At 27.7% G+C, this 57,671-nt stretch carries 53 protein-coding genes, 1 pseudogene and 1 other annotated feature (2 of these 55 running past the window's edge); of the genes and pseudogenes, 46 read left to right on the top strand and 8 right to left on the bottom strand.

The features are described from left to right. From lexA to ACH36K_RS13175, 29 genes are all read left to right on the top strand, one after another. On the top strand, window positions 1-1,186 hold the 3' portion of the coding sequence (gene lexA / locus ACH36K_RS13315; RefSeq protein ID WP_411168099.1) for a transcriptional repressor LexA. Its footprint begins 245 nt before the window's first position; the window shows 1,186 of its 1,431 coding nt (coding positions 246-1,431); its start codon lies beyond the left edge, outside the window; it ends in the stop codon at window positions 1,184-1,186. Window positions 1,187-1,580: 394 nt separating this feature from the next. Next, window positions 1,581-1,787 (top strand): hypothetical protein, encoded by a 207-nt coding sequence (locus ACH36K_RS13310; protein WP_411168098.1) that lies wholly within the window; start codon window positions 1,581-1,583, stop codon window positions 1,785-1,787. Window positions 1,788-1,892: 105 nt separating this feature from the next. After that, entirely contained in the window at window positions 1,893-2,600 is a 708-nt protein-coding gene (locus ACH36K_RS13305; RefSeq protein WP_411168097.1) for a DUF3784 domain-containing protein, read from the top strand. A 138-nt stretch (window positions 2,601-2,738) separates the two neighbouring features. Beyond that, window positions 2,739-3,350, top strand: coding sequence for a DNA-3-methyladenine glycosylase (locus tag ACH36K_RS13300; RefSeq protein WP_411168096.1), 612 nt, complete (start codon window positions 2,739-2,741; stop codon window positions 3,348-3,350). A gap of 77 nt (window positions 3,351-3,427) precedes the next feature. Then, window positions 3,428-3,808 carry a hypothetical protein gene (locus ACH36K_RS13295; protein WP_411168095.1) on the top strand — a complete coding sequence of 127 codons (381 nt, stop codon included), beginning with the start codon at window positions 3,428-3,430 and terminating at the stop codon, window positions 3,806-3,808. Between the two features lie 44 nt (window positions 3,809-3,852). After that, window positions 3,853-4,296: a peptide-methionine (R)-S-oxide reductase MsrB gene (gene msrB, locus ACH36K_RS13290; RefSeq protein WP_411168094.1), complete on the top strand. Its 444-nt coding sequence runs from the start codon at window positions 3,853-3,855 to the stop codon at window positions 4,294-4,296. A gap of 138 nt (window positions 4,297-4,434) precedes the next feature. Beyond that, window positions 4,435-6,642, top strand: a complete 2,208-nt coding sequence (locus ACH36K_RS13285; RefSeq protein ID WP_411168093.1) for a stage V sporulation protein D — start codon at window positions 4,435-4,437, stop codon at window positions 6,640-6,642. 19 nt (window positions 6,643-6,661) lie between these two features. Next, entirely contained in the window at window positions 6,662-7,837 is a 1,176-nt protein-coding gene (gene spoVE, locus ACH36K_RS13280; RefSeq protein ID WP_411168092.1) for a stage V sporulation protein E, read from the top strand. 175 nt (window positions 7,838-8,012) lie between these two features. Further along, window positions 8,013-8,315, top strand: coding sequence for a Dabb family protein (locus ACH36K_RS13275; protein WP_411168091.1), 303 nt, complete (start codon window positions 8,013-8,015; stop codon window positions 8,313-8,315). Between the two features lie 103 nt (window positions 8,316-8,418). Continuing rightward, window positions 8,419-9,285, top strand: a complete 867-nt coding sequence (locus ACH36K_RS13270; RefSeq protein ID WP_411168090.1) for a DegV family protein — start codon at window positions 8,419-8,421, stop codon at window positions 9,283-9,285. 179 nt (window positions 9,286-9,464) lie between these two features. After that, entirely contained in the window at window positions 9,465-10,070 is a 606-nt protein-coding gene (ruvA, locus tag ACH36K_RS13265) for a Holliday junction branch migration protein RuvA (RefSeq protein WP_411168089.1), read from the top strand. A gap of 9 nt (window positions 10,071-10,079) precedes the next feature. Next, window positions 10,080-11,105, top strand: coding sequence for a Holliday junction branch migration DNA helicase RuvB (gene ruvB / locus ACH36K_RS13260; protein ID WP_411168088.1), 1,026 nt, complete (start codon window positions 10,080-10,082; stop codon window positions 11,103-11,105). 43 nt (window positions 11,106-11,148) lie between these two features. Next, the gene (queA, locus tag ACH36K_RS13255) at window positions 11,149-12,177 is read left to right on the top strand and encodes a tRNA preQ1(34) S-adenosylmethionine ribosyltransferase-isomerase QueA (protein WP_411168087.1); all 1,029 of its coding nucleotides are present in this window, start codon (window positions 11,149-11,151) and stop codon (window positions 12,175-12,177) included. 21 nt (window positions 12,178-12,198) lie between these two features. Then, window positions 12,199-13,341, top strand: a complete 1,143-nt coding sequence (gene tgt, locus ACH36K_RS13250; protein ID WP_411168086.1) for a tRNA guanosine(34) transglycosylase Tgt — start codon at window positions 12,199-12,201, stop codon at window positions 13,339-13,341. Between the two features lie 102 nt (window positions 13,342-13,443). Beyond that, on the top strand, window positions 13,444-13,719 hold the full coding sequence (gene yajC / locus ACH36K_RS13245; RefSeq protein WP_411168085.1) for a preprotein translocase subunit YajC: 276 nt from the start codon (window positions 13,444-13,446) through the stop codon (window positions 13,717-13,719). Between the two features lie 52 nt (window positions 13,720-13,771). Then, entirely contained in the window at window positions 13,772-14,140 is a 369-nt protein-coding gene (locus ACH36K_RS13240; RefSeq protein ID WP_411168084.1) for a TIGR04086 family membrane protein, read from the top strand. Window positions 14,141-14,499: 359 nt separating this feature from the next. Next, window positions 14,500-15,765, top strand: coding sequence for a protein translocase subunit SecD (gene secD, locus ACH36K_RS13235; protein ID WP_411168083.1), 1,266 nt, complete (start codon window positions 14,500-14,502; stop codon window positions 15,763-15,765). Then, window positions 15,758-16,630 carry a protein translocase subunit SecF gene (secF, locus tag ACH36K_RS13230; protein ID WP_411168082.1) on the top strand — a complete coding sequence of 291 codons (873 nt, stop codon included), beginning with the start codon at window positions 15,758-15,760 and terminating at the stop codon, window positions 16,628-16,630. The genes secD and secF overlap by 8 nt, the downstream gene beginning before the upstream one ends. 140 nt (window positions 16,631-16,770) lie before the next feature. Beyond that, entirely contained in the window at window positions 16,771-17,622 is an 852-nt protein-coding gene (locus ACH36K_RS13225) for a DHH family phosphoesterase (protein ID WP_411168081.1), read from the top strand. A 98-nt stretch (window positions 17,623-17,720) separates the two neighbouring features. Further along, the gene (locus ACH36K_RS13220; protein ID WP_411168080.1) at window positions 17,721-18,239 is read left to right on the top strand and encodes an adenine phosphoribosyltransferase; all 519 of its coding nucleotides are present in this window, start codon (window positions 17,721-17,723) and stop codon (window positions 18,237-18,239) included. 105 nt (window positions 18,240-18,344) lie between these two features. Further along, window positions 18,345-20,537, top strand: a complete 2,193-nt coding sequence (locus tag ACH36K_RS13215) for a RelA/SpoT family protein (protein ID WP_411168079.1) — start codon at window positions 18,345-18,347, stop codon at window positions 20,535-20,537. Between the two features lie 12 nt (window positions 20,538-20,549). Continuing rightward, entirely contained in the window at window positions 20,550-20,999 is a 450-nt protein-coding gene (gene dtd / locus ACH36K_RS13210; RefSeq protein ID WP_411168078.1) for a D-aminoacyl-tRNA deacylase, read from the top strand. A gap of 15 nt (window positions 21,000-21,014) precedes the next feature. Next, window positions 21,015-21,617, top strand: a complete 603-nt coding sequence (locus ACH36K_RS13205) for an MBL fold metallo-hydrolase (RefSeq protein WP_411168077.1) — start codon at window positions 21,015-21,017, stop codon at window positions 21,615-21,617. Window positions 21,618-21,626: 9 nt separating this feature from the next. Beyond that, window positions 21,627-23,051: a coproporphyrinogen III oxidase gene (locus ACH36K_RS13200; RefSeq protein WP_411168076.1), complete on the top strand. Its 1,425-nt coding sequence runs from the start codon at window positions 21,627-21,629 to the stop codon at window positions 23,049-23,051. A 13-nt stretch (window positions 23,052-23,064) separates the two neighbouring features. Continuing rightward, the gene (gene hisS, locus ACH36K_RS13195; protein ID WP_411168075.1) at window positions 23,065-24,312 is read left to right on the top strand and encodes a histidine--tRNA ligase; all 1,248 of its coding nucleotides are present in this window, start codon (window positions 23,065-23,067) and stop codon (window positions 24,310-24,312) included. A gap of 16 nt (window positions 24,313-24,328) precedes the next feature. Beyond that, complete coding sequence (gene aspS / locus ACH36K_RS13190) at window positions 24,329-26,113, top strand: aspartate--tRNA ligase (protein WP_411168074.1); 1,785 nt, start codon at window positions 24,329-24,331, stop codon at window positions 26,111-26,113. 338 nt (window positions 26,114-26,451) lie between these two features. Further along, window positions 26,452-26,826 carry a GntR family transcriptional regulator gene (locus tag ACH36K_RS13185; RefSeq protein WP_322379473.1) on the top strand — a complete coding sequence of 125 codons (375 nt, stop codon included), beginning with the start codon at window positions 26,452-26,454 and terminating at the stop codon, window positions 26,824-26,826. 2 nt (window positions 26,827-26,828) lie between these two features. Further along, a complete protein-coding gene (locus tag ACH36K_RS13180) occupies window positions 26,829-27,680 on the top strand; it encodes an ABC transporter ATP-binding protein (RefSeq protein ID WP_411170705.1) in 852 nt (283 codons plus the stop codon). A 1-nt stretch (window position 27,681) separates the two neighbouring features. Further along, entirely contained in the window at window positions 27,682-28,308 is a 627-nt protein-coding gene (locus ACH36K_RS13175; protein WP_411168073.1) for an ABC-2 transporter permease, read from the top strand. Between the two features lie 65 nt (window positions 28,309-28,373). On the opposite strand, the gene ACH36K_RS13170 is transcribed toward ACH36K_RS13175, so the two are convergent. After that, window positions 28,374-28,637, bottom strand: coding sequence for a DUF1294 domain-containing protein (locus tag ACH36K_RS13170; RefSeq protein ID WP_411168072.1), 264 nt, complete (start codon window positions 28,635-28,637; stop codon window positions 28,374-28,376). A 301-nt stretch (window positions 28,638-28,938) separates the two neighbouring features. Between ACH36K_RS13170 and ACH36K_RS13165 the strand changes: the two genes are divergently transcribed. From ACH36K_RS13165 to ACH36K_RS13140, 6 genes and pseudogenes are all read left to right on the top strand, one after another. Continuing rightward, window positions 28,939-30,264 (top strand): APC family permease, encoded by a 1,326-nt coding sequence (locus ACH36K_RS13165; protein WP_411168071.1) that lies wholly within the window; start codon window positions 28,939-28,941, stop codon window positions 30,262-30,264. A gap of 197 nt (window positions 30,265-30,461) precedes the next feature. Continuing rightward, window positions 30,462-31,241, top strand: coding sequence for an EFR1 family ferrodoxin (locus ACH36K_RS13160; protein WP_411168070.1), 780 nt, complete (start codon window positions 30,462-30,464; stop codon window positions 31,239-31,241). A 191-nt stretch (window positions 31,242-31,432) separates the two neighbouring features. Beyond that, the gene (locus tag ACH36K_RS13155) at window positions 31,433-32,110 is read left to right on the top strand and encodes a TIGR01906 family membrane protein (protein ID WP_411168069.1); all 678 of its coding nucleotides are present in this window, start codon (window positions 31,433-31,435) and stop codon (window positions 32,108-32,110) included. A 183-nt stretch (window positions 32,111-32,293) separates the two neighbouring features. Continuing rightward, window positions 32,294-34,735, top strand: coding sequence for a DNA helicase RecQ (recQ, locus tag ACH36K_RS13150; RefSeq protein WP_411168068.1), 2,442 nt, complete (start codon window positions 32,294-32,296; stop codon window positions 34,733-34,735). 446 nt (window positions 34,736-35,181) lie between these two features. Then, window positions 35,182-36,582 (top strand): annotated as a pseudogene (locus ACH36K_RS13145) (PTS transporter subunit EIIC); the annotation flags it as partial. A gap of 100 nt (window positions 36,583-36,682) precedes the next feature. Then, window positions 36,683-37,474, top strand: a complete 792-nt coding sequence (locus ACH36K_RS13140; RefSeq protein WP_411168067.1) for a histidine phosphatase family protein — start codon at window positions 36,683-36,685, stop codon at window positions 37,472-37,474. Window positions 37,475-37,519: 45 nt separating this feature from the next. Here the strand turns inward: ACH36K_RS13140 and ACH36K_RS13135 are convergent, their stop codons facing one another. Then, on the bottom strand, window positions 37,520-38,686 hold the full coding sequence (locus ACH36K_RS13135) for an iron-containing alcohol dehydrogenase (protein WP_411168066.1): 1,167 nt from the start codon (window positions 38,684-38,686) through the stop codon (window positions 37,520-37,522). 115 nt (window positions 38,687-38,801) lie between these two features. Continuing rightward, a complete protein-coding gene (locus ACH36K_RS13130; protein WP_411168065.1) occupies window positions 38,802-40,178 on the bottom strand; it encodes an aldehyde dehydrogenase in 1,377 nt (458 codons plus the stop codon). A 173-nt stretch (window positions 40,179-40,351) separates the two neighbouring features. Between ACH36K_RS13130 and ACH36K_RS13125 the strand changes: the two genes are divergently transcribed. The 3 genes from ACH36K_RS13125 to ACH36K_RS13115 all read left to right on the top strand — a co-directional run bounded on the left by ACH36K_RS13125 (window position 40,352) and on the right by ACH36K_RS13115 (window position 42,437). Continuing rightward, the gene (locus tag ACH36K_RS13125; RefSeq protein WP_411168064.1) at window positions 40,352-40,624 is read left to right on the top strand and encodes a metal-sensitive transcriptional regulator; all 273 of its coding nucleotides are present in this window, start codon (window positions 40,352-40,354) and stop codon (window positions 40,622-40,624) included. Between the two features lie 72 nt (window positions 40,625-40,696). Continuing rightward, window positions 40,697-40,959: a binding site (T-box leader), on the top strand. Between the two features lie 116 nt (window positions 40,960-41,075). Further along, entirely contained in the window at window positions 41,076-42,089 is a 1,014-nt protein-coding gene (gene asnA / locus ACH36K_RS13120; protein ID WP_411168063.1) for an aspartate--ammonia ligase, read from the top strand. A 159-nt stretch (window positions 42,090-42,248) separates the two neighbouring features. After that, window positions 42,249-42,437 (top strand): ferredoxin, encoded by a 189-nt coding sequence (locus ACH36K_RS13115; RefSeq protein ID WP_322413688.1) that lies wholly within the window; start codon window positions 42,249-42,251, stop codon window positions 42,435-42,437. 37 nt (window positions 42,438-42,474) lie between these two features. On the opposite strand, the gene ACH36K_RS13110 is transcribed toward ACH36K_RS13115, so the two are convergent. Both ACH36K_RS13110 and ACH36K_RS13105 read right to left on the bottom strand, forming a co-directional pair. Beyond that, entirely contained in the window at window positions 42,475-42,951 is a 477-nt protein-coding gene (locus tag ACH36K_RS13110; protein WP_411168062.1) for a threonine/serine exporter family protein, read from the bottom strand. A gap of 1 nt (window position 42,952) precedes the next feature. Next, the gene (locus ACH36K_RS13105) at window positions 42,953-43,717 is read right to left on the bottom strand and encodes a threonine/serine exporter family protein (protein ID WP_411168061.1); all 765 of its coding nucleotides are present in this window, start codon (window positions 43,715-43,717) and stop codon (window positions 42,953-42,955) included. A gap of 213 nt (window positions 43,718-43,930) precedes the next feature. Here ACH36K_RS13105 and glyA point away from each other — a divergent pair, with 213 nt between their 5' ends. The 4 genes from glyA to ACH36K_RS13085 all read left to right on the top strand — a co-directional run bounded on the left by glyA (window position 43,931) and on the right by ACH36K_RS13085 (window position 48,876). Next, window positions 43,931-45,169 carry a serine hydroxymethyltransferase gene (gene glyA, locus ACH36K_RS13100; protein WP_411168060.1) on the top strand — a complete coding sequence of 413 codons (1,239 nt, stop codon included), beginning with the start codon at window positions 43,931-43,933 and terminating at the stop codon, window positions 45,167-45,169. Window positions 45,170-45,337: 168 nt separating this feature from the next. After that, window positions 45,338-46,804 carry a methyl-accepting chemotaxis protein gene (locus tag ACH36K_RS13095; protein ID WP_411168059.1) on the top strand — a complete coding sequence of 489 codons (1,467 nt, stop codon included), beginning with the start codon at window positions 45,338-45,340 and terminating at the stop codon, window positions 46,802-46,804. A gap of 62 nt (window positions 46,805-46,866) precedes the next feature. Continuing rightward, window positions 46,867-47,622, top strand: a complete 756-nt coding sequence (locus ACH36K_RS13090; RefSeq protein WP_411168058.1) for an exodeoxyribonuclease III — start codon at window positions 46,867-46,869, stop codon at window positions 47,620-47,622. Window positions 47,623-47,916: 294 nt separating this feature from the next. Next, on the top strand, window positions 47,917-48,876 hold the full coding sequence (locus ACH36K_RS13085) for an RsmB/NOP family class I SAM-dependent RNA methyltransferase (RefSeq protein ID WP_411168057.1): 960 nt from the start codon (window positions 47,917-47,919) through the stop codon (window positions 48,874-48,876). Window positions 48,877-48,989: 113 nt separating this feature from the next. On the opposite strand, the gene ACH36K_RS13080 is transcribed toward ACH36K_RS13085, so the two are convergent. After that, on the bottom strand, window positions 48,990-50,132 hold the full coding sequence (locus ACH36K_RS13080; RefSeq protein WP_411168056.1) for an amidase domain-containing protein: 1,143 nt from the start codon (window positions 50,130-50,132) through the stop codon (window positions 48,990-48,992). Window positions 50,133-50,290: 158 nt separating this feature from the next. On the opposite strand from ACH36K_RS13080, the gene ACH36K_RS13075 reads away from it, so the two are divergent. Genes ACH36K_RS13075 through ymfI form a run of 3 tightly spaced genes read left to right on the top strand, consistent with a single transcriptional unit; the run spans window position 50,291 to window position 52,980 of the window. Then, window positions 50,291-51,262: a metallophosphoesterase gene (locus ACH36K_RS13075; RefSeq protein WP_411168055.1), complete on the top strand. Its 972-nt coding sequence runs from the start codon at window positions 50,291-50,293 to the stop codon at window positions 51,260-51,262. A 14-nt stretch (window positions 51,263-51,276) separates the two neighbouring features. Continuing rightward, window positions 51,277-52,209, top strand: a complete 933-nt coding sequence (locus tag ACH36K_RS13070; RefSeq protein WP_411168054.1) for a dipeptidase — start codon at window positions 51,277-51,279, stop codon at window positions 52,207-52,209. Between the two features lie 27 nt (window positions 52,210-52,236). After that, window positions 52,237-52,980: an elongation factor P 5-aminopentanone reductase gene (ymfI, locus tag ACH36K_RS13065; protein WP_411168053.1), complete on the top strand. Its 744-nt coding sequence runs from the start codon at window positions 52,237-52,239 to the stop codon at window positions 52,978-52,980. Between the two features lie 118 nt (window positions 52,981-53,098). Here ymfI and ACH36K_RS13060 read toward each other — a convergent pair whose 3' ends face one another. After that, window positions 53,099-54,544: a response regulator gene (locus ACH36K_RS13060; RefSeq protein WP_411168052.1), complete on the bottom strand. Its 1,446-nt coding sequence runs from the start codon at window positions 54,542-54,544 to the stop codon at window positions 53,099-53,101. Further along, entirely contained in the window at window positions 54,525-56,282 is a 1,758-nt protein-coding gene (locus ACH36K_RS13055; protein ID WP_411168051.1) for a sensor histidine kinase, read from the bottom strand. Before ACH36K_RS13055 ends, ACH36K_RS13060 begins: the two co-directional genes overlap by 20 nt. Window positions 56,283-56,463: 181 nt before the next feature. On the opposite strand from ACH36K_RS13055, the gene ACH36K_RS13050 reads away from it, so the two are divergent. After that, window positions 56,464-57,671, top strand: the 5' portion of a protein-coding gene (locus tag ACH36K_RS13050; RefSeq protein ID WP_411168050.1) for an ABC transporter substrate-binding protein. The gene runs 70 nt beyond the window's last position; the window shows 1,208 of its 1,278 coding nt (coding positions 1-1,208); the start codon lies at window positions 56,464-56,466; its stop codon lies beyond the right edge, outside the window.

Genomic DNA, 57,671 nt, shown 5'->3' with positions numbered 1-57,671 from the left:
TTCTTTAGGAAAGGAAAGAGTAAGTATTTTAACTATAGAAGAACTTATAAATACATATTCTAAAGCTTATAGAAGAGAAAAGGGACTAGCATTAAAAGTAATAAATAAAGATAAATCAATGGAGTTATTAAGAACATTAAAAAATAGTATTGATATATTTTCTAAAAAATCTAAATTTATTTCTAAAGCTTCAAATAACTTTATAATGGACGAAATACTTTGGATTAAAGCATCTAATTTTTCGAGAGAATATTATAATGATGTAGATAGAAAAGGTAGAGCAGGTAGGATAAAGAAAAATTCATATACAAGAAATGCTTTATATTCAATTAAAGATTTATATAATGAAAAATTAATAAATGAAGGTATTATGGACGAGTATGATCATACTTTATTTGCTGTCTCTTATATTAAGCTTCATGGAGGGGTATACAGTCATATAATTTTAGATGATAGTGAAGTTCTAACAAAAGGAGAAATAGACTTTGTAAGAAGTATTTATAAAAATAAAGCACATTCATCATTTATATTTATATTAAATAGTGAGTTACATAATAAAGAAAATTCTTGGATTATAAAAGGAAGAAAATTAAATACATTAGGAATAGATTTCAAGGGGAGAAGCTTTAATTTTAAAACAAGGTATGAAGATAAAAAGAAAATAGAGCTGAATACAATAGAAAATTATAAATATATTAACCTTAAAAATAAATCTATAGTAAATTTTAATATAGATACAGCAGCTCCGCAAAAAGAAATTTTTATAGATGAGAAAAGCTTTTATGATGAAGATGAATTACAAGATATTCCTATGTTTAATAATATAGCAGCTGGAACACCTATTGAAATGAATGATAATATTGAGGGAAGTTTCTATATACCAAGGCAATGGCTTGAAAGAGGTAAGGATACCTTTATATTAAGAGTAAAAGGTGATTCAATGGTAGAAAAAAATATATGTGATGGTGATTTAGTGGTAGTTAAAAAGCAAGAAACTGCAAATCATAATGATATAGTTGCAGCCAGTTTAGACGGAGAAGCTACGCTAAAAACTTTAAATTTAAATAAAGAAATACCTATGTTAATGCCTGCAAACTCTATGTATGCACCTATTGAAATAGAGGGGAAAGATATTAGTATTTTAGGGGTTGCAATAGGAGTTATAAAACAGGAGATAAGCCTTTAGCTTATCTCCTGTTTTATAATATGCAAAATCTATATTATATTCTGTTAGAGTTTCTTTAAGTTTTAAATAATCATCAAAGCTTCTACCCAAATTTCCTATAAGTAAGTTATGAGGATTTTTTTATATTATACTTATTTTTTATTTTTATAACTTCATCTATTTAATTGATAGTTTATGTCTTCAGGAGTATCTATAAGCATATTTAAATCATATAAATAAAGTGAACAACCTGTTCTTTTATAAGTATCTCTTTTTATAAAATTATACATGTAGTAATGATTTGTGTAAATATTTCCCATAAAATAAAAATAATTAACATAATAATAAATTATGATGAATAAATATTATATTAGTAAAATTAATTAAATAATATTGAAAAATAGGAGTATTTAAGATGAGTTTGAAAATAATAAATGATCAAAAAAGAAAGATATTAGATAATATTAACTATGCAAAGGAATCTAATATAAATAAGGTATCGGCTATACTTATGTGTAGTGATGAAGAAATACAAAAAGAGTTATTATCTTGGTTAGTTATTGAAGGATACAAAGTTTCATTAATTAAGGATGAAGTAAATGTTTTGACAATAGAATGGTAAAATATATCCAATAACAACATTGACAATATGATTAAAAATGTTATAATTAACCATATAAAGTAAAAGTTATAACTTTTATAGTGATATCTAATATAGAGGTGCTATATGGGACCAGTAATAATGATTTCAGTTATATGCATAATTTTTATAATAATTGGATTAGCAATTAGTAAGTATAAATGTTATTGGCTAATATCTGGTTATAATATAGAATCTAAAGAGAAAAAGGCGAAAATAGATATTGAACAAGTTGCAAAGCATATGGCAAGAATGTTATATCTTATGGCAATAGTATTATTTTTAGGAGTTATAAGTTCAGAATATTTCAAGATTTCCATGATGCCATTTATTTTTATTTTTTTATTTATTGTATTTGGATATTTAATATATATTCAAAAGTTTGATCATAATAAAAAAAGTAAAGCAGAAATAATTGTAATGGTAATTATAGGTTTTATAGTATTTTCAGTTTTAATTATTACATTTTCATTTGGAAATGAACCAAATGATATTATAGTTAAAGAAGAAGTTATAATTATAGATGGAAGTTATGGAACTACTATAAAAAGAGAAGACATAGAATCAATAGAGCTTGTAGAAGATATACCTAAAATTCATATAAAAAATAATGGATATAGCTCTGGTGGTGCCGTAAAGAAAGGAGATTTTACCTTGGAAAATGGTGAAAGGGTAAAGCTCTATCTTCAAAGTAGGAATGGCCCTTATATAAAAGTATCTACAATAAATTATGACATATATATAAATTATAAAAATATAAATTTGACTAAAGATTCATTTAATAATTTAAAATAGCAAGGACAAAAGAGCTTTTATGGGCTCTTTTGTCTTTTTTAGGGTAAAATTATAAAAATAAAAATTACGGGTTCTTAGAATAAATATAATGATATAATAGATAATAATCTTATAGAATTTTAATATGGAGATAAGTAGATGATTATAGAAAAAGAATTTTATAATAAGGGAGCTATTGAAGTAGCGAAAAATCTTTTAGGAGAATATTTAATTAGGGAAGTAAATGGAATAAAGATAAAATCTAAAATAGTAGAAACTGAAGCTTACATAGGTGCTATAGATAAGGCTTGTCATGCATATAATTATAAAAGAACAGAGAGAACAAAACCGCTTTATGAAGAAGGTGGAATATCTTATGTTTATTTTATTTATGGATTATATCATTGTTTTAATATTGTAACTAACATACAAGAAGAGCCAGAAGCTGTACTAATAAGAGCTGTAGAGCCAATTGATAATTTAGATTATATATCAAAAATTAGGTTTAATAAAAATTATGAAGAATTAACAAGAGCTCAAAAAAGAAATTTAACTAATGGACCATCTAAATTATGTATGGCTTTAAATATTAATAAAGATGATAATTGTAAAAAATTATACTTGAAGAAAGATTTATATTTAGAATATAATAATGATAAAAAATTTGATATAGTAGAAACAAAAAGAGTTGGAATAGATTATTCAGAAGAAGCACGAGATTTTCTTTGGCGGTTTTACATTAAAGATAATCCATATGTTTCTATAAAATAACTCTAAAGTTTAGATATGAATATTTATAAGAAATAGGACAAAACTATTAGTGATTATAATGTAAGGAGGAAACTTTTATGAAGTTAAAAAAATTTTTACTAGTAGTTTGTTCAATAATAATATTTACAGGAGTTTTAGTTGGTGCTAAGCCAGAAAAAGGTATGACACCTAAAAGTCCAGTTGTTATAGGTGAAGTATTAGAGGTTCAAAAGGATACAGATGGAAAGTCTATAAGAATTACTGTAGAAGGATATATTAAGAGTAAAGAAGTAAATAAAATAACAGTTGTTGGAATAATTAATGAGGATACAAAAGTTATGAACTCTTCTAATGATAAAAAAGAAGATATAGTTATTGAAAAAGGAGATTTAGTTTATATGAGAGTAAGTGAAGCAATGACTAAGTCTCTGCCACCTCAAACAGTTGTTAAGAGAATATTTATTACTAAGAATAAATAGAAATTTTTATTAAATGCCTTTATAATATAAATGGAGGATGAAATATGAATAAAGTAGATAAAGAGGAATTAAAGAATAGATTAACAGAAATGCAATACAAAGTTACACAAGAAAATGGTACCGAAGCACCTTTTTTTAATGAGTACAACAATCATTTTGAAGAAGGGATTTATGTAGATATAGTTTCATTAAAACCTTTATTTATTTCAACTGATAAGTTTAATTCAGGTTGTGGATGGCCTGCTTTTTCAAAACCAATAGACAGAGATTTAATTAAAGAAAAAATAGATAAAAGTCATGGAATGATTAGAACTGAAGTAAGAAGCACAGGTTCAGATTCACATTTAGGACATGTATTTTGTGATGGTCCAGAAGAATTAGGTGGACTTAGGTACTGTATTAATTCAGCAGCATTAAAGTTTATACCTAAAAATGAGATGAAAGAAAATGGCTATGAAGAATATTTAGATTTATTTAAAAGTAAATAAGTAAAGGTGGAAATCCACTTTTACTTTTTATTTAGTTAAAGATAGAGGAAATAATTTACATAATAAAAGCGTTTTTGATATAATTAATAGGACAGCCTATCATTAGAAAATTCTAAAATAGTACCGCGGGGGAGAAGAATGAACAGGAAAAATAAAAGTACTAAGGTAAGAAGTGATAAGTTTAAAAAAAGTCATTCTAGAGAAAGAGCTTTTTTTAGTAGTATAAGTATTTGTATAGTATTGTTAATTTTAATAATAAGACTAACATATATAATGATATACAAAAATAAAGAGTATAAACATATGGCGCAAGGACAGTGGAATTCACAAGTAACAGTAGAAGCTGATAGAGGCGATATAAAAGATAGAAATGGATCAATACTTGCGACTTCAATAGATGTATATAGAGTTGACTTAGATTTAGAAGCTATAGACATACATATAAAAGATGAAAAGACAACAGTTGATGAAGTGGCTCAAAGTTTATCTGATGCATCAGGAGTTCCTATTGAAGAAGTTAAGAAAAAGTTAAATCATGTTAATGAAAATGGAGTACAAGTAAGAACTAGTACATTAGTAACGGGAATTGAAAAAGAAGTAGCAGATAGAATTAAGGCTTTAAATATATATGGAGTAGTAATATCTATTAATCCAAAGAGGTATTATCCTAACAATAATTTTTTATCTCATGTTTTAGGTGGTGTTAATTCTGATAATACTGGACTAAATGGAGTAGAATTACAATACAATACTGAATTAAGAGGAATTGCAGGATATAAAATTGCAGAGATAGATGGAACTTTAAAAGAACTTCCATATCAAACTGTAAAGTATACAAGTCCAATTAACGGTAAAGATGTTATGTTAACTATAGATGATTCTATTCAGTTAATAGCAGAAAAGGTAGCTCAAAAAGGGTTTCAAGATAATAAGGCAAAGGAAGTCTCTATTATTGTTATGAATCCTAATAATGGTGAAATATTAGCAATGGTAAATAAACCTGATTTTAATCCCAATAATCCATATGAGGAATATGAAAAATTCAGTGGAGAAAATGATTCTGAAAAACTTGAAAATATGTTTAGAAATAGTGCTATAAGTAATACCTTTGAGCCAGGATCAACATTTAAGAATATAACTATGGCTGCAGCTATAGAAGAAGGTGTAGTTCATGAAAGTGATACATTTTATTGTAGTGGAGGATTAAAATTTGGCTCAACAACTATAAAGTGCTGGAACACATCAGGACATGGAGCTCAAACTCTTCCACAAATATTACAAAACTCTTGTAATGTAGGGTTTATGGAAGTTGGAGCAAGATTAGGGAGTGCAAAATTAAAAGAATATATAGATAAGTTTGGCTTTGGAAAATTAACTAAAATTGACTTGCCAGGTGAATCAGAAGGGATTATTAAATCTGTAAGTGATATGAGTGAAATGGATTTAGCTACTATTTCATTTGGGCAAACAAACACTGTAAGTAGTATCCAACTTATGAAGGCATTTAATGCTATAGCAAATGGTGGGAAACTAATTCAACCTCATATTATGAAAGAAATTACACATTATGCTGAGAATGGAACTAAGGTAGTAGATGAACAATTTAAGCCAACTATAGAAGAAGGTATAGTATCTGAACAAACAACAGCAGTATTAAGAGATTATCTAGAAAGAACTATAAACCAAGGACAACCAATAGGAGCCTTTATGGGAAAAGAAAGAAGAGTTGGAGGAAAAACTGGAACAGCTCAAAAAGTTGATCCTGTATTAGGTGGATATTCTTCAGATAAATATATAGCATCTGTAGTTGCATTATATCCAGTTGAAAATCCTCAAGTTACAATCTTTATAAAGGTTGAAGATCCAAGTGCAGGACAATATTATGGAGGACCAGTAACAACTCCACTTTTAAAATCTTTATTGGGAGAAATGTTTACTTATATGGACTCACAAGTATATGCTGAAAGATATTTAGAGAAGTCTAAAGTGGTTGTTCCTGAAATAAGAGGTAAATCTGCTGATGAAGCGAAAAAAATACTAGAAGATATTAATTTAAATATAAAAATAGAAGGAAATAGTTCAAAGGTAATAAATATGGAGCCTTACCCAGGATCATTAGTTGAAGAAAGATCAACTATAAGTGTAAATCTACAGGATTCAAAAAGTGACGCTAATAAGCTTATAATGCCAGACTTAAAAGGAAAAACATTAGAAGAGGCGGTTTCTATCTTAAATAAACTTGGAGTAGCTTATAAATCTAATGGTGATGGAGTTATAGCTAGTCAAGATATCATTCCAGGAAAGTTAATTGAAAAGGGAACTAAAGTAAAGTTAGATTTGAAATAAATAGATAGTAGGAGATAAAATGGATAAAGTTAGAGAATTAAATATAAAGGGGAGAAAGAAAAGCTATAATAATATAAGAAAAAAAAGAAAGGTAAGAATGAAAAGTATAGACTATAGTATGCTATGTGCAATTCTTATACTATTATTTATAGGAGTTGTAATGGTGTATTCTTCAAGCTCTTATTATGCTTTATACGAAACTGAAAGCAAAAGCACAGAGTTTTTCTTTAAGAAAGAGGTTTTATGGACAATTGTTGGTATAGCAGCAATGATTTTTACCATGTCTATAGATTATCATTTTTATAAAAGAATAACACCTTGGTTAGTTATAGGAACTATAGTTTGTCTAGTAGCTGTTTTATTTATTGGAGCCGAAATAAATGGAGCACGTAGATGGATAAGACTTGGACCTTTATCATTTCAACCTTCAGAACTTGCTAAGTATGTTTTAGTGCTATATTTAGCCCTTCTTATTGATAAGAGAAGAGGAAAAATTAAAGAGTTTAAAGCTGGAACCTTATATTACTTAGCTATAGCAGCTGTATTTGCAGGATTAATAATATTAGAGAAAAATTTAAGTATTACTGCAATTGTAATGATGGTTGCTTTTATAATGATATTGGTTGGTGGAGCAAAAATTAGCCATTTATTATCTCTTATTCCAGTTGGACTAGCAGCAGGGATAGGTCTAATTCTTGCAGAAAGTTATAGATTAGATAGACTGACAAGTTTTTTAAATCCATGGGCAGATCAATCAGGAAATAGTTATCAGCTTATACAATCTCTTTACGCACTAGGTTCAGGAGGGCTTTTTGGAGTAGGGCTGGGAAATTCAAGACAGAAAGCACTTTTTATGCCAGAGCCCCACAATGACTTTATATTTGCTATAATAGGAGAAGAACTAGGACTTATAGGGTGTATATTTATAATTTCTATATTTATGTTTATAGTAATTAAGGGTACTGCAATTGCAATTAAAGCAAAGGATAACTATGGTTATCTATTAGCTATTGGAATAATTTCTGTAATTGCAATACAAGCTATAATAAATATTGCAGTTGTAACAGGATCAATGCCTGTAACAGGAGTTCCAATGCCCCTGATAAGTTATGGAGGTACTTCATTAGTATTTAATTTAGGAGCTCTTGGTATTTTATTAAATATTTCAAGGCAAAGTAAAGAGGAAGATATTTGAAAAAGCACTTAAATAGTGCTTTTTCTTTTATAAAATATATTTAAATAGAGATTATTGTGTTAAAATAATAAAAGAATAAAGTAAATTATTTACAAAGATATTGTAAGGATAACTTTAATAACTATAGTAAATTATTAGAGAAAGAAATCAAAACTATTAATTAAGGAGAAAATTTATGATTAAGCATGTAGTAATGTGGAGATTAAAAGAAAAAGTAGAAGGAAATACTAAAGAATATAATGCCTTGGAAATAAAAAAGCAAATAGAAGCATTAAAAGATAAAATTGATGTAGTAATAGATTTAGAGGTAGGTATAAATTTTGAGGAGTCTAGTCAAGCTTATGATGTAGTTTTATATTCAACTTTTAAATCTAAGGAAGATTTAGATAGTTACCAAAATAATGAAGAACATCTTAAGGTTGTAAAGTTTATAAAAGAAGTAGTGGAAAAGAGAGTTGTAGTAGATTATAGAGTGTAATATTAAAATTAGTTTATAAACTTCATAGAAAAACTATAAATATAGATGTATAATTAAAAACATATTAGAAATTTATAAAAATGTATTTTGGGAGGAGCTGACTATGAAGATAGTTATTTTAACAGATTCTTGTTGTGATTTGCCTATAGATTTCGTCAAAGAAAATAATATAGAAGTTATGCCTATTAGAGTCAATCTAAAAGGAGAGGATATACCAGATGATTTAGGGCAAAGCATTAATTATAACGTATTTTATGATATGATTAGAGCAGGTGAAATGCCTTCAACATCACAAGTTAATGCATATACTTTTACAGAAGCCTTTAAAAAATATTCAAGTGAAGGCCATTCAATTATATATATAGGTTTTTCATCAGCATTAAGTGGATGTGTAAATAGTGCAAGAATTGCTAAGGAAGCTGTAGAAGATGAAATGCCATCAGCAGATATAACAGTTATTGATACAAAAAGTGCATCTATGGGGTTAGGACTTATTGTTTATTATGCTGTTAATATGCTTAAAGATGGAGCTAGTAAAGATGAAATAATAAGTTGGATAGAAGATAACAAATTAAAAGTTAATCATTGGTTTACAGTAGATGATTTAAATCATTTAAAAAGAGGTGGTAGAATATCAAGTACAGTTGCTATAGTAGGAACTATGCTTAATATAAAACCTATTATGCATGTTGATGATGAAGGAAGGCTAGTTCCTGTTTCTAAAGTCAAGGGAAGAAAAAAATCAATAAAAGAACTTGAAGAAAAGTTAAAAGAAAGAATTGTTAATTCAGAAGAACAGACAATCTTCATTAGCCATGGTGATTGTTTAAGCGATGCAGAGCATCTTAAAGATCTAATTTTAAAAGAAACAAAGGTTAAAGATGTTATTATAAATAATATAGGACCAGCTGTAGGTACACACTCAGGTCCAGGAACGTTGGCATTATTTTTTATTGGTACTAATAGATAAATATTAGAATAATTATTTTGTTTTAAGAGGTAAGAATTAATTTAATCTTACCTCTTTACTAATTTGTAGAGTTGTTTCTGCCTTGAATTATTTTATTTATAATGATAAAGTATAGTATAGATTAGAATCTAAATATTAAGTATAGTGACACTTTATTGGCATTTGAGGGGGTTAGTTGTATGTATGAATACATAAAAGGGAACTATAAAGGAATAAATAGGGATTATATTATTGTTGAAAATAATGGAATAGGATATAAGATATTTACATCAGGAGCAACTATGTCATCTATGCCTAAAATTAATGAAGAGGTTAAGCTTTACCTTGAACAAATAGTAAGAGAAGATTTTATAGGACTTTATGGCTTTGACTCGAGAGAAGAGCTTGAGATGTTTAAGCTACTTATTTCAATTAATGGAGTTGGTGCAAAAGCTGCTTTATCTTTATTATCAATTAGTAGAATAAATAACTTACGATATGCAATAATGATGGGAGACGAAAAGCATTTGTGTAAGGCACCTGGAATAGGTAAAAAGACTGCAGGAAGAATTATACTAGAGCTTAAAGATAAAATAAAGAAAGAAGATATAGCTGAAGGAGTAGAAGGCTTAGGAGAGTTTGAAGATTTAATACCAAATAATGCAAGTAATATAGCAGAGGCATTAGGTGCTCTTTTAGCACTTGGATATTCAGAAAAGGAAGCAGAACAATCACTTAAAAAAGTAGATAAAACAGATACATTAGAAAATATAATAAAAAATTGTTTGAAGGTTCTTATGGGATAGAGGTGAATTATGGAAAGAATAATAACACCACAAGAAATATTTGAAGATGGAAGTACTTTAAGTTTAAGACCTCAGAGTTTAGAAGAGTATATAGGTCAAGATAAAGTAAAAGAGCGTTTAAATATATTTATAAAGGCAGCTCAAAATAGAGATGAAGCATTAGACCATGTATTGTTATATGGGCCACCAGGGCTAGGTAAAACAACCTTAGCTAATATTATAGCAAGAGAGATGAAGGGTGAACTTAAAATAACTTCAGGTCCAGCTATAGAAAGAGCTGGTGATTTAGCTGCAATACTTACAACACTTAAGGATAATGATGTTTTATTTATAGATGAAATACATAGATTAAATAGAAATGTAGAGGAAATATTATATCCAGCAATGGAAGACTATGTTTTAGACATTGTTATTGGAAAAGGAGCAGCTGCAAAGTCTATAAGATTAGACTTGCCTAAGTTTACCTTAATAGGAGCAACTACTAGAATAGGAATGTTAACTTCTCCATTAAGAGATAGATTTGGGGTTCTTTGCGATATGCAATACTATACAGAAAAGCAACTTAAAGAAATAATAATAAGATCAGCCTTTGTATTAGATTGTAATATAACAGAAGAAGGAGCATATGAACTTGCGAGAAGGTCAAGAGGTACCCCAAGAATAGCAAATAGACTATTAAAAAGAGTTAGAGATTATGCCCAAGTTTATTCTGATTCTCTTATAAGCTATAAAGAAGCAAAAGCAGCACTTGAACTTTTAGAGGTAGATGACAAAGGTTTTGATAGAGTTGATAATAAAATATTAGAAGCAATAATAGATAACTTTAATGGTGGTCCTGTTGGAATAGAAACACTTTCGTATTTTATAGGAGAGGAACTTAGAACTGTAGAGGATGTATATGAACCTTATTTATTACAAACAGGATTTATAGTAAGGACTTCACGAGGAAGAATTGCAACTGATAAAGCATACGAGCATTTAGGAAGAAATAAAAGAAAAAGAAAAATAACTGGAGAACAGCAAAAGCTGTTTTAAAGATAACTTAAATTAATAACGAGAAAGATTAGGAGATTAAAAAATGAAGGTAAATGATTTTGATTTTTATCTACCAGAAGAATTAATTGCACAGCATCCACTAGAAAAGAGAGATTCTTCAAGACTTATGGTTTTAGATAAAAAAACTGGAGAGCTAGAGCATAGATCTTTTCATGATGTAATAGATTATTTAAATAAAGGAGATACTTTAGTTTTAAATAACACAAGAGTGATGCCTGCAAGATTGATTGGAGAAAAAGAAGAAACTGGTGGAAAGATTGAATTTTTATTACTAAAAAGAATAGAAGGAGATAAATGGGAGTGCCTAGCAAAACCAGGTAAAAGAGCTAAGATTGGGCAAAGTTTTACTTTTGGTAATGGAAAGCTAAAGTGTACTGTAGTTGATATAGTTGAAGAAGGAAATAGAATAATAGAATTTTCATATGATGGAATTTTCGAGCAGGTTCTTGATGAGCTTGGAGAAATGCCATTACCACCATATATTACAGAAAAGCTTGAAGATAAAGAAAGATATCAAACTGTATATTCAAAAGAAAAAGGATCAGCAGCTGCACCAACAGCAGGATTACACTTTACAGAAGAATTATTAAAAGAAATTAAAGCAAAAGGTATTAATATAGCCTACTTAACTCTTCATGTAGGTCTTGGAACTTTTAGACCAGTTAAAGTTGAAGACATAAATGAACATATAATGCATTCAGAATATTACTTCTTAGATAAAGAAAATGCAGAGTTAATTAATGAAACTAAAAAAAGAGGAAATAAAGTAATAGCAGTAGGGACTACATCTACAAGAACTTTAGAAACTATAGGTGATGAAAATGGATTTGTTAGGGAGCAAAGTGGATGGACAGATATATTTATATATCCAGGATATAAATATAAGGTTATAGATGAACTTATAACTAATTTTCATCTACCGGAATCTACATTAATAATGTTAGTTTCAGCTTTAGCAGGAAAAGAAAATGTTATGAAGGCTTATAATGAAGCTGTTAAAGAAAGATACAGATTTTTCTCCTTTGGAGATTCCATGATAATAAAAGAATAAACAAAAAGAGGAAGTGAAATTTTGAGTAAGAAAAGATATACTTTACTAAAAAAGGATGGTAACGCAAGAAGAGGTAGATTTGAAACTCCTCATGGAACTATAGAAACTCCAGTATTTATGAATGTTGGTACTTGTGCTGTTATAAAGGGTGCTGTATCAACTATGGATTTAAAAGAAATAGGATGTCAAGTAGAGCTATCTAATACATATCATTTGCATTTAAGACCATCTGATAAAGTTGTAGCAAAACTTGGTGGATTACATGAATTTATGAATTGGGATAGACCTATACTAACAGATTCAGGTGGGTTCCAAGTATTTTCATTATCAGGAATGAGAAAGATAAAAGAAGAGGGTGTATATTTTTCATCACATATAGATGGTAAAAAAATATTTATGGGCCCAGAAGAATCAATGCAAATTCAAAGCAATTTAGCTTCAACTATAGCTATGGCTTTTGATGAGTGTATTCCAAACCCATCTACAAGAGAGTATGTAGAAAAATCAGTAGCAAGAACTACAAGATGGCTTGAGAGATGTAAGGTAGAAATGGATAGGTTAAATTCTCTTCCTGAAACTATAAATAAAGAGCAGATGTTATTTGGTATAAATCAAGGTGGTTGCTATGAAGATATAAGAATAGAACATGCTAAAACAATAACTCAAATGGATTTAGATGGATATGCAATAGGCGGCTTAGCGGTAGGAGAAACTCATGAAGAAATGTATAGAATAATAGATGCTGTTGTTCCATACTTACCAGAAGATAAGCCTATTTATTTAATGGGAGTAGGAACTCCAAGTAATATCTTAGAAGCTGTTGATAGAGGCGTGGACTTTTTCGACTGTGTACTTCCAGCTAGAAATGGAAGACATGGACATGTGTTTACAAAAGAAGGAAAAATAAACTTAATGAATGCAAAATTTGAATTAGACACAAGACCTATAGATGAAGGCTGTCAATGTCCAGCTTGTAAAAGCTATACAAGAGCCTATATAAGACATTTATTTAAAGCTAAAGAAATGCTTGCAATGAGACTTTGTGTATTACACAATCTTTATTTCTATAATAAATTAATGGAAGATATTAGAGCGGCTATAGATGGTGGATACTTTAAAGAGTTTAAAGAACAAAAATTAAAGGAATGGAATGTCAAGGCTTAAAGTATTAAATATCTGTTAATGTAATTGACATCACTATATAAATAATATATAGTTTTTATTATGAAATTTAATAACTTATATTTATGAAGGGAATGAACTTATATGCCACAAATATTATCAATTGTATTACCATTTGTATTAATGTTTGGTCTTATGTATTTATTATTAATACTACCTGAAAAAAAGAGAACTAAAAAATATAATGAAATGGTATCAGCATTAGAAAAGAATGATGAAATTATAACTAGAGGCGGAATAATGGGAAAGATAATAATCGTAGAAGAAGACTATGTTGTTATTGAAACAAGTGCTGAGAGAACTAAAATAAGAATATCTAAAAATGGAATAGCTTCAAAAATAAATAAAGTATCAGAATAAGAATAATACCCCCTAATACCTCATAAAATGAGTACTAGGGGGTGAAATTTTTATGGATTGGACAAATTATTTTAAAAGTGTCTTAAAAGGATTAGTTTGGGCGCTTATGACTACATTTTTAGTAACTGCAGTACTTTCGATTGTTATGCATAAGCTTACATTAGGTGAAGGAGTATTTAATATTATTTATGTAGTCATTTCATGCCTAGCTTTAATTGTTGGCTCTTTAATAGCAGTAAAATCATATGGTAGTAAGGGGTGGGTTGTAGGTTTAGCAGTAGGGTGTATTTTTTACATATCCTTATATATAATAGGCATTATCTTTGGTGCAGAACCTACATTAACGATGTATGATTTTGTGAAATTTGCATTATGTATATTTATAGGATTACTTTCTGGAATGCTGGGAGTAAACCTATAATTTCATTAGAAATTAGATTAGTATATTAGTCATAGTAGTAATTAATCTAATTTTTATAAACTAGCGAGATAATAAAAAAAATAAGATAAGAGAATTTAAACGGCTCTCTTATCTTATTTTAAATTTTAAGTTATAGGTGGATATTATAACTACATATTAGAAATTAATATAATTTATTTTTTATAAAAGTTTACAAAGTAATAGTTAGGTTAAGAATATAATAAACAAGATAAGATGATAATTAATATAAAATATGGAACATATTTACTGGGATAATATAGAAACTACCGAAAAAGTAGTTGATATTACTTAACATAAGTAATATAATTTAAGTGAAAACGTACCAGAGGGGGAAGAACATGAAAGCAAGAAGCAAAAGTAAGAGTAAAAGTTCAATATTATTTGTACTCTGTGTCATTGCTATTTTTTCATTAGCATTTGCAGGTTTTAAAGGGGTTAAAATAGCAGGATGGGAGTTTAAGTCTTTTGATAAAGCTATAACTAAGGGTCTTGATCTTCAGGGAGGAGTTTCAGTTTTAATGGAAATCCAAGAAGATAATGTACCATCAGATGTACGCCAAAGAACTAAGCAATTATTAGAGCTTAGAGTTAATAAAATAGGGGTAGCAGAAACTGTTGTTACAGAAGAAGGAGAAAAGAGAATAAGGGTCGATATACCAGGAGCATTTAATTCAAGTGAGATAGTTGATAGCTTAAGCAAAACTGGTAATTTAGAGTTTAAGGATTCAGAAGGAAATGTTGTTTTAACAGGAAAAGATGTTAAAGAAGCAACAGCTGTTATTGACCAGACTTCAAGACCTGTAGTTTCATTAGAGTTGAATAGTGAAGGTCAAAAGAAATTTGCTGAAGTTACAGCTAATAATATAGGTAAGAATATTAGCATATCTATGGATGGTGAAGTAGTTTCAAATCCAGTAGTTCAAACAGCAATTACAGATGGAAAAGCTGTTATTAATGGAATGGCTTCAATGGATGAGGCTACAAAACTTTCAGGGATAATAAGCTCAGGTGCTCTTCCTGTAACTGTTAAAGCAGTATCAGTTAAGAACGTAGGAGCTCAATTAGGATCAGAAGCTCTTCCAAACGCTATGAAAGCTGGCGTTATAGGAATATCATTAATATTTATATTTATGATAGTTTATTATAGATTACCAGGATTACTTGCTTCTATAGCATTGACATTATATATAGTTTTACTTCTTTTAGTATTTGTTGAAGTTGGAGCAGCTCTAACTTTACCAGGAATTGCAGCTTTCTTATTGACTATAGGGATGGCTGTAGATGCAAATATATTAATTTTTGAAAGAATAAGAGAAGAGCTTTCAATAGGTATATCTGTTAAAAGTGCAGTTAAAAGTGGATTTGAAAATGCAATGTCATCAATTGTAGATTCAAATGCAACAACATTTATTGCAGCACTAATATTATATTTTATGGGATCTGGAGCGGTAAAGGGATTTGCTGTAACACTTATGTTAGGAATAGTTTTAAGTTTATTTACTGCTTTAATAGTAACAAAGATGTTAATAAATTTAGCAGTAGATATGGGACTTTTAAAGAGTTTAGGACAATTTAGAGTTAAGAGGGGGGCTAAAAATGCTTAAAATTATAGAAAAAACTAAGCTTTGGTTCACCTTGTCAGCGATAGTTATAATAATCGGTTTAGGATTTACTATTACAAGAGGTCTTAATTTCGGTATAGACTTTAGAGGCGGAACTAAGGTTGTAATTGAGCTAGGGGAAGGGTTTAATAAACCAGAAGTAGATGAAATAGTTAAAAAAATAGTTCCTGATGCAGTTACAAATGAGGCTGATAATACTCAATATGAAATAAAGGCAAAGGAGTTAGACAGCGCTAAAGTTTCAGAGGTTTTTAAAGCCTTACAAGAAAAGTATAACTTAGAGGATAGTGCTTTAATATCACAAGATGAAATTGGAGCATCTGTAGGAAAAGAACTTACAAGAAATTCTATACTAGCATTATTAGTTGCTTGTGTAGCTATGCTTATATACATTGCAATAAGGTTTGAGATGAGTTTTGGAGTAGCAGCAGTAATTGCACTTGTACATGATTTATTAATTACTATAAGTATATTTGCTATATTTAATATTCCAGTTAATACTCCATTCATAGCAGCTGTATTAACAATTGTAGGTTATTCTATAAATGATACTATAGTAATATTTGATAGGATAAGAGAAAATTTTAAAAATATGAGAAGAGCATCTTCTACTGAAATAGCTAATAAAAGTTTAACTCAAACTATGTCAAGATCTATAAATACAACTCTAACTACTTTAATTACAATAATAGCTGTAAACATATTTGTTCCAACAGTTAGAGAGTTCTCATTCCCTTTAATTATAGGGATTGCAGCTGGAGCATATTCTTCAATATTTATAGCTTCACCAATATGGGTTATATTAAGAGATAAAAGAGGTAAAAAAAGTAAAGCAGAAACAGCTTAATTTTTTATAAAGATAACCCAAAAGTTAAACCTCCGAAATATTTTGGAGGTTTATTATTTTTTTCTTAGAAAACATTTGTAATATTATAGATTTTCAATTATAATATATGTGTTTTCTTAAGTTTTGTGGAGGAGTTTATAATGCGTAAGTTTTGGGAGAGTATTTATAGTCCAAATTATATTACTGGATATAATCCCTTTATACTTAAAAATATGAATAAAGCTATGGAGCAGATGGTAGAAGCTATAAATAATAGAAAGAAAATAGTTGTTTATGGTGTACCTAATGTAGATGGATTATGTGCTATAGCGTCTTTAAGTTTAGTACTTAAATACTTAAATGCAGATATAGAGTATGTAATCCATGATGAAGAATTAAATTCAGGAATTACCTCTGAAGATATAATAAATAATGTTAGTTTTCTTGGAGGGCAGCTTTTAATTACATTAGGAATAGATTTAAGCTCAGATAAAGAAGAAAAGCTTTGTAGGGATCTTGGGATAGACTTGATAGTTTTGGAAAATAAAGAAGTAAATGTTGAAAGAGATTACATATACATAAATCCAAATCAAAAGGGTTGCCAGTATAGATATAAAAATTTATCTATTAGTGGTTTAACCTTTAAGTTAATGCAAGCAATTGCTATATATTATAACATAAAGAGCATTAATAAGTATTTGGATTTAATACTTATAGGTGAACAATGGGCAGAGGTTCCTTTAAAAGGCGAAAATGGTGTTATTTTAAAGGAAGGAAGAAAGTTTTTAATAAATACTAATAATTATGGACTAAGAGCAATAATGAATTATTATAGTATAGTTGAAATGGATGATGGGTGCATATTAAAAATCATAGATGTTATTACACCTACTATAAATGCTGTAAGGATGATGGATAATGCACGCATAATTATAGAGCTCTTAACAACTAATAAAAAGGATAGAGCAGAGCAAATAACTAAATATTTAAATAAATCAAAGATAACTATATAATTAATTTAATAATTACTGTAAAATAATATTGAAATATTTTATTTAAAGTAAGATAAATAATTATATAGTTTATAATTTTTAGTAATGGAGGATTTATCATGAATCTAAAAGAAAAAATAAGAGTAATTGAAAATTTCCCGAAAGATGGAATAAGCTTTAAGGACATAACGACAGTTATAGGAGATGGAGAAGCATTAAGATACTCAATTGATAAGATGGTAGAGCATTTAAAGGATAAAAATATTGATTTAATAGTTGGACCAGAAGCAAGAGGCTTTATTTATGGAGTACCTGTTGCATATGCTATGGGAATAGGATTTGTACCAGTAAGAAAGCCAGGAAAGTTACCTGGGGAAACAGTCTCAATAACTTATGATTTAGAATATGGTAGTGATGCATTACAAATACACAAAGATTCTATTAAAAAAGGACAAAGAGTTGCTATAGTTGATGATTTATTAGCAACAGGTGGTACTATAGAGGCAGTAGCTAAACTTGTGGAATTAGCAGGTGGAGAAGTAGTTTGTTTAGATTTTGCCATTGAATTAACTGGATTACATGGAAGAGATAAATTAGAGAAGTATGAAGTCATGTCATTAGTTGATTACGAATTTTAATATTATTGAAATATAAAAGTAATTATTATATAATATAAGAAAATGGCTGGTTTTTGAAACCAGCCAATTATTTTAGATTTAATCAAATCAAAGGAGATTACCCATATGTATGAAAGTCTGTTACGAAAAATAAATGAAAACTGTAATAATGTAGATACACATATCGTAAAAAAAGCATATGATTTAGCAAACGATGCTCATAAGGATCAAAAAAGAGAATCAGGTGAACCTTATGTAACACATCCGATAGATGTGGCTGAAATACTAGCTGAGATGGGTATGGATACAAGTACTATAGTAGCTGGACTTTTACATGATGTTATAGAAGATACTCATTATACCTATGATGATATAAAGAGTATGTTTAATGAAGAAGTTGCAAACTTAGTTCAAGGAGTAACTAAGCTTGGAAAAATAGAGTATAAGACAAAAGAAGAGCAGCAAGCTGATAATGTTAGAAAGATGCTATTAGCAATGGCTAAAGATATAAGAGTTATAATTATAAAGTTAGCTGATAGATTACATAACCTTAGAACATTAAAATTTATGCCTAAGGAAAAGCAAAAGCAAAAAGCGAAGGAAACTCTAGACATATATGCTCCACTTGCTCATAGACTCGGTATATCTAAAATTAAATGGGAGCTTGAAGATTTAGCTTTTAGATACTTGCATGAAGAAGAGTACTATGATTTAGTTAAACAGATTGCGGAAAAAAGAGTTGAAAGAGAAGTTTATATTGCTGAAATAATAGAAGATTTACATAATAAATTAGAAGATTCTGAGATAGACTCAGATATAGATGGAAGACCAAAGCATTTTTATAGTATATATAAAAAGATGGTTAACAAAAATAAAAGTATAGAGCAAATATTTGATTTAACAGCAATAAGAATTTTAGTAAATACAGTTAAGGATTGTTATGGTGTATTAGGAATCGTTCATACAATATATAAACCTATTCCAGGAAGGTTTAAAGATTACATAGCAATGCCTAAGCCTAATATGTATCAATCTCTTCATACTACTGTTATAGGGCCACAAGGAAAAACTTTTGAAATACAAATTAGAACATTTGAAATGCATAAGACTGCGGAATATGGTATAGCAGCCCATTGGAAGTATAAAGAGGGAGATACACAAGAAGAGAAAGAAAAGTCCTTTGAGAATAAACTTGCGTGGCTTAGAGATATGCTTGAATGGCAAAAGGAAACATCAGATGCAGAGGAATTTATTGAAGGATTTAAAATAGATTTATTTACTGATGAAATATTTGTGTTTACCCCGAAAGGTGTTGTAATAAACTTACCAAGTCAAGCAACTCCAATAGATTTCGCTTATAGAATACATACTGATATAGGAAATAGATGTGTTGGAGCAAAAGTTAATGGTAAAATAGTCCCACTTGATTATAAATTAAAAACAGGTGAAATAGTAGAAGTATTAACTTCAAAAAGTGCCAAAGGCCCTAATATGGATTGGCTAAATATGGCTAAAAGTAATCAGGCTAAAAGTAAAATAAGACAATGGTTTAAGAAAATTAAGAAAGAAGAAAACATAGATAAGGGAAAAGAGTCTTTTGAAAAAGAATTAAAGAAACAGGGTGTGATTTATTCAGAAATATCAAAAGGTGATGCTTATGATAAATTAGTTAAAAGATACAATATTCATAATATGGAAGATTTATATGCTGCCATAGGGGTTGGTCAAATATCTGCATCATCTTATATATTAAAATTAAAAGAAGAAAATATGCCTGAAAAGCAAAATTTAGAAAGTGTTAATAAGTCAATTGATGATCATATTTCTAAATCAGATAAATTATCTATAAATAAGCCAGCATCTTCAAGTAATTATGGAGTAACTGTAAAAGGTGTAAATAATCTTATGGTTAGATTTGCTAGATGTTGCAATCCAGTTCCGGGAGATGAGATACTTGGATATATAACAAAAGGGAGAGGTATTTCAGTTCATAGAACAGATTGCAGCAATTTAAAAGCACTGATAGATTATGATAAAGATAAAGTTGTTGAGGTTTCCTGGGGAACTTCAAAGGGAGCAGCTTACGTAGCTGAAATACAAGTAAGAGCTGAAGATAGAATAGGTATTTTATCTGATATTATGATAATAATAACAGAAGCAAGGCTACCGCTTAATGCTTTAAATGCAAAGTCATCAAAGGGTAATATTGCATTAATAAATATAAAAGTAAAAATAGATTCCATTGAGCAACTAAAAGAGCTTATGAGAAAAATAAGAAGATTAAAAGGCGTAATGGATGTATATAGAATGAATAGCTAGAGAGGTAATTATATGAGAGCTGTAGTTCAGAGAGTATCATCCTCTAAGGTAGAAGTAAATAATGAAATAGTAGGTTCAATTAATAAAGGAATTAATATACTTATAGGTATATCTAAGGATGATGGTGAAGAAGATTTATTATATATTAAAGATAAGGTTATAAACCTTAGAATATTTGAAGATGAGAATGATAAAATGAATTTATCAGTATTAGATATAAAGGGAGAAATTTTAGCTATTTCTCAATTTACTCTTTATGGAGATTGTAGAAAGGGTAGAAGACCTAATTTTATGGAAGCTGAAGGTGGAGAAAGAGCAAAAATATTATATAATAAATTTGTAGAACTTTTAAGAGAAACTTCTTTAAAAGTTGAAACTGGAGAATTTGGGGCTCATATGAAAGTTGATATTCAAAATGATGGGCCAGTAACCTTAATAATAGATAGTAAAAAGAAATTTTAATTAAGGAGGGTATATATGATAGTAAAGACGTTTCCATTAGGCTCATTACAAACTAATTGTTATATAGTTATAGATGAGAAAAGTAATAAAGCAGTTATAATAGATCCAGGTGCGGAGGCAAGTTATTTAAATAGTCAAATAGAAGCCTTAGGTGTTGAAATAGAAGTTATACTTTTAACTCACTGTCATTTTGACCATAATGGTGCGGTGGCTGAATTAAAAGATAAGTACAAAGTAAATGTATATCTTAACAAAGCTGAAGAAGAATATATGGAGAATGATCCTTCAGGTGTATTTGGTAAGTTACCTCATATATATGAATATATAAATGAAGGCGAAGTAATTAAAGTTGGAGAATTAAGTTTTAAGGCTATATTTACACCAGGACATACTAAAGGTGGAACTTGCTATTTAGTGGAAGATAAAGTTTTCACTGGAGATACTTTATTCCAAGGATCAATAGGAAGAACCGATTTTATAGGTGGAAACTTTGATGAACTTATAGAAAGTATAGAAAGCAAACTTATGGTACTTGGAAATGATGTAGAAGTTTATCCAGGACATGGACCAAAATCTACTATCATATTTGAAAAGACGAGAAATCCTTTTTTAGCATAAGGAGAATAAATGAAATTAAAAATAAGATTAAATGATTTAAAATATAGATATGATGTGTATCAAATGTTTAATATATATTTTCCATTAGATGAATTAAAATTCGTAGAAGATGGAGATTATATAGTAAATATTGAAGAACAAAAGGTATCTTTAACTTATAAAGAGTTTTATAAGGAAAGTACTTTAGGAGAAAGTCTAAAAGAAGATATTAAAAGGTTGATTTTTTCTTCATTACGTGAAATTACAGGGGATTATTATCCTTGGGGAATACTTGTAGGTATAAGACCTTCTAAAATAGCTTTAAATTATTTAGAAGAAGGAAGAAGCGAAGAAGAAATAATAGAAATATTTAAAAATAGGCATTTAGCCTCAGAAGAAAAAGCAAAGCTTTGTATAGAGGTAGCTAAAAAAGAGAAGAGATTTGTAAATAAAAATGAAAAAAATATTGCTATATATATAGGAATGGCATTTTGCCCAACGAGATGTTTTTATTGTTCTTTTACAGCAAATCCTATTGGGGGAAATAAAAAACTTGTTAATCCATATTTAGAAGCTCTTACTTATGAAATAAGAGAAATGAAAAAATATGTTGATGAAAGAGATTTAAATATAGAAAGTGTTTATTTTGGTGGTGGAACTCCGACAGCTGTAAATAATGAAGAGTTTGAATCTATTATGAAGGAGATTTATAATGCCTTTGTTTTAGATAAAGACATATTTGAGTTTACTGTAGAATGTGGAAGGCCAGATAGCATAACTTTAGAAAAACTTCAAACAATGAAAAAGTATAACACTACTAGAATAAGTATTAATCCTCAAACTATGAATGATAACACTTTAAAAATGATTGGTAGAGGTCATACATCTAAAGACGTTATAGATAAGTTTAAATTAGCAAGAGACTTAGGATTTAATGATATAAATATGGATATGATAATAGGACTTCCTGGAGAAGGAATAGACGAGGTTAAGTTTACAGCACAGGAAATATTAAAACTACATCCAGATAGTTTAACAGTTCATGGATTATCTTTAAAAAGGGCATCTATTCTTTATGAGAACTTCATATTGAAGAAGGGAATTCAAATAAAAAAGCAAAACGAACTTTCACAAATGTATGAAGAAAGCAGATATATTTCAGAGAAATTAAATATAGAACCTTATTATATGTATAGACAAAAAAATATGGTTGGCAATATGGAGAATTTAGGCTATTCTAAAGAAGGAAAAGAATGTTTATATAATATTCAAATGATAGAAGATAAACAAACTATAATAGCATTAGGAGCAGATGCTGTATCTAAAGTTGTCTTTTTAAGGGAAAATAGAATTGAAAGATTTGGAAATGTTAAAGATATTAGAGAATACACAAGTAGAATTAAGGAAATGGTAGAGGCAAAGAAAAAGCTTTTAGATACACTTTACCTTAAATAGGAGGAGATATTTTATGGAAATCCAAGCACCTAAGGGTACTAAGGATATGCTACCTCAAGATGCATATAAGTGGCATTATGTAGAGGGAGTTTTAAGAGAAGTATCAAAGGCATATGGTGTAAGAGAAATTAGAACACCTATGTTTGAACATACAGAACTATTTTTAAGAGGAGTTGGGGAAACTACTGATATAGTTCAAAAGGAAATGTATACTTTTAATGATAAAGGTAATAGAAGTATTACTTTAAAACCAGAGGGTACAGCTCCAACGGTAAGAGCTTTTATTGAAAATAGGCTATTTAATGAGGCTCAACCAACTAAGCTTTATTATATGATACCTTGTTTTAGATATGAAAATGTTCAAAAGGGAAGATTAAGACAATTCCATCAGTATGGAGTTGAAGTTTTTGGTTCAAAAGAAGCTTCAGTTGATGCCGAAGTAATTTCATTAGCTATGGAAGGATTAAAAAAGTTAGGACTTAAAAGCTTAAGTTTAAATATAAATAACTTAGGATGTCCTAAGTGTAGACCTAAATACAATGAATCTTTAAAAAAATATCTTGAAGAAAATTATGATAATCTTTGTGGAATTTGTAAAACTAGATTTGAAAAAAATCCTATGAGAATTCTTGATTGTAAAGAAAAAAGTTGTAATGAAATAACTAAGAATGCTCCAATTATATTAGATTATATATGCGAAGAATGTGATTCTCACTTTACTGAAGTGAAGAAGTATTTAGATGCTTTAAATATAAAGTATAAAATTGATCCAGGTATAGTTAGAGGATTAGATTATTATACAAAGACAATTTTTGAAATATTAAATGATGATTTTACAGTTTGTGGTGGAGGAAGATACGATAAGCTTATAGAAGAAATCGGTGGACCAGAAATGCCAGCTGTAGGATTTGGATTAGGGTTAGAAAGACTTATAATGACTTTAGAAAAAGAAGGAATAGAAATTCCAAATGAAGGACTAGTAGATATTTATATAGGAGCGAGAGGTGAAAATGCTAAGACAGAAGGTTTTGTATTAGCTAATAAATTAAGAGCTCTTGGTGTAAAGACAGAAATAAATCATATGGGTAGAAGTATAAAAGCAGAAATGAAATATGCTAACAAGATAGGTGCAGCTTTTACCACAATTTTAGGTGATGACGAACTTGAAAATAAGACATTGAAGCTTAAAAGAATGAGTGATGGTGAACATTTTGAAGTAAGTTTAGACAATATAGAAGAAATAGCAAAGCTTATAAAATAGTTAGGAGGAAGAAAAAATGGGTGAAGCTTTAGGTGGCTTAAAAAGAACCCTAATGTGTGGAGAAGTTAGAGAAAATAACGTATCACAAAAAATCACATTAATGGGTTGGGTGCAAAGAAATAGAAAATTGGGAGGTCTACAATTTATTGACCTTAGAGATAGAACAGGAATAATGCAAATAGTATTTGGTGAAGAGATAAATTCAGAGGCTTTTGAAAAGGCTAAAGATGTTAGACCAGAATATTGTATAGCAGTAACTGGAGAAGTAGTTTTAAGAGAGGCTCCTAATCATAATATGCCAACAGGATTAGTAGAACTTAAATGTGAAAGCTTAAAAATACTTTCTGAATCAGATACACCTCCGATATATATAAAAGAAGGATTAGATGCTGCTGAAAGTATAAGATTAAAATATAGATATTTAGATCTTAGAAGACCAGATATGCAAAGAATATTTATGATTAGAAATAGAATTTCTAAATCAGTTCGTGATTATTTAGATAATAATAATTTCTTAGAAGTTGAGACTCCAATGCTTACAAAGAGTACTCCAGAAGGAGCTAGAGATTATCTTGTACCTTCTAGAAATTATCCTGGAATGTTCTATGCACTTCCACAATCACCGCAAATATTTAAACAACTATTAATGGTTTCAGGATTTGATAGATATTATCAAATTGTTAAATGTTTTAGAGATGAAGATTTAAGAGCTAATAGACAACCAGAATTTACTCAAATAGACTTAGAAATGAGTTTTGTTGAGCAAGAAGATGTTATAAAAATGAATGAAGGGTTAATAGAACATGTATTTAAAGAAGTAGCAGGAGTAGATGTTAAACTACCAATAAAGAGAATGACATTTAAAGATGCTATGGAAAAGTACGGTTCTGATAAACCAGATTTAAGATTTGGAATGGAAATAACTAATATTACAGAAGACGTAAAAGATATGGATTTTGTAGTATTTAAATCAGCTATTAAAGCTGGTGGTTCTGTTAGAGCACTTTGCTTAAAGGGTGGAGCTGATTTAGGAAGAAAGCCAATAGATAAATTAGGCGAATTTGTTAAGACGTATAAAGCTAAAGGTCTTGCTTGGATACAAATAAAGGAAGATGGGGTTAAGTCTTCTATTGCTAAATTCTTAACTGATGATGTCACAAATTCAATAGTTAAAACTATGAATGCTGAAGTCGGAGATGCTATTTTTATAGTTGCTGATAAGAATTCAGTTGTATTCCAAAGCTTAGGAGCGTTAAGATTAGAGATTGCTAAACAATTTGACTTAATAAAAGATAAAAATGAATTTAATTTTACATGGATTACAGAATTCCCTCTATTTGAATATGATGAGGAAGAAGGAAGATACCATGCAGCACATCATCCATTTACATCACCAATGGATGAAGATTTAGATATGTTAGAAACTAATCCAGGAGAAGTAAGATCAAAGGCATATGACTTAGTTTTAAATGGTGAAGAATTAGGTGGAGGATCTATAAGAATTCACGATTCAAAGCTTCAACAAAGAATGTTTAAAGCATTAGGTTTTACAGAAGAGTCTGCTCAAGAAAGATTTGGTTTCTTAATAGATGCATTTAAGTTTGGACCACCACCTCATGGAGGTTTAGCATTTGGATTAGATAGAATGGTAATGTTCTTAGCTGGAACAGAAAATATAAAGGATGTTATAGCATTCCCTAAAAATCAAAATGCTTATTGCTATTTAAGTGAAGCTCCTAATATTGCAGATGAAAAGCAATTAGAAGAATTAGGAATTTCAATAAACGTAAAAGAAAATTAATATGATATTAAATAGATATTGTTATTTATTATAGCAATATCTATTTTTTTACTCTACGGAAAATTATATTTTAAAAATCTATAGATAAATTATTTATAGCATATAAGTTATTAAAGTTAGCACTATAGAGTAAAAAATAAAATAAGGTGCGCGTGCAAGATTTTCCTCAGGCAAGCTTCAGAAATGCACATGCGCGAAAAAAAGTCGACAGCTCGGCAAGCTCGCCTTGGCGACTTTTTTATTGTTATTTTTTATAAATTATTGACAAAAGTGTACATATGGATTAATATATGTATATATAATATATATACACTTTATGTACACTTGGAGGTGAGAGCTTGAATATAATAATTAGTAATTCTTCACAAGTGCCTTTATATGAACAAATAGAAACTCAGATTAAAACTCAAATTATAAATTTAACCTTAAGACCTGGTGAAGCATTACCATCTATTAGAACATTAGCTAAGGAGTTAAAGGTAAGTATAATTACAACTAAGAGAGCTTATGAGGAGCTTGAAAAAGAAGGTTTTATAAAAACCGTTGTTGGAAAAGGAACTTTTGTAGCAGAGTCTAGTAACGAAAGGCTTAGAGAAGTTGCTATGTTTGAAATTGAAAACAAACTAGAGGAAGCAATTATAGCAGCGAAAGCTATTGGATTAACTTTAGAGAAAGCAATTGAGATATTTAAAAATTTATATGAGGAGGTATAATGGTGGAAGCAATTGAGATTAAGAATTTAATAAAGGCATATAGGAATTTCAGATTAAATATAGAAGAATTAAAAGTAAAAGAGGGCTTTATAACAGGTTTTATTGGACCAAATGGTTCTGGGAAAACTACTACTATAAAAGCCATAATGAATATGATTAAATGTGATTCAGGAGAAATACTGATATTTGGAGAAGATGTTTTAAAAAATTTAAAAATTAAAGAATATGTAGGATTTGTGGGGGATATATCTGGATTCTTAGAAGAAAGTAAGATAAAAAATATAAAAAATAATATATGTAAATTTTATGATAGATGGGATGAAGGATTATATAATGAATTAATTAAAAAGTTTAATATAAACGAAAGTATGATTTATGGAAAGCTATCTAAGGGTCAAAAGAAGCAATTTGAATTAACTATGGCATTGTCTATAAAACCTAAAGTTTTGATTATGGATGAACCAACTGCTAATTTAGATCCTGTTGTAAGAAGTGAGTTTTTAGAAATACTACAAGAGCAAATAGAAAGTGAAGATCTTACAATATTTTATTCTACTCATGTAACTAGTGATTTAGATAAATGCGCAGATTATATTATATTTATATATAAAGGTGAAATTGTTTTATATGGTGAAAAAGACGAGATATTAGAAAAACATTCTTTAATTAAAGGAAAGAAAGAACTTTTAGATAAGGAAACAAAAAAATATCTTATTTCAATTAAAATAAATGGATTTGGATTTGAAGGACTTACATCAAATAAAGTAGAGGCATACGAAATATTCGGAAATGAAGTTATTTATGAAAAACCTACTTTAGAGGATATTATGCTTTATTATACTAGGAGGGATTAAAATGAGAAAAATATTTAATTTATTACTTTTGCAATTTGAAACTATATTTTCTTTAAAAAAATATATGTTATTGATAATAGCTATGGGGATATTTTTTGGAGTAATGAATCCTCAAATGATAACTTTTAGTGGAGCATTGTTTATAATGGCAACATGTTATAGCACTGCTTACTATGAAGAAAAAAGTAAAATAGGTTATTTAATATATTCATTACCAATAAAACCTAGTGATTATATATTGTCAAGATATATATATGTAGCAATAAATACATTTATAGCTATTATAATATCATCAGTATTATATGAAGCATTAATTTATTTAAATATAGTAAATAAAGGTGAACTATTTCCATTATTGTCTTTAGTTTATATAATGATTGGAATAGGGATTTTTATGATGACTATATTAATACCACTGGAATTACTTTTAGGTTTTGAAAAGGGTAGAATAATAATGGTATTTCTAACAATACTTCCAGTGATTTTCTCAAGTAACTTAATAAAATATTTACCTAAAATTAATTTTGATATGTTTATTATAAAGATATTTATAATTCTTTGTATATTTACGATAGTGTTAACTTCATATTTTGTTACATCTAATCTCTATTCAAAAAAGGATATATAATATCAAATAGGTATAATGTAATATAATAGAATAGAAATGAATAATTTAAAATAAATTATCCAGTTCTATTTTATTATAAATATATAAGCTAGTACTTGTGCTAATATTATCATAGGAACACCTAAAGTGAACTTTAAATGTTTTGTTTTATGTCTAAAAGTGTACATTCCAATATATGTTCCTATGCTTCCACCCATTAGTGATAAAAATATAATAGTTGACTCCTTTATTCTCCATTTTTTTCTTATAGCCTTTTGCTTATCGGTATAAATTACTATAAAAGCTATAAGATTAACAAGAAAAATATAATAAATTAAATTATTTTTCATAAAGACCTCCTCTAAAAATTTTTAATATATATAAGTATAAACTATAAAAGTTATTATGCAAATAAAGTATACTGATAAATAAGTTTTATTGCCATTTATTTAATTATATACTTTAAAAAAACTGAAAGAATATAAAAATATTTTAGTATAATGATAACAACTTAATAATTAATAAAATGAATAAAATTTTGAAAAATTATTTGAAAATAATTTAATTTATATTCTTATTTTTATTTTTCTGTGATATATTGTACATAGTATTTGTCATTATTAATAGGAGATTATAAAAAGGGGTGGAAAAATGAAGAAAAATGAATATGGTTTATTTACTGCCATAGGAATGATAGTAGGAATAGTAATAGGATCTGGTATATTTTTTAAAAGTGATAATATATTAGTAGCAACTAATGGAAGTATAAGTTTAGGTGTACTTGTTTTTTGTATAGCTGCTATGGGAATAATATTTGGAAGTCTAACTATATCTGAGTTAGCATCAAGAAAGTCAAAAGCAGGTGGAATTATAACTTATGCTGAATATTCTTATAACAAATCTATAGCGTGCGCTTTTGGATGGTTTCATACTTTTTTATATTACCCAACTCTTACTGCAGTGGTATCTTGGGTATCAGGAATATATATATGTATGTTATTTGGAATAAATGGGGGATTACTTACTGAGACTATAATAGCCTTAATTGTTATGACTACATTCTATATTATTAATGTATTATCTGCTAAATTAGGTGGATATTTTCAAAATGCGTCAACAATAATTAAAATTATTCCTTTAATACTTATAGCATTAGCAGGAGTTTTCTTTGGAAATCCTAGTGAAATAGCAATAAGTGATATTACTCATATGAAATCTGCTAGTTGGATAACTGCAATAGCTCCTATTGCATTTTCTTTTGACGGATGGATAATTGCAACCTCAATTGGACATGAAATAAAGGATTCTAAAAAAAATTTACCAAAGGCATTGATAATTGCACCTATTTTTATTCTAATTATTTATGTATTATATTTTGTTGGAATAAGTATATATGTTGGACCTGAAACAATTATGAATATAGGTGATGCACATGTAGATTTAGCAGCTAATAGATTATTTGGAGCTTGGGGAGCTAAAATAATACTAACATTTGTAGTTGTATCTATATTAGGAACTGTTAATGGCCTGATAATGGGGCATATTAGAATGCCTTATTCATTAGCTATTAGAGGTATGTTTCCAAATTCAAATAAGATAAAAAAGGTTAACGAGAATTTAGGAATGCCTATTAACTCAGCAATAATATCTTTTATAATATCAGTAGTTTGTTTATTTATACATTATATAACACAAAAATATAATTATTTACCAAATAGTGATATATCAGAGGTATCTATTACTGTAAATTATTTATTATATATATTACTATACTTTAAAGTCTTTAAAATGGGATTAGCAGGTGAAATTAAAGGCTTATTAAGAGGAAAAGTAAATCCTATTCTTGCTACTGTAGGATCATTAATAATTTTATTTGGAAGTCTTAATAATCCTTTATTCTTGGTATATGCAATAATTTGTGGAATTATTTTAATATCTGCAATGTTATTTTGGAAATATAAAAAAGAAAATTGTTAAATATAATTATATAGAAAAGATAGGAAAATATCCTATCTTTTTATATTTTGTAGAAAATATAAGAATAAGATAAAAAAATGAAAATATAAAAATATTCCCAATATTTTACAAGTGATATATAATTATTTACATAAGATTAATATGTTAATTTTATGTATATTAAAGTGTTTAATATATTAGAGAAGGGGAGATTTATATTGAAGGGATTAATTTTATATTTTAGTGGTACAGGAAATACAAAATTTATAGCAAATAAGTTATGTGAGGAATTTATAAAAAATAAATGTAATATAGATATGCATTCTATTGAGGAAAATATGAATATTAAAAAATATTCATATGATTATTTAATAATAGGGTTTCCTAAATATTTTGAATATATCCCTGAAATTTTTATGGAGTATATAAAGGATAATATAAATTATTCAGAAAAAGAAATAAAAACCATGATATTTTCTACAGGAAGAGATGTAATAAAATCATCTTTTAAGGAGTTAGAGGATTTATTATTGGAAAAGAACTATAAGGTTGTAATTACTAAGAATTTTAAAATGCCTAATAGCTATATATTAAGTAAGAAGTATAAAAATGTAGAGGTTAGAGATTTAGAAGAAATTTATAAAATTTCAGTTGATGAAGTAAAGAATTCAGTAGAAAATTTTCTTATTGAAAATTATAGTAAAGAAAACATTAATAATTTTAAAGGAAATATTATTAAAAGACTATCAAAATTTAGAACAAGAGAATTATATAAGAATTCCTATAAGTTTTCAATAAATTCAAACTGTGATAAATGCAATTTATGTGTTAGAAATTGTCCAACTAAAAATATAGAGAATATTACTAATGAAATTAAATTTAGAGATAATTGTATAATGTGCTGTAGATGTATAAGTATTTGTCCACAAAATGCAATATTATATAAAGAAAAAAAATACTCTCAATATAAAGCCAATATTAATTTAATAGTAGGTTAGTTTATTTAGAAGTTTAAAATTAAGTTATAATATCATCTATGAAAAAGGTATGCTTAAAGAAAGATGTAAATAATTTAAACTATATTATTAAAAGAAGGTGTACCTTCTTTTTTTATATTTAAGTGAATTAATGATATAATATTATATATTTAATAAATAGAAGTTATTTAATTTATAGGAAGAGGTATAGAATGAAGAGGTTACTAAGTATATTATTTAAGTCAATACAAGGATTAATGGTGGCTTTATTTACTATTGGATTAAGTGTAATAGTATCATTAAATTTAAGGATTATTTATACTTATTCAATAAGTAAGTATAATTTAACTGAATTGGGGAACATATCAAAAGAAAATTTAATAAGCGATTATAATATTTTACTTAATTACTTACAGAATCCTTTTATTAAAAAATTAAAGTTTAATAATTTTATAATGAGTAACAATGGAGAATTTCATTTTTATGAGGTGAAAAAAATATTTTTAAGTATATATTTAATAGTTATAATACTAACAATATTTTTTGTAGTTTTATATTTTATTAATAAGTATAAAAATAAAGAATTTAACTTATTTAAAATGCTTAATTATGGAGCAAATACACTTATAAGCATAATAACATTTTTGCTATTATCAATATCTATAGATTTTTCAAAGTCTTTTGTAGTTTTCCATAAGATATTTTTCAATAATGATTATTGGATTTTTGATTCAGTTACAGATCCTATTATAAATGTTTTGCCAGAGGAAGTTTTTAAATTATATGCTATAATAATATTGTTATTTATTTGTATTTCAATAATTATTTACAAAATTCTTTATTATAAAATTGGAAGTAAAAATAATTTAGTGAATTATAAACAATTATAAATAATTTAGAAGAGTGAGGGGGTTCCTTCACTTTTATTTAAGTGCTAAATGTTTTTTCATCAGAATTAAAAAATATTTATTTTTACTATTTAAAAATTTATTTTATGTATTAAGAACGTATGTTTTGTCTATGATTATAATATATTTAAAGAAGTAGCTTTACTTTAGTAAGGAGTGTTTAATTTGACTGATAGAAGTTTAGAAATATTAGAAAAATATTATGGCTATAAGAGTTTTAGAAAAGGACAAGAAAGTATAATAAAAAGTATTTTAAATAAAAGTGATGTATTAGCAATTATGCCAACAGGTGGAGGAAAGTCTATTTGTTATCAAATACCAGCTTTATTACTTGAAGGAATCACTATAGTAATATCGCCACTTATATCTTTAATGAAAGATCAAGTGGATACAATAAAACAAATGGGAATAGAATCTACATATCTAAATAGTTCATTAATCTCAAAGGAATTTAATGAAATAATAAGTAACATAAAAGAGAATAAATATAAAATAATATATGTTGCTCCAGAAAGATTAGAGTCTTATGAATTTATTATGGCAATAACAGAATGTAAAATAAGTCAAATTGCAATAGATGAAGCACATTGTGTATCTCAATGGGGACATGACTTTAGATCAAGCTATAGAAGAGTAAAAAAGTTTATTGATATGCTTAGTATAAGACCTATAATAACAGCTTTTACTGCAACGGCAACAGAAGAAGTAAAAAAAGATATAATTAGTTTACTTGGACTTAGAAATCCAAATTTATTTATAACGGGATTTGATAGAGAAAATTTATTTATTAATATAGAAAAAGGAAATGATAAAAAAAGCTATATACTAAAATATATAGATAATAACAAAGATAATTCAGGGATAATATATGCAGCAACAAGAAAGGAGGTAGATTATATTTATGATCTTTTAATCTCCAAGGGTTATAATGTTGGAAAATATCATGCGGGATTAAATGATGAGTTAAGAAAAGAATACCAAGAGAATTTTATAAAGGATAAACTTACTATAATGGTTGCAACTAATGCATTTGGGATGGGGATAGATAAACCAAACATAAGATTTGTAGTTCACTATAATATGCCACAAAATATTGAAGGATATTATCAAGAAATAGGTAGAGCAGGAAGAGATGGAGAGAAAAGTGAATGTGTTTTATTATTTTCTCCTGGAGATATACATACTCAAAAATATCTTATTGAAGCTAGCGTAGAAAATGAAACTAGAAAGATAAACAAATATAAGAAATTACAACAGATGGTTGATTTGATTTATAGTAATGATTGTTATAGAAAGTATATTTTAAATTATTTCGGAGATGAAATTGAAGAGGATTGTAATAATTGTAGTAACTGTTTAAGTGAAGGTGAGGTTGTAGATAAAACTATAGATGCTCAAAAGGTTTTATCTTGTATATATAGAATGAAAAGAGGATTTGGAGCAACCATGTTAATTGATGTTCTAAGAGGATCTAAGAATAATAAGGTAGTATCGGCAGGCTTTGATAAACTATCTACTTATGGAATTATGAAAGAATATAAAAATGAAGAATTAAAGGAATTTATTAATACTTTAATATCACATGGCTTTTTAGAATCTGTTGAAGGAACATATCCTATTTTAAGGCTTAATAATAAATCAGTTAAAGTATTAAAAGGACAAGAGCAAGTATTGTTAAAGGAAGTTAAGATTGTAAGAAAGTTAGAAACAAATAATGAATTATTCGAATTATTAAGAGAGTTAAGGCTAAATATTTCTAGAGAAGAAAATGTGCCGCCATATGTAATATTTGGTGATGGTACATTGAAAGAAATGACTGTGAAATATCCATTAGATAAAGATTCTATGTTAGATATTTCAGGTGTTGGAGAAACTAAGTTTAATAAATATGGAGAAAGATTTATTGAAGTTATTAAAAATTATGTTGAAGTAAATAATATTAAGCCTAGCAATCAGAAGGATATAAACGATAATTATATAGAGGATGAAGAATTTTTTGAAGTAAAAAGCGATAAAGAGTTACTAGATAGACTATATTTACTAAGAAGTGAGTTTGCAAAAAAAGAAAGAACTATACCTAGTATGATAATTAGTAAAAATTCTTTAAAAGAAATTAGTGGTAGATACCCATGTAATGACGAAGAGCTAAAGGACATCGCAGGGGTAGGACCTAAAAAAATAATATCTTATGGAGAAGAAATACTTAAAGAAGTTAAAAGATATTTAATAGAAAAGGATATAGATAGAGTCTGGAAGGAAAAAAAGAAAAAAAGGTTAATATTAGATGGTGAAAGCAGAAGTAATAATGAAATTGCGTTAGATTATATAAAAAGTGAAATGAGTTTAGAAGAAGTATCATTGGATTTAGAGATTTCAATTTCTACAATTTTAGGATATATAACTGATTATATACAAGAATCAGGAGATACTGTATTTAATTTAAATTTAGATAAGTATTATAATACTTATGAAGAAGAAATTATATTAGAAGCTTGCAAGAATTATGGTTATGATAAGGTGGGAGTATTAAAAAAAGCACTACCAGATAATATTAAATATGAAGGAATAAGAGCTGTTATTTTAAAAGAGTATTTTAATATTAAATAGCAGAACAATAACTTCGTTTTAATTATGGAAGTTATGAATAAATAATTTCCATAATTAAAATAATCAATAAATTTTAAAAAAATTATTGACAAATGAATTTAAAATGATATTATATAAATATAAAGTAAAAGTTTACATTTTAAATTAAATATTTGATTGTTACTGATTTTATCAGGCGAGACCTTATTCAATGCAAAGAATTGTTAATAGCATCTTTGTATTTAATAGGGTCTTATTTTTTAAAAACAATTAAATATATAAATAATAAGATGTAAGTTAGTAAAACTAATAGTATTAGGTATAATTTTTAATTATACATGTTAAAAGACAATTAAATATGGATTGTTACTGGTAAAGCAGGCGAGACCAAATTAGATAGAATAAATCAATATTCTATTTGTTTTGGGCTCGCCTTTTTTATAAATATATTTTAAGGAGGATTTTTTATGAAATATGAACAATTAGCTAAAGATATTGTGGCAAATGTAGGTGGAAAAGAAAATATTAATTCTTTGACTCACTGTATTACACGTTTACGTTTCAAATTAAAAGATGAAAATAAGGCTAATACAGATGTATTAAAAAACATGGAGGGAGTAGTTACAGTTATTAAAAGTGGTGGACAATATCAAGTTGTTATTGGTAACCATGTAACAGATGTTTTTAACGCTGTAAATGAAGTTGCTGGATTACAAAATTTATCTGAGTCTACTTCTGATACAAAAGAAGAAAAAATGAATCCATTTAATAAATTTATTGATATTATTTCAGGTATTTTTGCACCAACACTTGGTGTTTTAGCAGCAACTGGTATGCTAAAAGGATTTAATGCATTATTTTTAGCATTAGGATGGTTAACACCAGAATCAGGAACTTATCAAATTATACAAGCTATAGGGGACTCATTATTTTATTTCTTCCCAATATTCTTAGGATATAATGCATCTAAGAAATTTAAAACAAGCACTTATTTAGGTATGTTAATTGGAGCTGCATTAGTATATCCAAGTATATTAGGTTTAATGAATGGAACACCTTTATATACTTTATTCCAAGGAACTATGTTTGAATCACCAGTTTATATTACTTTCTTAGGTATTCCAGTAATATTAATGAATTATACATCAAGCGTAATTCCAATTATAGTTGCAACATACTTTGGTGGAAAAATAGAAAACGGATTCAAAAAGATAATTCCAGATGTTGTAAAAACATTCTTAGTACCATTATTCACTTTATTAGTAATAGTACCATTAACATTTATCGTAATTGGACCAATAACAACATGGTTAAGTAAAATGGTAGGAACAGGATCACTTTCTCTTTATAACTTCTCACCAATAATAGCAGGTTTATTATTAGGTGCATTCTGGCAAGTGTTTGTAATCTTTGGATTACATTGGGGCCTAATTCCAATAATGTTATTAAATATGTCAACTATGGGATATGATTCAGTATTAGCACCAATGTTTGCAGCATCATTTGCACAAACAGCTGTTGTAATGGCTATATTCATTAAGACAAAAGATAAGAAGATGAAATCATTATCAATACCTGCAATTATATCAGGGTTCTTTGGAGTAACAGAACCAGCTATTTATGGTATTACACTGCCAAGAATCAAGACATTTGTAATAAGCTGTATTGGAGGAGCTGTTGGAGGAGCAATCATTGGATTTATGGGAGTTAAACAATATACAATGGGTGGACTTGGATCTTTCGGATTCTTTAACTATATAAATCCAGCCAATGGAGATACTAGTGGAGCAATTAACGCATTAATTGCAGTAGGTGTAGCTATGGCAGTTAGCTTTGTATTAACATTTGTTATGTACAAAGATGAAGAAGTAAAATAAAGAAATATAAAAGTTTATAAACTTCTTTAATGTATAAGCAAGATTTAGAATAAAATAAATTTGAAAATTAGAAATTTTAAGGGGAAAAATTATGAAAAAAAGATTATTATCATTATGCTTAGTTGGAGTACTATCTGTATTATCAGTAGGATGTGCTTCAAATACAGATAAAAAGGTAGAGGCTCCAAAAGAGACTAAGCCAGTTGAAATATACTTAACAAGACATGGTAAAACTATGTTAAATACTACAGATAGAGTTCAAGGGTGGGCTGATGCTCCACTTACAGCACCAGGTAGAGAAGTAGCTGAATTCCTAGGAGCTGGATTAGCTTTAGAAAATGAAAAGTTTGTAGCAGCATACGCAAGTACTAGTGGACGTGCTATAGAAACTGCACAAATTGCATTAGAAAAGAGTGGACAATCAGATTTACAAATTAAACAAGATAAAGATTTAAGAGAAGCTTGCTTTGGAGATTATGAAGGTGAATTCAATCATAAATTCTGGGAAGATTTAGCAAAAGCTAACGATATGACTTTAGAGCAGTTTATGAAAGCTCCTGATATGAAAATGATGCTTGATACTGCTTCAAAAATAGATCCAGGTAAGCAAGCTGAGAACTGGGATCAAGTTTCAACTAGAGTAAAATCTGCAGTTGATAAAATAGCAAAGGAAACTGAAGAAAATGGTGGTGGAAAAGTTTTAGTTGTATCACATGGGATTACATTAATGACTTTCTTAACACAAGTAGCACCAGAATCACTAAAAGATCTTAGTGGTGGTTTAAAAAATGCTAGTGTAACTAAAGTATTATATCAAGATGGTAAATACACTGTTGAATCAGTAAATGATATGAGCTACGTAGAAAAAGGAAAAAATAAATAATTCTTATGATAAAAAAATGGCATCTCTTGAAGAGACGCCATTTTTTTATAGAGCTAATTTTAAAATTTCTTTAGCCTCTGTATATCTAATTTCAACAAAGTTACCTACATGATCACAATGAGCTACCAGCTTCTTAGACATCTCATCTATATGATTTTCATCTATGTTTACGTGACTTAATCTAGTTGGTAATTCAATTTTAGTAAAGAAGTTTTCAAGGGCTTCAATACCACGCAAAGCAGTTTCCTCAAGGTCATTGATATTTATATCAATGTCAAAAACTCTATTTGCAAACTGAGCAAATCTATTTACATCATGTTTATAAACGTACTTCATCCAAGCAGGGAAAATAATTGCAAGTCCAGCACCATGAGCTATATCATAAATCCCGCTTAATTCATGTTCTATATCATGAGTTGCCCAATCACCGATTCTTCCCATACTTAACCAATCATTATGAGCAACCATTCCAGATAACATTATTTCTGCTCTTGCATTATAATCATTAGGGTTTATATTTAATCTTAACGCATTGTCTATTATAGCCTTTAATGTGCTTTCACATAATCTATCAGTTAAATCAACATGTTTTTCATTTGTAAAGTATCTTTCTAATATATGAGCGAACATATCAGCAATACCACAAGAAGTTTGATATTTTGGAAGAGTAAAAGTAAGCTCTGGATTTAATATAGAAAATACAGGTCTTAATGTAGGATGTCCAGTACTTCTTTTAAATAAACCATCTTCATTTGTTATAACACAGCCAGAACTTGTTTCACTTCCAGCAGCTGGTATAGTTAATATTGTTGCAAGTTGAAGACATTTATGATTTATAGGAGTTCCTAAAAATAAATCCCACACATCACCATTATAATTAACTCCAGCAGCAATAGCCTTAGCAGAATCTATAACACTACCACCACCTACTGCTAATATAAAATCTATATTATGCTTTCTACAAATATCTATACCTTCTCTCACAAGAGAAACTCTAGGATTAGGTTTAACTCCAGAAAGTTCTATTACTTCTATATTTTCATTTTTTAATGAGTTTAAAACTTTATCATATAAGCCAGTAGATTTTATACTACCACCACCATAGTGAAGTAAAACTTTACTAGAATATTTTTTTATTTCTGAACCAATACTATTTTCAGTGTCTTTTCCAAAGATAATTTGAGTTCCATTTTTATAATTAAAATTTCTCATAAAGGCCTCCTTATATTTAAATATTAGAATATAGATATATAATACTTCAATAAAGAAAAGGTTTCAATAAATATAAAAATATTATACATAATTAATATGAAGTGGATTTAAGCATCTATTTCATAACTTTTTTTAATAAATTAATTTTATTGTTATAAGGTGCGAATTTAATAGGAAACTCTATAAAGGTTCCTCTTTTAATTACAGATTTTTTATGGGTAAAGATATCAAAACTAGCTTTTCCATGATAAGCTCCCATACCACTAGGACCAACTCCACCAAAAGGTAAATATGAAGAAGCAACATGAATAATTGTATCGTTTATTGTGACTCCTCCAGAAGTGGTGGAGTTTAACATCTTTTCTACTAAAGAAGAATCTTCGGAAAAATAATATAGAGCAAGAGGTTTATCATTATTTGTTACATAATTAATAGCTTCATCAATAGTTGAATACTCTAAAACAGGAAGTATAGGACCAAAAATCTCTTCTTCCATAATGGAGTTATTATTTTTAATATTTGTAAGAATGGTTGGAGCTAAATATAAGTCTTTTTCATCAGACTTTCCACCAAAATAAATATCACCATCTTTTAAATAACTTTTAAGTCTTAATAATGATTGTTCATTTACTATTCTAGGAAAGTCAGGACTTAATTTTATGTCATTTCCAAATTGAGATACTAATTCTCTTTTAAGCTCACTTAGTAGTTTTTCTTTGACATCCTTTTGGACTAGTATATAATCTGGAGCCACACAAGTTTGTCCTGCATTTAAAAATTTACCCCAAACAATTCTTTTAGCAGCTAAACCTAACTTAGCTGTATTATCTATAATACAAGGACTTTTTCCACCAAGCTCCAAGGTAATTGGAATAAGGTTTTTTGAGGCTTTTTCCATAACTATTTTTCCTACTCGAACACTTCCAGTAAAAAATATATAGTCAAAATTTAAATCTAATAAATAAGATACTGTATCTTTACCGTCTAAAGGATTAACAACTCTTATATAGTTTGACTCAAAATTATTATTAATTATTCTTTCTAGTAATAAAGAGATGTTTTTAGTGTTTTCAGAAGGCTTAATAATAGCACAGTTTCCTGCAGATATAGCACCAATTAAAGGAGCTATAACTAGTTGGAAAGGATAATTAAATGGGCCAATTATTAAAGTAACACCATAAGGATCTTTATATATATAGCTTCTAGCTGGAAAATGAACTAATGGACTTCTTCTTTTTTCTTTCTTAGACCACTTTTTTAAGTTTTTTATATGAAGATTTAATTCATCATATACTATTCCTATTTCTGTAGCATAGCTTTCAAAATTAGATTTTCTTAAGTCTTTATAAAGAGCATCCATTATATCTTTTTCATTTTCTTTAATTAATATTTTTAATTTTTTTAAATTATTTATTCTATAATTAATATCTTTTGTTTTAGAAGAATTAAAAAAGTCTTTTTGACTATTAAATATATTTAAAATTTTCTCCATAAAAACCTCCATAAAATTTATCAAATAAAAATAACTATATTATATATAACTTTATTATATCACTATAATTATAAATAAATATAATTTAAGGATATATTAAGTTGAATAGTTATATACATAAATGTTAAAATATAAATACCCTATAGAGGTATAGTAACATGGAGGTTTAAATTATGGAAGAAGAAAATGAAAAGCTAAGAAAAGATATAGTAAATAGATTAAAAAGAATAGAAGGTCAAGTAAAGGGAATTCAAGGAATGATGGAGAAAAATGTTTGCTGCTCAGATATTTTAGTTCAAATTTCCGCTATTAGATCGGCAATAAACAGAGTTGGAGGATTAACTATTGAATACTATGCTAATAACTGTTTAGGTATTGAAGAAGGGTCCTCTGAACAAGAAACTTTAAAGCAACTTATAAAAACCATAAATACTTTTGTAAAATAATAACTTTAAAAAATTAAAATTTACTATTTACAATTTGTTTATAAAATGATATTATTCATATAAATAATTGAATTACAGGCTATGATGAGAAGAAGTAAAATTAATGTATCTTTTCAGAGAGTTCTACATTAGCTGTGAGTAGAATAAGAAAATTAATTTGAATAACATCTCTGAGCCGTGCCCCGAAAGATTACAACTAGTAGGCGGTAACCGGGTTGCACCCGTTATAGTGCTAGAGTATCTAAGTAAATTTTACTTACGTACTTGAAGAGTCTATTGCTGTGAGGTAATAGTGAATTAAGGTGGTAACATGGAGTATAACTTTCATCCTTTTATATATTTTTATAAAAGTATGAAAGTTTTTTTATTGCAATAAAATCGTTAAGCTATGAGATATCTTTAAAATATGGGAATTTAGTTATTTAAACTTATTTAGAGGAGGAAATTTAAAATGAAAGTAGAAGGAATAATAATACCAGAAGGTTACAAAAGTAGCACAACATTAATTGAAACAGAGGTTCATATTAAAAAAATTAAGGATTTTTTTGAAAGAGCATTAGCAGAAAACCTAAGCTTAACAAGAGTTTCGGCACCTCTTTTTGTTGAATCTGGAAATGGTTTAAATGATACTTTAAATGGAGTAGAAAGACCTGTTAAATTTGATATATTAGCTACAGGAGAAGATGTAGAAATAGTTCATTCATTATCAAAGTGGAAAAGACTAAGTCTTCACAGATATGGTTTTAAAGTATCAGAAGGATTATACACTGATATGAATGCAATAAGAAGAGATGAAGAGTTAGATAATCTTCATTCAGTTTATGTAGACCAATGGGATTGGGAATTAGTTATAGATAAAAAAGATAGAACTGAAGATAAATTAAAGGAAATAGTAAGAAAAATTTATACTGCTTTTAAAGATACTGAAAAATATGTTCATAAGGATTTAATAGAGGGAGAGGAAAGGCTTCCAGAAGAAATATTCTTTATTACCACTCAAGAACTAGAAGATAAATATCCAAATCTTACTCCTAAGGAAAGAGAAGATGTGATATGTAAAGAACATAAGGCAGTATTTTTAATGAAGGTTGGTGGAGTTTTAAAATCAGGGGAAAAGCATGATGGAAGAAGTCCAGACTATGATGATTGGAACTTAAATGGAGATATACTGTTCTGGTATCCTCTTTTAGACAGAGCTATAGAATTGTCTTCTATGGGTATACGAGTTGATGAAGAGGCTTTAGATTATCAACTTAAAGTTTCAGGAAATGATGATAGAAGAAAGTTAAACTTCCATAAGATGCTATTAAATGGAGAATTACCATATACAATAGGTGGCGGAATAGGGCAATCTAGAATTTGTATGTATTTTTTAAATAAAGCTCATATAGGAGAAGTACAAGCAAGTACATGGGACGAAAAAAATTTAAAAATATGTGAAGAAAATGATATAAAATTATTATAAAATGTTTCTAAATAATAATTAATATCAATTAAAACTTCTAATTAAACAATATTCTTGACAAATTAAAATAAATATTTATAATTAGGTTATATTAATTATTTATAAAAATAAAGTAATTTTTAAATATTAAAAATTAAATAAATTGAGGAGGGGAATTACATGAAGGCATTTGTTGACGAAAATACATGTATATCTTGTGGACTTTGTGAAGGAGTTTGCCCAGAGGTATTTTCATTAGAATCAGGAGTTTCAGTTGCTATAGAAGGTACTGTAGCACCAGAATTAGAAGAAGCAACAAGAGAAGCTTGTGAAGGTTGTCCAGTAACAGCTATTTCAATAGAAGAATAGTTTGAAAAGCCATACACTAATATGATAGTGTATGGCTTTATTTAAATATTTTTCTTCTTGCACGTCTTTCTAACTCTTTAAATTCTCTATTTTTCTTAGCGGACATTAAAAGTCTAGTAAGGGTTGACACCAAAATAACCCCAAGAGCAAGTGACCCTGCATTAGCAAGAGTAGTTAGCCCGGTTTCAAGAGATTTCATTATGTTACCAGTTACCGCTTCATACATAGTGTAATACATTCCTCCACCAGGAACTAATGGTATTAAGGCACAAATTATTAAAGTAGTTACAGGAGTTTTTAATATTCTTGCTAATATTTCTGAATATATACTAAATATAATTGCAGATATAAAAAATGAAGAGGTTACATTAAAGCCTAAACTTTGGCAATAGAGACTTATAAACCAGCTTATCCCACCGCCTAAAGCAGCATAAAATAATTTCTGTCCTTTTATATTAAAAAGTATTCCAAAACCAAGGGTAGAAAAGAAGGCAAATAGTGATTGTATAAACATATTAAAGTCCTCCAAAAGTAGAAATCCAAAAACTAAGAACAGCCCCTGTACCAACAGCTATAGATATAGCTACTAGAAAAGCTTCAGCAGCTCTTGTAAGTCCAGCTAGTAAATCACCAGAAATAGTGTCTCTAATTGCATTAGTTATTGCAAGCCCAGGAACTAAAAGCATTATAGATCCTATTATAGTTTTATCTATATCATTTATAAATCCTAGTTTTAAGAATATAATAGCCATTATAGCTGCTATTCCAGCAGAAATACTGTTTATAAAAAATTGATTTATTTCAAGGCTAGAAAATTTTATGGATATTGATTTTATAACAAGACCAACAAAAAATGCAGCAATAGCCTCTCTTAATTTACCTCCAAATAAAAACACAAAACAAAAAGCACCTAAAGCAGAAATTAAAATGGCTATTTTATTATTGTATCTATCACCATTATTTATAATTTGAAGTTGAGTTTTTAATTCAGACACAGACAAATCTCTAGCAATAATATTCCTAGATAAATCATTTACTTTATCTACCCTATCTAGATCTATGGTTCGTGTTGATACTCTTCTTATTAAAGAATATGTTTTAGCATCGTTGCATACAGAAACCATAATACCAGTTGGTGTTACAAAGCTTTCAGCCTCTTCTACACCGTAAATTTTACAAATTCTCCATATTATCTCTTCAGCTCTATAGGTTTCTCCACCAGATTCAAGCATAATTTTACCAGCAAAAGTTGCAACGTGAAGTATTTCATTCATATCCATAATTCTTAGCTCCTTATAATTTATAAAATTTCTTAAGTATTATAACATAAAGGCATTAAGTATAGTATATACTACTTTGTAGAATTAATAATATATATATTATTAATAAATTATTTTTGAAATTTATAGAAAATAAGAATAAAATACAAATATTAATTGATTATTAGATAAATTATATTTATAATTTATTAAAAAAGGATTTGGGGTGACAATATGAATTTTGAAAAAATTTCAAAAGAAGATAAAGTAATTTACCAACTAATAGAAAAAGAACTTAATAGGCAAAAAGAAGGAATAGAATTAATTGCATCAGAAAATTTTGCATCAGAGGCAGTTATGGAAGCTATGGGCTCATATCTTACAAATAAGTACGCAGAAGGATATCCTAACAAGAGGTATTATGGTGGATGTCATGTAGTTGATGAAGTTGAAGATATAGCAAGAGAAAGAGTCAAGGAATTATTTGGGGCTGATCATGCAAATGTTCAACCACATTCAGGTTCACAAGCAAATATGGCTGTTTATCTATCAATACTTGAGCCAGGAGATACTGTTTTAGGAATGGATTTAAGTCATGGTGGACACTTAACTCACGGATCACCAGTGAATTTTTCAGGAAAATTATTTAACTTTATTTCATATGGAGTTGATAAAGTAACTGAAACTATTGATTATGATTTAGTTAGAGAAATTGCTATTAAACATAAACCAAAGCTTATAGTAGCAGGAGCAAGTGCATATGCAAGAGTTATAGATTTTAAAAAATTTAGAGAAATTTGTGATGAAGTTGGAGCTTACTTTATGGTAGATATGGCTCATATAGCAGGTCTTATTGCAGCTGGAATACATCAATCACCAGTGCCGTATGCTGATTTTGTAACTTCAACAACACATAAAACTTTAAGAGGTCCTAGGGGGGGGTTAATTCTTTGTAGAGAAAAATATGCAAAGCAAATAGATAAGACTATATTCCCAGGAATTCAAGGAGGACCTCTTATACATACAATAGCAGCGAAGGCAGTATGTTTTAAAGAAGCTTTAGATCCTAGCTATAAGGAATATATGCAAAATGTAGTTAATAACTGCAAAATTCTATCTGATGAGTTGATTAAATATGACTTTAAAATTGTTTCTGGTGGAACAGATAATCATTTAATACTTCTAGATTTAACCAATAAAGATGTTACAGGAAAAGATGCAGAAATACTTTTAGATAGCATAGGTATAACAGTAAATAAAAATACAGTTCCAAATGAAACTAAGAGTCCATTTATAACATCTGGTATAAGGATAGGAACACCAGCTGTTACAACAAGAGGATTTAACGAAGAAGATATGAAGGAAATAGCATCTATAATTAATGATGCAATTTCTATAGAAAATCCTAATTTAGAATTATTAAAAAATAGAGTTAAAGATTTATGTGAAAAACATCCTTTATATAATAAATAATTTTAGGTTAGTTATCTGATATTAAAAGAGTAGTAATATGTAAATAGTATTCATGTAATATTATTTGTTACATATTGCTACTATTTCTTTGTTTATTAATTTTAAAATTGTAAAGGTTAAAATAAAAAATACGATATTTATAAAAAAAGGAATTTAGGGGGAAACGACGTGGGAAAGAGAGTTACAGAGGTTACCAATAAGTATTTTGTTATAGCAACAACTATACTTGCAGCAACATATTCTTTAGGGTTATTAGTAATGATGCAAAAAGGAAGTATGGTTAAGGAGTTTGTATACTTAGCTTTAGCAGTTATATCATTATTTACTATTTTAATGATTATATTTTATTTAAAGAACAAAAGCAATGTGAAAATAAGGCATATAGCTGTTACACCATATGCAGTTGTATATGCTATTACCTTATTTGCATCTGATTTAGCGGTAGCACCAATAGCTATTATACCTCTTATAGTTATTTGTATGGTCTATCTAGACGAAAAATTTATGGTTAGACCGATTGTAGGAGCAGCAATTTTTAATATTATTTGGATTGTTTTAAACTTTAATAAAGAAGGAATGAGAGATGCAATGCCATTAGAAATGGTTTGTATCTTTATGTTTTATGTTATGGCCTATTTAATCACTAGAATATCTAATAAGATAAGATTAGAAGCAGATAAAGAAAGAGAAAAAAGTAGCAATATGGTTAAGGAACAAGAAAAAATCTTATCAGAGATAAGAGGAGCAATTGAATTACTAGATAAAAATACAGTATCAATCTCGGGTACATTCAATACTATAGAAGAGTCATCAAGTGATATAAGCAGAGCTATTTTAGAAATTCTAAATGGTTGCGAAAGTACTACTTCTAATATTGAAGAGCAAAATAAGGCATCAAATAATATAAAGTTAGATATTGAAAGTGCTGTTGAAAATTCTAAGAATATGGAAGTTAATTTTAAAGAAAGTAGAGCAATATTTGAAAGTATATTTAAGATGATTGAAGAGGTAGCTGTAAATTCTAACCATGTTAAGAATAAAAATTTAGAGGTTTATAAAACGGCTAATGAATTAAAAGAAAAAACGTCAAAGGTATTAATGATAATAGATATAATAAGAGATATTTCAGAAAAAACTAATCTTTTAGCTTTAAATGCAGCAATAGAATCAGCAAGAGCAGGAGAATATGGTAGAGGATTTTCAGTTGTTGCAGATGAAATAAGGAAGCTTGCTGAACAAAGTAAAGATTCTTCAAATGAAATAAATAATATAATAAAAGAATTAGAAAAAGAGGTATTAAATGTTTCTAATTCTATTAGTGAAGTTACAGAAATAATAAATGAAGAAGAAGTTACTGTGAAAAATACCTCTAAAGAACTCTATGAATTAACAAATGGACTAAATAGTATGGAAGAACTTGTTAACAAAGTAACTAAAAAGATTATAGCAATAGATAGTGATAATTTAAAAATAACAGATGGAATAACTAATGTTGCTTCAATATCTGAGCAAACTTTGGCAAATTCACAAAATACAACAGCGATTGTAGAAATATTATTTAAGGAAGTTACAGATGCAAAAAGTTCATTAGATGAATTAGTAGAACTATCTAAAAGAATGAACACATATGCATAGAAGAATTTAAAAAAGGTGTTATAATATAGTTAAAATATTATAGCAAAGGAGAAGTATATAAAATGAAACTTATATCATGGAATGTTAATGGGATAAGGGCCTGTGTAACAAAAGGCTTTTTAGAATATTTTAAAGAAATGGATGCAGATATTTTTTGTATACAAGAAAGCAAGTTACAAGAAGGACAAATAAATTTAGAATTAGAAGGATATAGTCAATATTGGAATTATGCTGAGAAAAAGGGTTATTCAGGAACAGCTATTTTTACAAAGAAAAAACCTTTAAATGTAAAATATGGGTTAGGGGTAGAGGATCATGATAAAGAAGGTAGAGTTATAACATTAGAATTTGAAAAGTTTTATATGATAACTGTATATACTCCAAATTCACAAAATGAACTTGCAAGATTAGATTATAGAATGGTTTGGGAAGATGTATTTAGAAACTACATAAAATCCTTAAATGAAATAAAACCTGTTATAGTGTGTGGAGATTTAAATGTAGCACATAAAGAAATAGATTTAAAAAATCCTAAAACTAATTTAAGAAATGCAGGTTTTACAGAAGAGGAAAGAGGAAGGTTTACTGAGTTATTAAAAGCTGGTTTTTTAGATACATTTAGATATTTTTATCCTGATAAAGAAGGAGCTTATTCTTGGTGGTCTTATAGATTTAATGCAAGAGCAAAGAATGTAGGTTGGAGAATAGATTATTTCTTAACATCTGAGGATTTAAAAGACAAATTACAAGGAGCTGAAATTCATTCAGAAGTTTTAGGTTCTGATCATTGTCCTGTAGAGTTAACAATAAATATTTAAGCATATAAAATTATTTAAATACAATTAAAATAGATTCTATTTTATTCTTTAGGAAATTATAAAAAGATTATCATTTGAATAATTTTTTATAATTTCCTTCATTCAGTTTGTAAGTGGACATATGTAAGTTTATATTGACTTGGAGCGGAGCGACGGAAAAAGTAAACTTACATATGTCTACTTTTTTATAGCAAATAATATCTATAAGTTTAAGTTAAAAAGCAATCTAATTACATCATAATTTAGTTTATTTAAAAGTAATATATAATATAAGTAAACTATAGGGGTGATGTAGTGTCAATTAAAGAAGTTAAGAATAGCTTACCAAAGGAACTTATAGATATTTTAGAAAATATATTTACAGAGGGTCAATTAGATCTAATTTATAAAAGTTTTTATAGAGGAAGAAATACTACTTTTAGAGTTAACACCTTAAATGGGAACACAAAAGAAGTAATGGATGAATTAAATATGAATAAGATAAAAGCTGTAAATCATCCACTAATCAAAAATGCATTTATAGTAAAAGGAGTAAAGGAGAGTAACTTAAGAAAATTAGAGGTTTATAAATATGGTAAAATATATTTACAAAATCTATCTTCAATGTTACCTCCTTTATTTTTAGATTTAAAAGAAGATTTAGTTATATTAGATATGTGTGCAGCACCTGGAGGAAAAAGCCTTTATATGGCGGATTTAACCCAAAATAAGGCTACTATTTTAGCTAATGATGTAAATGAAATAAGAAGAGAAAGGCTAAATTATAATATAGAAAAACAGGGAGCAAATTCTATTATTGTTTTAGGAGCTGATGGTTGTAGCATAGGTAAGAGATTGCATAGATATTTTGATAGAATTCTTTTAGATGCACCTTGTTCAGGCGAAGGAACAATGATATTAAAAAACTCTAAAGCTTATAGGGGGTGGAGTGAGAAAAAGGTAGCACTTTACGTAAAATTACAAAAAAAATTATTCGATAGTGCTTATCATGCATTAAAGCCAGGTGGAGTTATTGTATACTCAACTTGTACTTTAAATCCTTTTGAAAATGAAGAAATTATTGAGTATGCATTAAATAAATATAGTGACTTAAAATTAGAAAATATAAATCTAGAACTTTCTAACGTCATTAGAGGTATAAGTGAATATAAGTATAAATCATATAATAAAGAAGTGAAAAAAGCTATAAGGATAATACCAAGTGAAACTATGGAGGGCTTTTTTATAGCTAAATTAGTTAAGAGTAAAAAATAACTTATATGATGTTTAGAAACTATATATCAAAATTTTATTTAAATATAATAAAAATAATTAAAAAGGAAGAATAGAAAACTAGTTTTATATACTTTCTATTCTTCTTTTAATTTTTAGTAATGTACGTGAATTAAGTGGAATTTTATGTTATCATTACTCCATCCTAAGTCATAAGGAACAAGAAGTCTATCAGTATTATGACATGTAACTAATGGATAACCCTTAGAATCAAAGCCGGTAACTGTAGATATATGAGTAATTCTACCTTTTTTTTCATAAGCAACAAAATCTCCAGGTCTCATATTAAAAGCGGCTTTATAAGTCTGTTGATAAGATCCTTTAGCTATATAAGATGCCCTACCACTACCAACCATATAATTTTTAAAGCCTTGTGCATTTAGCCAAGCTTTAGTACCTTCCTTCCCAGAGTGATTCCAAGCTCCATTTTTCTTAAAACCTCCGCCATCATGTAATATTTGAGAAGCAAAATTTGCACAATCTCCTCCATCAGGATTATGATTTTTATATTTTGAGTTATATTTGAAGGTAAAATTTTCATCTTCAGAAACTCCACAATACTTATGAGCATATTCTATTGCTTTTGTTAATCTCTCATTTGGAATGAATTCTGGTTGTTTTTGAGATAGTATGTATTGTCTTATTTCCTCCGATTTTATATTATTCATATCCAATGAGTCAGCAAATGGATCAGTGTACCATTCTTTAGTAATTATATATCTATCTCCTTCTTTTTTTAAGTTAAGATAATGATTAGTACCAAGTCTAAAATGATTAATAATATCTGGTGAATCTATATAGTAATAATTGAAGTCAGTTGCTACATCACAAATTACACCATATAATCCAGGTTCTTTTTCAGCAACTTTTCTTATTTTAACTATAGATTTTAAGTCTTTAAATTTTACAGCTTGTTTTTCTGACCAATTAATTAAGTATTGAGTTTTTTTTGCCTCACTTTCATATGCCCATAAACTTACTTTAATATTTAAATCATAAAATCCTTTTAAAACTTCACAGTCTCCTAAAACTATAGCCTCATTTCTTTGAGCAAATAGATTTTCCAATAAGTCTTTAAATTCCTTTTTCATTTCCTCAGAGGATAGACCATTATTTAAAAAATTAATAGTTTCTTCATCTTCATAAAATTCATCTGCAAAAGATGTAGAAAAGGGTAGTATATTAAAAGTTAATAATAGTATTAATATTAAGCTTATAGATTTATATTTAAACTTCACAAATTTCGCCTCTCTTTCGCTAAATAATACATATATGTAGTTTGTACAAAAGGCTTTAAATTTATATCTATGTTAACAGTATTTTTAATGGATGTTTTTAGCAAAGAAGCAATGCAAATCATATAATAAAATACTATAAATTTTATAAGGGGAAATTTATGAGAAGATTAAACTATCTTTATGATAATGCAATGGAAGTGAAATTTGATAATGGAGATAATATAGTATTTATATCAGATGTTCACAGAGGAGATGGAACCTTTTACGACTCATTACTAGCAAATAGAAATATATATAAAACTGCACTATCTTATTATTATAGAAAGGGGTTTACTTATGTTGAAGTAGGAGATGGAGATGAACTTTGGAAAAATAGAAATTTTAATGACATTGCTTATTGTTATAATGATATATTTAAGTTATTTAATAAATTTAAAGAAGAAAATAGAATTTATATGATTTATGGAAATCATGATATAATTAAAAATAGAGAGACCTTTTATATTACTCAATATAAAGCTTTAAAAAGAATTGGAGCAGACTATGGGAAAAATTTCTTGAAGTTTATTAAGGATATAAAATTTTATGAAGGTATAAATTTTAAGTTTAAACCAATTAATGAAAAATTTTTAGTTACTCATGGACATCAAGCAGATCCTATTAATTCAGATTATTGGTTAATATCAAGATTTTTAGTAAGGTATGTATGGAAATTTTTAAATGGCTTGGCAGGTTTTAATGATCCAACTAGTCCGGCTAAAAATAATAAAAAAGGAAGTAAGGTAGATAGGAAGCTTGAAAAGTGGGCAAAAGAAAATTCAAAAATGTTAATTTGTGGACATACCCACAATAGTAGAATGCCAGGAAAGCTTGAACCACCTTATTTTAATGATGGATGTTGTATTTTACCTTATGCTATGACTGCTATAGAAATAGAAAGTGGTAATATTTCTCTTATAAAATGGAGTGTTGAATCTCAGGAATCAGGGATTCTTTGGGTAAGAAGAAAAGTTATAACTGGTCCTCAAAGTTTAGAGGGATATTTATTATGGGCAAGAGATGAAAGGATAAGGATGATAGAAGAATCTAAAGACATAAATAAAAATTTAAATAAAAAAACAAAATGTTAAAGGAGATTTAAAGGATGAATTCAATTGATTTACATTGTGACACAGCTAGTAGGCTACTATATGAAAATTTAAAATTAAATGAAAGTATTTGCAAGGTTGATATTAAGAAGTTAAAAAAAGGTAAGGCTTTAGCACAAGTTTTTGCACATTTTATAGAACTAAATATAGTAGATAATCCATATTTAGAATTTAAGAAAATGAATGAAGTTTTAACTAAAGAGTTAAAAGAAAACTACAATGATATTGAAATAGTAAGAAATTTGAGAGAATTGGAAGAAGTAAATAATAAAGGTAAGATAGGAGCATTTTTATCAATAGAAGAAGGTGAGGTTTTAGAAGGAAGGGTTGAAAGGGTAAAAGAGATTTATGATTTAGGAATTAGATTTGTAACTTTAACATGGAATTTTGCTAATAGTATAGGATATCCAAATGCAGGATATAAATATAAAAATGAAGGTCTAACAGATAAAGGAAAAGAGATTGTTTTTGAAATGGAAAAGTTGGGGATAATACCAGATTGTTCTCATTTATCAGATGGTGGATTTTATGATTTGGTCCATATATGTAAAAAACCTTTTATAGCAACTCATTCAAATTCAAGAGAAATAACTAATCACTCAAGAAATTTAACAGATGATATGATAGTTAAGATTTCTAATAAAGGCGGAGTTATGGGGTTAAATTTTTGTGCACCATTTTTAGGAAAAGAAAAAGTTCCTACTATTAAATCTATGATAGAACATATAAAACATATAAGAAATATTGGAGGAATAGATGTCCTTGCCTTAGGAACAGATTTTGATGGAATTGAAAATGAAGTAGAAATAAAAAATATAGGAGAAATAGGTAATCTTAGAGAAGCATTACTTAAAGAGAAGTTTACAAATTCAGAAATAGATAAGATATTCTACAAAAATGTAAAAAGAGTAATTAAAGAATGTCTATAATATATAATAAATTTTTAGGAGAATAAAATGAAAAACTTACAAGGAAAAATAGCACTAGTAACAGGAGCGTCAAGGGGAATAGGAAAAGCTATAGCAATAGAGTTAGCTAAAGAAGGGGCAACTGTAGTTATAAATTATTCTAAGGATGATGATGGTGCAGAAACTACTTTAGCAGAGATAATTGCATTAGGTGGTTATGGGAAATTATATAAAGGAAATATATCAGACTATAATATCTGTAAAAATATGATAGACTATATAATAGAAATTTTTGGGAAAATAGATATATTAGTAAATAATGCGGGAGTATCAAATATAGGCTTATTTATGGATTCTTCAAAAGAAGATATAGATAATATTATGGGAGTAAATATTTTAGGAGTTATGTATTTAACTAAACATGCTATTCCATATATGATTTCCAAAGGAAAAGGTAATATAATTAATATATCATCTATTTGGGGGGATGTTGGAGCTTCTTGTGAAGTAATATATTCTAGTTCTAAAGGAGCTATAAATTTATTTACTAAATCCCTAGCAAAGGAAGTTGCACCAATGGGAATAAGAGTGAATGCAATTGCACCAGGTGTGATAAACACAGAAATGAATTCATTTTTATCAGAAGAAGAAAAGAATGAGCTAAAAGAAGAGATACCTATGGGAAGATTTGGTGAAGCAGCTGAAGTTGGCAAATTAGTAACTTTTATATGCAATGATTCATGTAAGTATTTAACAGGTCAAGTTATAAAGGTAGATGGAGGAATTATTTAGAGTATGAACTATACTTATATGATTTGTATTTGAACTTTTGCTTAAAATAAATAATTAATATTAGATTTTATTAAAAAGGAAGGTTTAAGTTGTTTATAAAACCTTCCTTTTTGTATAATCATTTAGTTAAGTCGGAAGGATAATATCCTTCTATTTTATAAAATTGCTTTGTAAAATGGCGAGGAGAATAATATCCAACTTTCTTTGATACATCTTTAATAGTAAGTGATTTGTCTTCTAAAATTAACTTTTTACTTTCTTGAATTCTAATAGCAGTTATATAATTTGAAAATTTCATACCAGATTTTTCATGAAATATTTTACTTAAATAATTAGGTGTAATCCCATAAAGATTGGCAATAGTATTGACACCGATATCTTTCATATAATTTTCTTTAACATAATCCATAATTTCATCTATAATATCCTTACTTTGTGATTTATTAGAGTATAAAATATTATTACTATTTGATATTAATATATTTAATAACTCATCAAATGTTTTAAATTCTGAATTTAAATTCATATTTAAATTTAGAAACCTATTTAAAACTTCAATATTTATTTCTTTAAATATACCTTTGTATGTATTATTTAAAGAGATAGAATTTAAAGATTCTATAAATTTCAGTTCATTTTTATCTAAATAATATCTATATATAGAAAATATATCATTTGTTAAATTTAATATTAAATCTATATTAGGTAAAGAAATTAGCTTTTCTATATACAATATCCTACCCGATTTATAAGTAGCTCTGAGTGTGGAGTATTTCTTAATAAGTTTTATTTCATCATATACTTTAAGTAAATTTGAAACATTTTTTGTAGCTATAGGAGTAATTAATAAATTATCATATTCAAATTTTTTTATAATATCTTCAAAAGTAATATGTCTTAAATTAGGTGAATTAATAATCAAGCATAGCTCACCTGAGAGTAGATTAAATAGAGCATAATTATAGCCTTCACTTATTTTATCTTCTAATGTCTTTTCAATTTCATTATATAATGTATTAATAAATTTATTTCTACTTTCTTGATTAATGTAGGTATCTACAAAGAAAACAATAGCTGTATAATTGCCTTCTTTTAAAGTAATATAGTTTTTTGTAATATTATTGCTAATTAAAGTAGAAGTAAATAAAGAAAGTGTATTTAGTTTAAACACTTCATTTTCTAAATGGTTTTTGTTTAAGATATTTTTTTCGGCTAAATCTAGGTTTGTTTTTAGATCATTAATACTAACAGGTTTTAACAAGTAATCTCTAACTCCTATATTTATAGCTTCTTTGGCAAAGCTAAATTCAGCTTCACCAGTTAATATAAACCATTCAGTATTAGGGCAGTTATCTTTACAGGATTTTAATGCTGTTAAACCATCAAGTAAAGGCATATTAATATCTACATAGCAAATATCAGGTTGATATTTTTTAGATAAATCTATTAATTCTTGTCCATTTTTTGCTTCAATAAAAGTATATTTACTAGGATATATATCTTCTAACATACTTCTAAGTGCTATTCTAACTAATCTTTCATCATCAGCTATTAGTATTTTCATTTAAGCCACCTCCAATAGGGATTTCTATATAGCAGTCTGTACCTTCATTTTCAATTCCACTTATAGTAAAGTTGGCACCTGTTTTAAAGAATTCAACTCTTTCTTTAACATTATTTAGGCCTGTACTATTTTTAGAACTATATTTTTCTTTAATAAAGCCAGCACCATTATCTGAAATAATTATTTTTAATGTCTCGATGTCACCAGATGTTGTATCTAATAAGGCTATTATGGTTATAAAAATAGGTTCATTATAATTTTTTATACCATGTTTAATTGAATTTTCTACAAGTGGTTGTAAAATTAATTTTGGAATATCTATATTAGCAACACGTTCATCTAGAGATATTTTAAAATCTATCATATCATCAAAACGTAGTTTTTGAAGGGTTAAATATCTCTCAATAAAATCAAATTCATCTTTTAATGTAGCCACATTTGTGTTGCTACAAGTATATCTATATAAGCTAGAAAGTTGGATTATAGAGTCTTCTAATAGTTGTTTTTCTCCAATCCTATTTAGTGCTACGAATCCATTTAATATATTACATAAAAAGTGAGGGTTGATTTGAGATTGCAATGCCAAATATTCAGCATTTTTAACAGCGATTAGTGATGAATATTCATTTTTTATATGGTTATCTAAGTTAACAATCATTTTGTTTAATGCGTCAGATATAAATTTAAGTTCATCATTTTCTAAGGTAATGCATCTGACTGATAAATCACCATCTCTAACTTTTTTCATTGTTGATGTAATATTTGTTATAGATTTTATCATTTTATTTGAATTAATTCTAAAAAATATAATTGCAACTATAATACAAAGTAATGATATTATTAATGTGACTTTAAATACAAAATCTACTTCACTATATAAATCTTTTTTAGAGCCTAGATACAATAAAATCCAGTTACTAGATTCAATAGGTGTTGATACTATATTATAGTCTTTAGACAGATTTTTATTAGAAAAAACAATATCAGAAACATCTTTATTTGAAGGAAAATTCACAGAGTGAATAATTTGACTATTTTGATCCATTAAAATAAATATAGAATTATCACTTATATTTACAGAAGATATAATATTTTTAATAGTAATGGCTTTTACATCTATTTTAACAGTTCCTATTACTTTATTAGTATCCAAATTTTTAATTACTCTCATTACTGAAAAAATTTGATACTCACTACCACTTTTGGTGTACTTATATGAATGAACAGGAGTAAAATAAGTATCACCATCTAGATGTAGTGCATTACTTAACCAAGGACTATATGAATAAGGAATATCTACTTGGTTTAAAGTATCGTAATATTTACTTACTAAAAATCCTTTAGATTGATTAGAATAAGGTATAAAGGTAATTCCTAATATATCTTCTCTTGATTGATTAATTATCTTATTAAGAGTAGAACTATAATTTTTACTTTTTATAAATCTATCAATTTCAGTAATGTTTCTTTCATAACTACCATTATTTATGGATTCCATAAATAAAGATATTTCTTTATACATATAAGGAGTTAATGTTAACCTTTTCAAATCATCTATATATGTATTAATATTACTTGAAACAGAGCTAAGTGTATTTTTAAACTGAATTACATTTTGATTTGATAGTATATTAGTAAAGTAAACACATAGTACCAATATCATTATAGTTATAGGTAAAATTATACTTAGGCTAAATAATAACATAAGCTTTGAACTAAAAGACTGTATTTTTTTCATAGCACACCTCTAAATATAATATACTACTATTTTATAATATAAAATATAAAATTAAAATGATTTTTGAATGAAGTAAAAATTAGTATAGAATTAAACTCTATAAGTATAGAATTGATACATATGAGATCTATGAAAAGGATTATATAATAAATTTGTAAAACAAATTAAGGGGGAAAGGTTTATGAAGAAAAGATTAATAAGTGCTTTATTATGTGGTATGTTAACGTTTACCGGGTTGGTGGGTTGTTCATCATCAAATAATGGAGGAAAAACAGGAGATACAGCTAAGGAAGATGTAACGCTTTCATTTATGACTAACTTAGTTGGAGTTCCAAGTGAGGAATTAGAAAAAGTATGTAAAGACTTTACTGATGAAACTGGAATAAAAATTGAATATTCAGCACCAGGAAGCAATTATGAAGAGCTTATGAAAACTAAAATGGCTGCAAATGACTTACCAGATTTATGGACAACTCATGGATGGTCTGTTGCAAGATATAGTGAATATTTAAAACCTCTTACGGATCAGTCTTGGGTAAAAGATATTAAACCGGCAATTAAACCAATGATTACTAACGAGAAAAATGACATATTTGTATTACCAGTTAATATGGATATCGCAGGTATTGTTTATAACGTTGAAGTTTTAGAGAAATCTGGAGTAAAAGTTGATGATATTAAGACTTGGGCTGATTTTGAAGTAGCATTAGGAAAGATAAAGGCTACTGGATTTACACCTATTCATATGGGGGGAAAGGATAACTGGACAATAGGTCAATTCTTTGATTGGGTAGCACCGTCATTCTATGTTACAAACGATGCTAAGAACTATAAGAAGCAATTATTAGATGGAACATTTGATTGGAATTTATGGGGAGATGTTGCAGGTTTATTTGATAAATGGAATAAAGCTGGATACTTCAATTTAGATAGTTTAACATCAGATTATTTAACTGATATTAAAAGCTTTGCAGATGGCAAGGTTGCTTTTGAGTTCTATGGTAACTATGCAATTACAGAAGCATTAAAAGTTAATCCTAATGCTAAGCTTGGAATGATGCCTATTCCTTCAAATAGCAAAGATGATGAACCTTCACTTATAGCTGGTGAAAGAATAGCTGTTGGTATGAATAAGAATACTAAAAATGAAGAAGCTGCACTTAAGTTTATAAACTACTTAGCTAAACCAGAAGTTGCTGGTAAATTGGCTTCAGTTGATGGAATGCCATCAGGTTTAACAAATGTAACTGCTGATACAGGTGCTGTTCAACAATACTATGATAAGTATGCTAATGTTGAAACATTCCCATACTTTGATAGAGTATATCTACCAAGTGGAATGTGGGATGATATGTGCATAACTGGAGCTGATATATTAGCTGGAAAACC

The sequence above is a fragment of the Clostridium sp. MB05 genome, assembly GCF_046581255.1.
GTDB lineage: Bacteria > Bacillota > Clostridia > Clostridiales > Clostridiaceae > Clostridium.
This window is presented reverse-complemented; position numbering and strand designations above follow the sequence as displayed.

Bases quoted from the DNA above. Each gene is read 5' to 3' on its own strand.
- ACH36K_RS13310 (WP_411168098.1), top strand. From the start codon at position 1,581: ATGAGTTTGAAAATAATAAATGATCAAAAAAGAAAGATATTAGATAAT.
- ACH36K_RS13305 (WP_411168097.1), top strand. From the start codon at position 1,893: ATGGGACCAGTAATAATGATTTCAGTTATATGCATAATTTTTATAATA.
- ACH36K_RS13300 (WP_411168096.1), top strand. From the start codon at position 2,739: ATGATTATAGAAAAAGAATTTTATAATAAGGGAGCTATTGAAGTAGCG.
- ACH36K_RS13295 (WP_411168095.1), top strand. From the start codon at position 3,428: ATGAAGTTAAAAAAATTTTTACTAGTAGTTTGTTCAATAATAATATTT.
- msrB (WP_411168094.1), top strand. From the start codon at position 3,853: ATGAATAAAGTAGATAAAGAGGAATTAAAGAATAGATTAACAGAAATG.
- ACH36K_RS13285 (WP_411168093.1), top strand. From the start codon at position 4,435: ATGAACAGGAAAAATAAAAGTACTAAGGTAAGAAGTGATAAGTTTAAA.
- spoVE (WP_411168092.1), top strand. From the start codon at position 6,662: ATGGATAAAGTTAGAGAATTAAATATAAAGGGGAGAAAGAAAAGCTAT.
- ACH36K_RS13275 (WP_411168091.1), top strand. From the start codon at position 8,013: ATGATTAAGCATGTAGTAATGTGGAGATTAAAAGAAAAAGTAGAAGGA.
- ACH36K_RS13270 (WP_411168090.1), top strand. From the start codon at position 8,419: ATGAAGATAGTTATTTTAACAGATTCTTGTTGTGATTTGCCTATAGAT.
- ruvA (WP_411168089.1), top strand. From the start codon at position 9,465: ATGTATGAATACATAAAAGGGAACTATAAAGGAATAAATAGGGATTAT.
- ruvB (WP_411168088.1), top strand. From the start codon at position 10,080: ATGGAAAGAATAATAACACCACAAGAAATATTTGAAGATGGAAGTACT.
- queA (WP_411168087.1), top strand. From the start codon at position 11,149: ATGAAGGTAAATGATTTTGATTTTTATCTACCAGAAGAATTAATTGCA.
- yajC (WP_411168085.1), top strand. From the start codon at position 13,444: ATGCCACAAATATTATCAATTGTATTACCATTTGTATTAATGTTTGGT.
- ACH36K_RS13240 (WP_411168084.1), top strand. From the start codon at position 13,772: ATGGATTGGACAAATTATTTTAAAAGTGTCTTAAAAGGATTAGTTTGG.
- secD (WP_411168083.1), top strand. From the start codon at position 14,500: ATGAAAGCAAGAAGCAAAAGTAAGAGTAAAAGTTCAATATTATTTGTA.
- secF (WP_411168082.1), top strand. From the start codon at position 15,758: ATGCTTAAAATTATAGAAAAAACTAAGCTTTGGTTCACCTTGTCAGCG.
- ACH36K_RS13225 (WP_411168081.1), top strand. From the start codon at position 16,771: ATGCGTAAGTTTTGGGAGAGTATTTATAGTCCAAATTATATTACTGGA.
- ACH36K_RS13220 (WP_411168080.1), top strand. From the start codon at position 17,721: ATGAATCTAAAAGAAAAAATAAGAGTAATTGAAAATTTCCCGAAAGAT.
- ACH36K_RS13215 (WP_411168079.1), top strand. From the start codon at position 18,345: ATGTATGAAAGTCTGTTACGAAAAATAAATGAAAACTGTAATAATGTA.
- dtd (WP_411168078.1), top strand. From the start codon at position 20,550: ATGAGAGCTGTAGTTCAGAGAGTATCATCCTCTAAGGTAGAAGTAAAT.
- ACH36K_RS13205 (WP_411168077.1), top strand. From the start codon at position 21,015: ATGATAGTAAAGACGTTTCCATTAGGCTCATTACAAACTAATTGTTAT.
- ACH36K_RS13200 (WP_411168076.1), top strand. From the start codon at position 21,627: ATGAAATTAAAAATAAGATTAAATGATTTAAAATATAGATATGATGTG.
- hisS (WP_411168075.1), top strand. From the start codon at position 23,065: ATGGAAATCCAAGCACCTAAGGGTACTAAGGATATGCTACCTCAAGAT.
- aspS (WP_411168074.1), top strand. From the start codon at position 24,329: ATGGGTGAAGCTTTAGGTGGCTTAAAAAGAACCCTAATGTGTGGAGAA.
- ACH36K_RS13175 (WP_411168073.1), top strand. From the start codon at position 27,682: ATGAGAAAAATATTTAATTTATTACTTTTGCAATTTGAAACTATATTT.
- ACH36K_RS13170 (WP_411168072.1), bottom strand. From the start codon at position 28,637: ATGAAAAATAATTTAATTTATTATATTTTTCTTGTTAATCTTATAGCT.
- ACH36K_RS13165 (WP_411168071.1), top strand. From the start codon at position 28,939: ATGAAGAAAAATGAATATGGTTTATTTACTGCCATAGGAATGATAGTA.
- ACH36K_RS13155 (WP_411168069.1), top strand. From the start codon at position 31,433: ATGAAGAGGTTACTAAGTATATTATTTAAGTCAATACAAGGATTAATG.
- ACH36K_RS13140 (WP_411168067.1), top strand. From the start codon at position 36,683: ATGAAAAAAAGATTATTATCATTATGCTTAGTTGGAGTACTATCTGTA.
- ACH36K_RS13135 (WP_411168066.1), bottom strand. From the start codon at position 38,686: ATGAGAAATTTTAATTATAAAAATGGAACTCAAATTATCTTTGGAAAA.
- ACH36K_RS13130 (WP_411168065.1), bottom strand. From the start codon at position 40,178: ATGGAGAAAATTTTAAATATATTTAATAGTCAAAAAGACTTTTTTAAT.
- ACH36K_RS13125 (WP_411168064.1), top strand. From the start codon at position 40,352: ATGGAAGAAGAAAATGAAAAGCTAAGAAAAGATATAGTAAATAGATTA.
- asnA (WP_411168063.1), top strand. From the start codon at position 41,076: ATGAAAGTAGAAGGAATAATAATACCAGAAGGTTACAAAAGTAGCACA.
- ACH36K_RS13115 (WP_322413688.1), top strand. From the start codon at position 42,249: ATGAAGGCATTTGTTGACGAAAATACATGTATATCTTGTGGACTTTGT.
- ACH36K_RS13110 (WP_411168062.1), bottom strand. From the start codon at position 42,951: ATGTTTATACAATCACTATTTGCCTTCTTTTCTACCCTTGGTTTTGGA.
- ACH36K_RS13105 (WP_411168061.1), bottom strand. From the start codon at position 43,717: ATGGATATGAATGAAATACTTCACGTTGCAACTTTTGCTGGTAAAATT.
- glyA (WP_411168060.1), top strand. From the start codon at position 43,931: ATGAATTTTGAAAAAATTTCAAAAGAAGATAAAGTAATTTACCAACTA.
- ACH36K_RS13090 (WP_411168058.1), top strand. From the start codon at position 46,867: ATGAAACTTATATCATGGAATGTTAATGGGATAAGGGCCTGTGTAACA.
- ACH36K_RS13075 (WP_411168055.1), top strand. From the start codon at position 50,291: ATGAGAAGATTAAACTATCTTTATGATAATGCAATGGAAGTGAAATTT.
- ACH36K_RS13070 (WP_411168054.1), top strand. From the start codon at position 51,277: ATGAATTCAATTGATTTACATTGTGACACAGCTAGTAGGCTACTATAT.
- ymfI (WP_411168053.1), top strand. From the start codon at position 52,237: ATGAAAAACTTACAAGGAAAAATAGCACTAGTAACAGGAGCGTCAAGG.
- ACH36K_RS13060 (WP_411168052.1), bottom strand. From the start codon at position 54,544: ATGAAAATACTAATAGCTGATGATGAAAGATTAGTTAGAATAGCACTT.
- ACH36K_RS13055 (WP_411168051.1), bottom strand. From the start codon at position 56,282: ATGAAAAAAATACAGTCTTTTAGTTCAAAGCTTATGTTATTATTTAGC.